Here is a 57,671-nt window from a genome sequence, read left to right as displayed (position 1 = left end):
TGAGCAAGTTAAATAAAGGTACATTGGTAAAAGTAAATATTCCTTTGAATAGCAATAATATGGATGAAAAATCCGGGAATGCAGAACCATTGGTAGCATTGTTTGATCCAAATATAAAAATATTAGTCGTAGAAGATAACGATATTAATCAAGAAGTCACTAAAGCTATTTTCAGCTCAATAAAGCTAAATATTGATATTGCTCATAATGGTGAGAGTGCTGTTATGCTTGCACGTAAGCATACATATGACGTTATTTTTATGGATCTACATTTGCCCGATTTTGACGGTTTTACAGCAAGCAGTGAGATAAAAGAATCAAACCCTCAGCAAAAAATAATTGCTTTGACCGCCGATGTTTTTGCTAAGCAAAACCCAAAGGTAATTGCCTGTGGTATTAACGATGTTGTAACTAAGCCTTTTAATATAGGTGTGTTATTTTACGTTCTTAACGAACACTGTCCAATGAAATAGGTTGATTCACTCTAGCTCATATTTAGTTCGAACATAAAAAAAGACGCTTAAAAGCGTCTTTTTTGAATTGGTGGAGCTGGCGGGAATTGAACCCGCGTCCAGAAAGCGTCAACCTTTGGTACTACATGCTTAGTTTGTCATTTATTTAATCCTATGGACCCCGACAAACAGGGTTCCTTCGGACTGGCCTAATACTATTTCGCGGTTCAACCTTAGACAAGTATCCCTCGCTATTTCACTAGTATGACCTTCCGTACCTCAGTTAGTGAAAAGAACTTGAGTGGAAGGGCCTATGCAGGGTATTAAGCTGCTAGTGCGTAGTTTTCGTCGTTTGCGACTATTTTTTTGCGGCTTTTTTAAGAGGCCAGCCGCACCTCTGCATGCACCTCCAGCATCATTGAATCCTGTCGAATCCAGAGCAGCCCCGAGATAAGTATGGATTATAGCACGCTTACATTAGCGGGACAGTAATATTTCATTGATTTTGATCTGTTAGAACAATAAACCGGCAACTATTCAACGGTTTATAGCAAACTATTCAAGGAGGTGACTTGAAATGTCAGCCTAAGATGTCATTCTATATAACACAATAGATTATACAGACCCCACTTGCCATGACAGCTTTCACGCCACTTGTTCTTCCAAATGGAATAGAAATAAAAAACCGTTTTGTAAAAGCCGCCATGGAAGAAAATATGGCGCAAGACCATCAGTTACCGGGAATTGCGCTGAAAAACTTATACGCGGCTTGGGCTAAAGGTGGTGTAGGTATGATCATTACCGGCAATGTAATGGTCGACAAAATGGCAATGACAGGTCCTGGCGGTGTTGTACTTGAGGCTGATACACCCATTGAGCCGTTTCGAGATTGGGCTGAAATAGCTAAGCAGAACAACACAATCGTAATAATGCAAATTAATCATCCGGGCCGTCAGGTATTCAAAAAGATGGGTGGAAAAGTGCTTTCACCCTCTGATATTGCGTTAAATTTGGGTAAACACAGTGGTTTGTTTTCGCAACCTAAGGCAATGTCCGAAGGGGAAATTGATGATGTTATTGCGCGCTTTGTTATTACCGCAAAGCGAGCTGAGGAAGCTGGTTTTGATGGTGTTGAAATTCACGCTGCCCATGGTTATCTGGTAAGCCAATTTTTATCGCCGTTAACCAACGTCAGAAAAGACCAGTGGGGCGGTGAGCTGCAAGACCGAGCCAAACTACTATATGAGATTATTAGTCAGGTAAAAAAGACCTGCGGTAAACAGTTTATTGTTTCGGTTAAGCTCAACTCTGCTGATTTTCAACGCGGCGGTTTTGATGTTGCCGATGCCATTGAAGTCGTTAAAACCCTGAACGCAATGGGAATGGATTTTATAGAATTGTCGGGTGGCTCATACGAAGCCCCAGCCATGCAGGGGAAAAGTGGAGATGAGAGAACCCTTGCCCGAGAAGCTTATTTTCTAACCTTTGCTAAACAGATTGCGCAGCACAGCAGTATTCCAGTAATGACGACCGGGGGCATTAAACGGCTCACTGTTGCCAATGAAGTATTGGCAGCTAATATCGATCTCGTAGGCATTGCCTCGGCATTGGCCTTCAATCCGGCATTGATTAACCAATGGGTGGTCGACCAAGATACCTCGGGTTATATTCCCGCAACTGCGTGGAAAGATAAAACACTCAGTGGATTAGCGAATATGGCACTCGTCAAACGTCAACTAAGACGGTTAGGAAAGGGCGATAAGCCAACCGTAAACGCATCACCGTTGGTCACCTTGATTATGGACCAAATAAGAGCGGCTAAACTGACAAAAAGGTACAGAAAACAGTACATAGATTAATATTGAATATTGGCATACGGCTGACGATCTCTTAATTTAATCGGATTAACCCTGTTTTATTTGCAGGGTTAATACCTTATTTATTAAGCACTGTGTTTCATCATACGTTCTTTTTGACGTGCCCAATCTCTGTCCTTAACAGTGTCGCGTTTATCGTGTTCCTGCTTACCTTTGGCTAGCTGAATTTCCAGCTTGACCCAGCAAGCTTTCCAGTACATCGCCGTTGCAACAATGGTTAGACCTTGTCTGTCAAGTCCTCCCATAAGCTCTTCTATTTCGCGTTTTTTTAACAATAGTTTGCGTATACGGGTAGGTTCACTAATCACATGTGTCGAGGCCTGATTTAAAGGCATAATATTAATATTACTTACATAAGCTTCACCGTCTTTAATAAAAACGTAGCTATCGGTAATATTCGCCTTACCGGCTCGTATTGCTTTAATTTCCCAGCCCTGTAATTGCATACCGGCCTCGAATTTATCAATAAAATAATATTCGTGGCGAGCTTTTCTGTTCAGTGCAATGGTGTCGTTGTTGTTTTTGGATTTTTTCATAGTAGGTATTATACGTAGACTTGATTGCTTTGTCTTTATGTCCTTTATTTTTCGTCACGAAAATTACAACTATCGTGATAGAATAGTATGTATTGTAACCTGAGGTTGTTTTTTATTAATGCCGAGTATTAAAAGAAATGCATTAGTGGCTTATAGTGCAAGCCAAATGTATGACTTAGTCAACGATGTTGAAAAGTACCAACGTTTTTTACCAGGGTGTGTAAAAAGTGAAGTAATAGAAAGTAGTGAAAATTACATGCTTGCCTCACTTGTGCTCTCCAAAGCGGGTGTAAAGCAAACGCTGACCACATCAAACACACTAATTAAAGATACCGCCATTGAGATGGACCTGTCCGATGGCCCATTCAAATCACTTTCGGGTGGTTGGCGATTTACGCCTTTGTCTGATGAAGCGTGCAAAATTGAACTTAATCTTCACTTTGTTTTTTCCAGCAAGCTAATGGAAATTGCTTTTGGTAAAATATTCAATGCATTGGCAAACAATATGGTCAGTGCATTTGGTAAGAGAGCAAAGCAGGTGTACAAGTAATGTCCAGCGCTATTAATATTGAAGTTGTTTATGGCCTGCCACACAAACAGACCTTGCTAACGCTAAAAGTCGCGGCAAATAGCACGGTTTTACAAGCAATTGAAGCGTCAGGGATCAAACGAATTTATACCGAAATTGATTTAAACGAAAACAAAGTCGGCATATGGAATCGCACGTGCAAGCCCACCGATACCTTGCTTGAAGGTGACCGTGTTGAAATTTACCGTCCCATGGTAGCTGATCCCAAAGAAGTTCGAAAACGCCGTGCTGAGAAGGCAAAAGAAGAAGGGCGTGCTGATAAAGTCACGGGTGGTCGACTTAATCCAATGAAAACCAACAAAGTAAAAAATAGTGAATAGCACCCAGCTTGCTAATCACGTTTAAATATAATTCTCCAAGTGGTGCAACAACACCATAAAAGAACCAGGTACCCTCAGTATTTTCTTCTTTGCAGGCCCGTCTTAGCGAGTATTTTAGCTGATATTTCTTCGATTGAAAATTTAGTACTGTTTAAGTAAGGGATCTTTTCTTTTCGATATAAATTTTCAACTTCACGCAACTCCATTCTGCACTGTTGCATGGATGCATAGCGGCTGTTGGCTCTTCGCTCGGAGCGAATTTGATGCAATCTATCGGCATCAATAGTGAGCCCGAATAACTTCTTTTGAAACCCCTTTAGTGACGGTGGTAATATCAAAATATCGCCCATATCGTCTTCCGTAAATGGATAATTGGCTGCTTTAATACCATATTGAAGGGCTAAATATAAACTGGTTGGCGTTTTACCTGAGCGTGAAACCCCAACTAAGATAATGTCAGCTTCATGATAGTCTTTTAGGTTTGAACCATCGTCGTTTGCAAGGGCGTAGTTAACTGCTGCAATTCGTATATCGTAGGTTTTTTCATGAATGCTATGGGTGCGGTGTTTTTCAGGTTTGGACGGAACGCCAATGACTTTTTCGAGAGGGGCTACGAATTGGTCAAGAAAGTTATAATTAATGCCAACTGATTCACTCATTAATTTGCGAATTTCAAAATTCACCATGGTATAAAATACCAATGGTCGCTGTCCGCTTTTTTCAAAATGCGCTTTGATTTGTTCGAGCACTATTTTAGCATGTTGTTCTGTTTCAACAAAAGGGATTGTAATATGCTGAAACTCAACAGGGAATAATGATAACAAAGCATGTCCGAAAACCTCTGCAGTAATGGCCGTGCCGTCGGATATATAAAAAGCAGCTCGCACAACATCTCCTTAACATTGTTGTAAATTAATTACGAAATAAAATTAAATTTTACTTAGCATACAGGTCAATTTAGAATCCTGTGTGTGCGTCGTAAATATGTGTTTACTAATGTGCACTAATGATTGTAATCAATCATACCTTGTTACAACAAACCGTGACAAAACTTATCGGCAAATAAATGAGCTGGAGGCTTTAGCAGTGCAAGAATTCATACTTTGGTATCAAGAGTTAGGCATGGACGATGTTAGTCGTGTTGGTGGTAAAAACGCGTCATTGGGTGAAATGATATCAAATTTATCAAATGCAGGTGTTCAAGTCCCTGGTGGATTTGCGACAACATCACATGCGTTTAATCAGTTTTTAGAGCAAAGCGGCGTTGAAACAAAAATACATGAAATACTCGATGCACTTGATGTAGATGATGTGAATGCATTGGCTGAAGCGGGTAAAACCATTCGTCAGTGGATATTAGATACCCCATTTCAAACTGAGTTAGAAGACGAAATTAAATCTGCATTTATTAAATTACAAGGTGAAATGGGTGACAAATCGTCATTCGCAGTGCGTTCTTCGGCAACAGCTGAAGACATGCCAGATGCATCGTTTGCAGGACAACAAGAGACGTTTCTGAACGTTAAAGGTTATGAATCCGTACTCGTAGCAATTAAACATGTTTTTGCCTCATTGTTTAACGACAGAGCTATTTCCTATCGTGTGCATCAAGGATACGACCATAAAGGCGTTGCGCTGTCCGCTGGTATTCAGCGCATGGTACGCAGTGACTTATCTTCTTCTGGCGTCATGTTTACGATAGATACCGAGTCTGGTTTTGAAGATGTAGTGTTCATTACGAGCTCATTTGGCTTAGGTGAAATGGTTGTTCAAGGTGCTGTTAATCCTGATGAATTTTATGTGCACAAGCCTACTTTAGACAAAGGTAACCCTGCTATTGTTCGAAGAAACTTGGGTAGTAAATTAATTAAAATGATTTACTCAGAAGACTTAGAACACGGTAAACAGGTAGAAATTGTTAATATTGAAAAAGCAGATAGTATGCGCTTTTCGTTAACTGACGACGAAGTGATGGAGCTAGCCAAACAAGCTGTTGTGATTGAAAAACACTATAAGCGTCCCATGGATATCGAATGGGCTAAAGACGGCTCGGATGGCAAATTGTATATCGTTCAAGCGCGTCCAGAAACTGTGCGCAGTCGAGAGGACATGCAAGTTATAGAGCGTTATCAGCTGAAAGGAAATACGACCAAAGTAGTTTGCGAAGGTCGCGCTATTGGTCATAAAATTGGTGCTGGAAAAGCTAAAGTATTAACCTCAATCTCTCAAATGGACATGATTGAAATAGGTGATGTGTTGGTTACCGACATGACCGATCCAGATTGGGAGCCCATTATGAAAAAGGCATCTGCGATTGTAACAAATCGTGGCGGTCGTACTTGTCATGCAGCGATTATTGCTCGTGAAATGGGTATACCAGCGGTCGTTGGTTGTGGTAATGCCACCGATAGCATTAAAGCCGGTGATGCAATTACCGTGAGTTGTGCTGAAGGTGATACTGGCTTTATTTATAACCAAGAACTTGACTTTGAAGTAATAACATCACGCGTTGATTCTATGCCTGATTTACCCTTTAGTATCATGATGAATGTGGGTAATCCTGACCGAGCGTTCGATTTCGCTCGCTTGCCGCACGAGGGCGTTGGTTTAGCTCGCTTAGAATTCATCATTAATCGCATGATAGGTGTGCATCCAAAAGCATTACTTAACTTTGATGAGCAACCTGCGGAACTCAAAGAAGAAATCACTGAAATGATGGCAGGCTATGCATCGCCTGTCGAATTTTATATAGAAAAACTAGTTGAAGGTATTTCTACTATAGGCGCCGCTTTCTCTCCAAAGAAAGTGATTGTTCGTATGTCAGACTTTAAGTCGAATGAATACTTTAACTTAGTCGGCGGCTATCAGTATGAGCCCCATGAAGAAAACCCAATGTTAGGTTTCCGCGGCGCGAGTCGTTATATTTCTGACGATTTTAGAGATTGTTTTGCGCTTGAATGTGAAGCAATAAAACGAGTTCGCAATACGATGGGTTTAACCAATGTTGAAATTATGATCCCTTTCGTAAGAACGTTGGAGGAGGGTGAAAAAGTTATTGAACTGCTTGCGGAGCAAGGTTTAGTGAAAGGTGAGAATGGTCTACGTGTCATTATGATGTGTGAATTACCCTCAAACGCACTGTTAGCTGATCAATTTCTCGACATATTTGACGGTTTTTCAATTGGTTCAAATGATTTAACACAATTAACCCTAGGTCTCGATCGCGATTCTGGTCTTATCGCGCATTTATTTGATGAAAGAAACCCAGCAGTTAAAGCATTGCTAGCAATGGCAATAAAAGCGGCTAAAGCGAGAGGTAAATATGTGGGTATATGTGGTCAGGGTCCCTCTGATCATGAAGACTTTGCCGCTTGGTTGGTAGAACAAGGTATTGATTCAGTGTCGTTAAATCCAGATACGGTAGTCGAAACTTGGTTATATCTTGCTGAGAAGCATGGGTAAAAACGCAAAATACAAAAATGGCTACAACTGTGGCCATTTTTATTATTTATCGCGGTTTAACAGTTTATCTACTGGTATCGTTTTCCAAAGGCCCTATAACAAAGATTTGGCAGCCCATTCAGTAATATGAAGACGCTTTTTTATTTGTACTTTCGGTTCAGCACAAATAAATCCAACTTTTTGGCGTTGCGTGACATTGCGCGCTGCACTTTGGATAGGAAACGTTTAGCCGGAGGAAAATCTATGCTTAGTAACATGAGTCCGCCTAGCACAAATAATATAGAACCCGGTAGAATAGAAAATATCACGCCAAATAATATCAAGACGATACTAATGAACGTTCTAAATAGTCGCATACCTATCCCCTTCAAATTTGATTAAGATGCTATGAAACTTAGCATAGCGCAATCTGAGGCGACACGGTATGTCAACATGTTACAAGTTGTGATTAACCATATTAACTAATTTAGCGGGGATTGACTGTTAAGTCTGCTATTAGCTGTTTTCTCGTTCGGCTTGTATGATTTTATATAACTTTTTGGTTTTAACAACTTTGCAGCCCATTGAGCCTTCAACCGCTTTTCTACCAAGGTATGCAACAGGTGCATAAGGGTGGCGTTTCTTAAATAACTTTTTGAAAAATTTCTTCATTTGTAACTCCTAATTATTTGTTGCTCACGCGTATAGTTTTACGTCGTATTGTGGCAACTAGGTATATTATCCTCTTGATTAACGTTATCGACCAATAGAGTATAACCTATATAGGTATTAATTGATATATGTTAATGCCATTATTTTTTAACTGCGCGTTATATCTAGTGGCTTGCAAGCAAGTTAATCTGTTTTTAAGTATCAGCAACAACTGTAACTATTCGTTATTCAATAGTTATGTCGATTATCTCTTTCAGTAACGGTCCACTGACTTTGATATAAAAGAAATATAAATTATACTTAAACCCTCTAGGGCATTTGCTTCGTAGTCTCTATACTGGGATTGCGAATTAAGGAGAGGTCTGGTGACCGAATTGACAGCTATTTTAGATAAAAAATTGACAAAAAAATTACCTCTGTTGGTGCCGCAAAGTGCGCTCAACCAAGATGTCCAAGAATATATTGTTGAACTAGAAAGTTCAGCATATGAAGGTGATATTGAAGTCAGTTATTCAAGCCGTTTGGCTGTGGCAACAGACAATAGTATTTATCAACAACTGCCGCAGGCGGTGTTGCACCCAAAGTCAACCGAAGACCTCAGTCTGATTGCAAAAGTGGCTAACGCATGGCCTAAGGTCACTTTTAGTGCAAGAGGTGGAGGTACTGGCACAAATGGTCAATCGCTCACGCCAGGTATTGTCGTGGATACATCTCGGTACATGAATAAAATCGTGGCACATAATATCCAAGAGGGGTGGGTTAAGGTGCAGGCAGGTGTCATAAAAGATGCCCTTAACGATTTTTTAAGACCCCATGGGTACTTTTTCTCCCCCGATCTATCAACCAGTAACCGCGCTACAGTGGGTGGTATGATTAGTACGGATGCCTCTGGTCAAGGTTCGTTAGTATATGGCAAAACCAGTGACCATGTTCTTGCGTTGACCTCAGTGCTAGCAAATGGCGATGTTATTAATACTGAGCCTATGCCAATGGAAGATGCAAAGACTAGAGCACAAAAAAATGATACCTTGGGTATTATTCTTCAACAGATCTTACAGACGTGCGTGCAAAAGCGCGAGCAGATTATTGCCAAATTCCCGCGTCTAAATCGTTTTCTTACCGGCTATGATCTTGAACATGCTTACAATGAACAGGAGCAATCGATTGACGTTAGTCGATTGATTACCGGTGCAGAAGGTTCATTGGCATTTGTTTCAGAAGCCAAACTCAATATTACGAAAATTCCAAGATACACTGCCTTAGTCAACGTCAAATACGACTTGTTTGAGTCCGCCTTGCGTCATGCACCAAGTATGATTGCGGCTAACGCGACGTCTGTTGAAACGGTCGACAGTACCGTATTGAATATGGCTCGCGCTGACATTATCTGGCACAGTGTTTCTGAGCTAATAACCGATGTAGAAAATAAAACAATGCTCGGCCTCAATATGGTTGAGTATAACAGCGATGACAAACAAGAGATTGAAGCAAAAATTGCGATGCTTTCGGAGCGTCTGCAAACGGATGCCGAAAAAGGCATTGGCGGTGTTATTGGATTTCAAGTGACTTATGAGCGAGCAGAGATTAATAAAATTTACGCGATGCGAAAAAAATCAGTTGGCTTGTTAGGTAAAATAAATGGCATTAGAAAGCCCATCGCATTTGCTGAAGACACCGCGGTTCCGCCGGAAAACTTAGCTGATTTTGCTATGGAGTTTAGGGATCTACTCGATGGTCATGGATTAAAATATGGCATGTTCGGTCACGTCGATGCAGGTGTATTGCATGTCCGTCCGGCGCTTGACTTGTGCGACATAGAACAAGAAAAGCTAGTTAATCAAATTTCTGACCAAGTGGTTGCATTAGTCGCTAAATATGGCGGCTTAATGTGGGGTGAGCATGGCAAAGGATATCGCAGTGAATATGCGCCTGAGTTTTTCGGTGAAGATCTTTACTCCGAGTTACGGAAGATCAAATCAGCTTTTGACCCGCTTAATAAAATGAATCCGGGTAAAATTTGTACGCCATTCGACTCTTCAGCAATTATGGTGAAGGTTTCTGATACCAAACGAGCCTCATTTGACCGCACTATTCCAATTGCATTTAAAAACGAATTCGCACCCGCAATGAGCTGCAACGGCAATGGTTTGTGCTTTAACTATGACACTACCTCGCCGATGTGTCCGTCAAGTAAGATAACCCATGATAGAAGGCATAGCCCAAAGGGGAGAGCGGGACTTATCCGCGAATGGTTGCGTCTATTGAGTAAAGAAGATGTTGATACATCAGCCCTCAGTTATCACCAGTTTCAGAGTAGTTGGTTTACTAAATTAAGCAACTCAAAGACTAAAAAAGACGACTTTTCGCATGAGGTTTTCGAATCAATGAATGGTTGTTTGGCGTGTAAGTCTTGCTCAACTCAATGCCCGGTTGGGGTCGATGTTCCTGATTTTAGATCGAGATTTTTATCAATTTATTATCAACGCTACACGAGGCCGTTAAAAGACCATTTTGTTGCCAACGTTGAAATTTTAGCGCCGGCTATGGCCAAGCTACCGCGCTTTTTTAATTTCTTCCTAGCCTCATCGATTGTGAAAGCAGGGATTAAGAAAGTCATTGGGTATGTTGATGCGCCATTGCTATCATACCCAACACTTGCAGATCGAATTAAAAGCATCGAATCTAAGCATGATATGGCTGCCTTGAGACAACTTAACGATGCCCAAAGAGCAAATCATGTCGTTATAGTTCAAGATCCATTTACCAGCTTTTATGATGCGCAGTGCGTTGAGAAAATGATGAAAGTGGTGAAAAAACTAGGCTACCAGCCGGTCTTATTACGGTTTTCACCGAATGGTAAGGCTCAGCATGTGAAGGGCTTTCTTGAACGCTTTGAGAAAACAGCCAAAACGACCTCAACATTACTAAACAGTATTGCTTCACTGAACATAACGATGATTGGTGCGGATGCCTCTCTGGTATTATGTTATCGTGATGAATATGCCAAAATATTAGGTAGTCAAAGAGGTGATTTTACAGTAAACACGCTCACAGAATGGTTGTCGACAGTGCCAAGTGAACGTATTTCATCGCTAGCTCAGCAAGCTAGTGGTGCAGACAGCAAAATGACTTACAAACTGCTTGCGCATTGTACTGAAAAAACAGCATTGCCAAAAACTGAATCACAATGGCAAAATCTATTTTCCGTGCTGGGCATGACATTGGAAATAGTGCCAGTAGGTTGTTGCGGCATGGCAGGAACCTATGGACATGAATTTGAACAGTTTGAAAACTCTAAGGGCATTTACGATTTGAGCTGGTCCAAGCCGGTGAAAAATGCAGCGCGGAACAACAGCAAGATACTAGCAACTGGGTATTCATGTCGAAGCCAGGTTAAACGTTTTGATAATGAAAGACCACAGCATCCAATTGAAGCCATTTGTGATGTGCTAATGGAATAATGAATTGAAGCGACACGGCAGTGAGCAACGAAAGTAACTAATCGACGTTGTAAAAAGACGTTGTAAAGAGACGTTGTAAAGAGACGTTGTAAAGAGACGTTGTAAAGAGACGTTGTAAAGAGAAATGATTAACAACACGGGAAGTTAATTAATTAACTTCCCGCATTATAAATTATTATTCTTCTGATTCGGCCTTAACTACAGGCAGAGTGTCAGTGATGCGAGCGAAGAAGCGTTGCTTTGGCATGTACGGTTTTTCAGCCAAAAGTGCTTTTACATCGTTCTCGAAGTCAGCTTTGTCTATAACCAAGCTGTCTTGTTCAAATGACTCTTTGATAAATTGCATCGTGATTGCTTTGTCAGTGACTAAATCTGTGTTTGCACTTACTGTCCCTGTAAATACGCTAAGTGTCAATATTAGAAATATTGATTTGTTTTTGAGTTTCATTCTGTTTGCCTTAAGTTAGTTTGTTGCTTTTAAGTTGCTAATGTTAATAATGTATTAATGTGTTGTAAAATTCTTATTCCTTTAAGATACAACAGCTTATTACTACTAACAGGCAAGTATTTTAGGCTAAAATCGGCAAATAATATAATGATAAAAACTTCTCTTAACAATTAGAAAAACTAATGTATAATTCCCAAAAACAAATAAGCGAAAATTGTTGATGGCAAAAAGATTACCTCCATTAAATGCCCTGAAGGCTTTTGAAACTGCAGCAAGGCATTTAAGTTTCACAAAAGCGGCTGAAGAACTTTTTGTAACTCAAGCGGCTGTGAGCCATCAAATTAAATTATTGGAAAGCCATCTAACTACAAAACTATTTTTGCGACGCAATAGAAAGTTGTTGTTAACCGAAGAAGGGCAGTCTTATTTTATAGAACTCAAAGATATATTTTCAAACTTGCAGGACGCGACGGACAGATTACTTGCTTTGGGATCTAAAGGCGCAATTACGGTCGCTGCACCACCTAGTTTCGCGAGTCAATGGTTGGTGTCCAAAATTAGCCAATTCTCAATTAGTCACCCTGACATTGATGTTCGCATTAAAGCGGTGGATTTGGACGATGGCTTTTTAGATGAGACAGTTGATGTTGCGATATATTACGGCAAAGGCAACTGGGCAAGAGTCGATGCTGTTAAGCTCCATACGGAATATTTAACGCCTATGTGCTCTCCGTTGCTGTTGCAGCAAGCTAAGCCATTGGATAAGCTTGCGGACTTAAACAAACACGTGTTATTACACGACAGTTCGAGAAATGCATGGAAAAACTGGTTAAAACATTTTGGCGTTAATCAAGTTAATGTTAATCAAGGCCCCATGTTTAGCCATACCATGTTGGTTTTGCAAGCTGCTGCAATTGGGCAAGGCATTGCGTTATCTAATATATTACTTGCTAAACCTGAGATTGATTCCGGTCGACTGATTTGCCCCTTTGAAGAAAGTATAGAAAGTAAAGATGCTTTTTATTTGGTATGTCATCCTGGGCAAGCGGAGGTGAGTAAAATACAAGTATTTACTGACTGGATGCTACAACAAGTGGAAGTTCAAAATGGATAATAATAGCGGAAATGACCCTTTGCCAATCATCGCTTTTAGCATGAGCAAAGAAACCAAAATTGGCATTTTTGTGGGGGCCTTCTATCTATGTTTAGGTATTTTATTAGGTGCGTTTGCTGCCCATAGCCTCAAAGACACAGTAGATGAATATCAAATGGGCGTGCTACAAACTGGGGTCAAGTATCAATTGATCCATGGAGTGGCTCTAATCATGTTGAGCGTTCTTTATTCTCTGTACCAAAAACGTTTATTTTATATTGCTATTATTTGCGTCGCTGTTGGCGTTTTCCTTTTTTCTTTTTCGTTATATGCAATTGCCCTTTTAGGGACGTCTTTTCTAGGTATAATTACCCCTATTGGCGGTGTTTTTATGATTTTGGGTTGGCTGCTTACAATGTACGCCGTGCTTGGGAAATAAAAAATGAAACACACTTTATTTAACAAAAACAACAAGATAAAAAGTAAATCCATGTTGTTTTATTGCCGCGAAGGTTATGAAGCAGATCTTGGAGCTGAACTTGAACATGTTTCCGCAGAACAAAATCTGTATGGATACAGTCAATTTGTGCGACACAGCGCAATGGTACAATTTCATTTCTATGCTGCACTCAGCATTGAGCAACAGTTTGTTAGTCTTGCGTTAAGCGACTGTATTTTTGCAAGGCAACGCCTTTGCATTATTGGCCATGTTGAATTAGCCGATGCCAGCGACCGGATCACGAGCATTCTTGATTATTTGAAAGAAAAAACCGAACTCAGTCACCATTGTTTGGGTGATATATTCGTCGAACATGCTGATAATGAAACAGGCAAAGAGGTCGCTAAGTTTTGCAAAAAATTTACCGTACCCATGCGCCAAGCACTTCGAAGGGAAGGGGTGTTAACAAGTAAACCGGATCTTGGTTTGCCTTTTATTCATTTGGTTTTTTCAGATAGTAGCCAGTGTACGGTTGCTTTTTCTTATCCTAAAAATCGCCATTCACAACCGCTGGGGATCACCCGCCTTAAATTTCCAGCCGATGCACCGAGTCGCTCAACGCTTAAGTTGGAAGAAGCGATTCAATTATTTATGAGCCCCGAACAACAAAGTGTGTGTTTGCAAAAAGGAATGACAGCGGTCGATTTAGGCGCTTGTCCGGGCGGTTGGACATACCAGCTAGTTGCAAGAGGCATACATGTAGAAGCGATCGATAATGGCGCTATGGCAGAGTCACTGATGGCGACAGGGTTAGTTAACTATCAGGCGGCTGATGGTTTTAAATATAAACCCGTAGATGGTCATGTCGATTGGTTAGTATGTGACATGATTGAAAAGCCCGAGCGTGTTGCGCAACTAATGACAGATTGGTTATGCAGCAGAAAAGCCACAAGCACTATTTTTAACCTAAAATTACCAATGAAGCAACGTTTTCAAACTGTAAGAGCGCTGATATCAACTATTATTAATACCTTGGACGAGCGTCAAATCAAACATCAATTAAGTGCTAAACATCTTTATCACGACAGAGACGAAATTACCGTAATGATACTTTCAGGTACTCATTTAAGTTAACTAATTCATACGCTTAGATTATATATTACACTGTTATTGCGCACTTAATGGCCTGAGGTTTACTGTGTTTTAGAATTCTTTTAAAAGAATATACTGAAAACAGTGTAATTTGTTCGCAATAATCTATATAATTCGCACCGATTTTTTAGAACCTATAAAGTGGAAACATGACAGATTTAGCACGCTACAGAAACATAGGTATTTTTGCTCACGTTGACGCGGGTAAAACGACCACAACAGAACGAATTTTGAAACTTACCGGTAAAATCCATAAAACCGGCGAAGTTCATGATGGTGAATCAACCACGGACTTCATGGAACAAGAAGCAGAGCGCGGTATTACTATTCAGTCTGCTGCGACTACATGTTTCTGGAAAGACCACCGCATGAACATTATCGATACTCCTGGACACGTTGACTTCACTGTTGAAGTTTACCGTTCATTGAAAGTACTTGATGGTGGTGTCGGAGTTTTTTGCGGATCTGGTGGTGTTGAGCCACAATCAGAAACAAACTGGCGCTACGCCAACGACTCAGAAGTCGCGCGTATCATTTTTGTAAATAAGATGGATCGCATGGGTGCTGACTTCTACCGTGTTGTTAAGCAAGTTAAAGATGTGTTGGGTGCGAACCCGCTCATTATGGCATTGCCAATTGGTATTGAAGACGACTTTGTAGGTATTGTTGATGTGCTTGAGAAAAAAGCATACGTTTGGGATGACACCGGTCTTCCTGAAAACTTCTCCATTCAAGACGTACCAGCAGATATGGTTGATAGAGTAAACGAATACCATGTGCTCCTAATTGAAACTGCATTAGAGCAAGACGATGACTTGTTGATGGCGTATATGGAAGGTGAAACACCCTCCTTAGCCGACGTCAAACGTTGTATCCGTGACGGTACTCGCAAGCTTGACTTCTTCCCAACATACTGTGGTTCTGCATTTAAGAACAAAGGTGTTCAAAACATTCTTGACGCTGTTGTTGATTACTTACCCGCGCCTGCTGAGGTTGATCCACAAGATTTAACTGATGAATTTGGTGAGCCGAATGGTAAAAAAGCAATTGTTTCTCCCACAGAACCTTTCCGTGCATTAGCATTTAAAATCATGGATGACCGTTTTGGCGCGTTAACGTTTATTCGTATCTACTCAGGTACATTGAATAAAGGCGATAGTATTCTTAACTCGTTTACGGGTAAGACAGAACGTGTTGGTCGTATGGTTGAAATGCACGCGAATGACCGTACTGAAATAAGTACAGCTCAAGCGGGTGATATTATTGCTATCGTGGGTATGAAGAACGTGCAAACAGGTCATACATTATGTGATCCTAAGCATTCTTGTACACTGGAGCCAATGGTTTTCCCTGAGCCAGTAATCTCTATCGCCGTTGCGCCTGCAGATAAAGGCTCAACAGAGAAGATGGGCATTGCAATTGGTAAAATGGTCGCTGAAGACCCAACCTTCAAAGTTGAGACTGATGAAGATTCGGGTGAGACCATCCTACGTGGAATGGGTGAACTTCACTTAGACATTAAAGTCGACATTCTTAAGCGTACTTATGGCGTTGCGTTGACCGTTGGTAAGCCTCAAGTTGCCTATCGTGAAACAATCACCAAAGAAATTGATGATTCATACACGCACAAGAAACAGTCTGGTGGTTCTGGGCAGTTTGGTAAAATTGACTATAAAATTCGTCCAGGCGCCGCAAACACTGGCTTCACATTTGTGTCAAAAGTTGTTGGTGGTAACGTTCCCAAGGAATTTTTCCCAGCAATTGAGAAAGGCTTTAGAGGCATGATGGGTGAAGGCGTTATGGCTGGCTTCCCTGTACTTGATGTTGAAGTTGAGTTGTATGATGGTGGTTTCCATGCCGTCGATTCATCTGCTATTGCATTTGAGATTGCAGCTAAAGGTGCTTTCCGTCAATCAATTCCAAAAGCGGGACCACAGTTAATCGAGCCAATCATGAAAGTTGACGTGTATACGCCAGACGACCATGTTGGTGATGTTATTGGTGACTTAAACCGTCGTCGTGGCATGATTAAAGACCAAGAAGCGGGCGTGACAGGTGTGCGTGTTAAAGCTGATGTGCCACTTTCAGAAATGTTTGGTTACATTGGTTCACTTCGCACAATGACTTCAGGTCGTGGTCAGTTCTCTATGGAGTTCTCACACTACAACCCATGTCCAGCAAACGTTGCTGAGTCAGTTATTGAAGAAGTTAAAGCTAGAAAAGCGGCTAAAAAATAGTAGTTTTATAGCTAATAATACTAAAAAACCCAGCTCTAGCTGGGTTTTTTTATGTCTGTGGGATCGCGGCGGCTGCAACTTATTTATTGGTAAATTGTGATTGCAGCGTGACTATATGTTTGTAAAGGCGGTTTTTCAGCATTTTAAATGGCGTTTGTTGTTGCAAGCTTGTGTATTTCCACTCATAGTATTCTTTCACTATAAACCCCAAGGCACTAGTGGCTTGGGGTGTTAATCGAACTTGAATGCGCTGACTAAACTGTTGTAGCGTTTCATTCTCAATACGGGGTATTTTTTGCCTTTCGAATAACTGAAACAGCTTATTTATCCATTTTATTTCATCTGACGCTTTTGCTTTACGTTTTGGTATAAACAATAGACTAATAAACAAACCAATAATAACAAAGCTCCCAATGAGTGCGTAACTAAAACTTTCTGCTTTCATATTTCCAAAGATTTTTTTGAGTATCGATTTTTGCCTTTCTTGGTTATAACTCAATATTGATTGATCCCAAGTATGATCAATATTCGCTATCAATAGTCTTAATTGATTAAATACGGCATATTCTTTTAAGTTGGTGAGTGAAAAGGGAGATTGCTGTCTAAATTCTTGTCTATTTTGTACCATGCTTAGCAGGCCTGATAAAACCCTATTCGGTGCAACAATAGCTGTTGGGTCGATACGCGTCCAACCTTTGTCATTATCCCAAGCTTCTACCCAAGCGTGTGCGTCAAATTGATGCACGCTAATTACATTGCCAGACTGAACCTCACCTCCTTGATATCCCGTAACAATTCGAGCAGGAACGTCTGCAAGGCGCAACATGTAGGTAAGAGCGGATGCATAATGCGAACAAAAGCCGACTTTCTTTTCAAATAAAAACTCATCAATCGGTGCCGATTGCATCAGCGGTGGCGACAGTGTGTAGCGAAAATCACCATGTGAAAATATGGATGTTAGCTTGTCTATCTTTTCTTGCGTCGTCATTGAGGTATTGATGTTCTCACCAATAAATTCGACAGTTTCGGGGTTTCCTGATGACGGTACTTGTAAATATTGAGTTAGATCTTCATAGCCTTTATAAATGTTTAGAGGCTGTTCTACAAATGATTTAACGGCGTACAAGCCTTGCGTGTATAAAGGGGTTCTGCCGGTCAATTGAAATTGTTGGTTGGTTGAAATAGTTTGCGTAGACAAGTCTTGAATTAAAACCGGGATATCTAATGAATACAGCCATTTTGTTGATGTCGGTTGAGCTATTACAACATAGTCCAATGCTTGGCCTTGAAACTCTATCGTTGGTGGACCACCAAAGCTAGTATTGATATTTGAAATTGACCAGCTTTTGCCATCAAATTGGTCCAATACGATAGCACGCCAATAGCGTTGCTGCGGAGACGGCAAGAGTCCCGTAAATTCAGCTCTGAAGACTAACTCATCGGACTTTGCCAGATGTGCAATGTCACCCGGTGTCATTTTTTCTGATAGGCCCGTTTTGGTCGATTGGTTAACGGGCATTTTCCATAAAGGGGACAATTTTGGGGTCACAAAAAACAACAGACACGCCACTGGTATGGCTTGTAGAAGAAGAATAACCGTGTGCGTTAAATAGGTCTTAAGGCCTGTTTCTTTAATTTTAATAGCGTGTAGTACGCAAAAAATTAAGATGATAAGCAGTGCGTAAAACAGGCTGTTGAGCAAACTTTGATGAAAAATAAGACCACAAGCGACTAAAAAAAGCTGAATGGACGCAACCATTTGATAGTCGCCAGTATGGTGTAAATTGAGAATTTTTAAGCAACAAGCGACCACCAATAGATTAATCATAGTGTTTAACAAGCCATAATCGGTTGCTAACCAAATTAAGATCGAGATACACAATAGAGCCAGTAAATTCAATACTGAATTTTTAAGCGGACTATTATAGGTAAGCGATTTGTATAAGGTAATGCAAAACGAGCAGGCACATAATACTAAAACCCAACCCATGAGTGGTTCTAGTAGCGACAATATTAAAGCCGCGAAAGTACCTAATGTAGTTAAGGACGCAATTTTGCGATTGTAAACTTTAATCTTTTGCATTTTATGGTCGCCCTGTTTGGCTAGCATAAATACTATTATTAATACTTTCATTTATTGCGTGAGCATGTTGTTTATGGCGATACAATGCAACAGCTTCGAGGCATTGCTGTTGATGCTGCATACCTGTATTTGGCATTATTTGTTGTTTTCCAATCGAAAAACCGAAGTTTGCATCTTGCTTGCTTAAGGCGAGTATTTGGAAGGTAACTTCGCTTAACGCCTGTTCAACGTTCTCACTAAAATAATCACTGAAATGCAACCAACCCGATATAGCGGAGCGTTCACTAAAATCTTTGCTAAGTAAACCTTGGCCTTTGGCAAAATGTTTCCATGACACGTGATGAATAGGGTCCGAATCGCGATAGTCTCGGATCCCCTGTAAGTCTTCTGAGGTGACTGGCACACCTAATTTATTACCTGTGTTGCCCTTAGCGTTTTGCCTGCGTAATTGCAAACTACACGGACTAGGTGCTGGAAAAACGAAAAACTGACCCGGTACGGTGAGGTGTGTCCAACATCTAAATAATCCAAATGGAAAAATACTTTCAATCGATACTCTGCCTACGTGATGCAATCCTCTTGAAAATGGACTGATGGCTATCATGTTTGAACCGTCTTCTAAGTATTCATACACTGGATAAAGTTTACTAAAAACAGCGATGTTAGAGAGCGAGTGGAGCGCTGACCTATTTTCCTTATGCGACAAATCAAGGTGTAATTGGGCATGTTGATTAGAAAAACAATCAGCTACTGGTCGAAAGACAACATGGAATTGCACAAAGCTAACATAACTATGAAACAAGGCGAGTAATAGAAGTGAGAACACAAAGTAACAGAACATCAAAATCACATTATTCTGGTAATTTGTACCTAAAATGAACAAACAACTCATTAAGCCTGCAATCGCCCAGCCAAAACGAGTTGGCAATATGAAGGTGTTATTTACATCCAACTGATAAGCGTGGCTCGAAGGAATACGTTTATCTAACCATCTGTCGACACGTGCTTGAGTCCAGGACTTCATAAAAACTTCCTAAGCAGCAATAGGATCAACTTTTTTCAGTAACTGAACGCTTAGTAAAGTCGCATTGTGTGCGTATTGTTCTTGGCCTCTGAGTCGGTGTTCAGTGACCGACGGAAAGATCATTTGAACATCCTCTGGAATAACATAAGTTCTATCATGTATAAAAGCAAAGGCTTGTGCACAATGATAAATGGCTTTTGACGCTCTGGGAGACAATGCATTTGGATATTCTGGATTATCTCTAGTGGCATTAACAAGAGCTAAAATATAATCAACGATGGCTTCACTAACAACCACATTAGTTACTTGTTTTTGCAGACCCAAAAGCTGCTCCGTGTCGATAACGGCTTGGCTAAACAAACGATCATCGTTACTTAATAACATTGATTTTTCGGCTTCAAAGTTAGGAAATCCTAACGACAGCTTCATCGTAAAGCGGTCAATTTGTGATTCGGGCAACGGATAGGTACCTGATTGAAATAGTGGGTTTTGAGTCGCTATTACAAAGAAGGGCAGTGGCAATTCGTAACTGTTACCGTCAATAGTAACTTGGCTTTCAGCCATGGCTTCAAGTAATGCACTCTGTGTTTTCGGACTCGCTCTGTTTATTTCGTCGGCTAATAACACTTGGTGAAATATAGGCCCTGGATGAAAGCTAAACTGATGCGTGTCGGGTTCATATATATTGACGCCTAGCATGTCGGCAGGAAGTAAGTCTGACGTAAATTGGACTCGTGCATAGTCCATACTTAGCACGGAGGCTAAGCATTGGCTCAATGTTGTTTTACCCATACCTGGCAAGTCTTCTAAGAGCAGATGACCTTTCGCCAATAAGCATACAAGAGCCAACTGTATTTGCTCATCCTTACCTTTGATTTTCTGCTTTATGGCTGAAACACAGCTTTCTATATCTTTTCGCATCTGATTGTTATATTCGCCATATATTTTTTACACTATCAATTTTGTCTAGAGTGTAGTTGAATTAGCGAAAAACTACCCTCACCAGATTAATACCTACGTATGTATGTTTTTTATGTGTTTAAAGGTAACATATTGATGTAATAAAAGTCGTCAAAAAAGGAAAGTTATGAGTCTTCATCCTATGGCAGGAAAACCTGCCACACAAGATATGCTAATTAATGTTGCGCGTCTAATATCTGACTATTATTCTTTTGTGCCTTCTGTCGAAATAGCCCAACAAAGAGTTAGTTTCGGCACATCAGGGCATCGCGGATGTGCTTCACTTATTACCTTTAATGACATACATATTGCCGCCATTTCGCAAGCGTTGGTTGAGTACAGAGTGGCAAATAGTATCACTGGGCCAATATTTATTGGTATGGATACTCATGCACTGTCGGAAGCGGCAATGACGACTTGTATCGAGGTATTGGTGGCTAATAACGTCGATATTGTTATTCAGGAAAATAATGGATTTACGCCCACGCCCGTCATTTCGCATTGTATCTTGGGATATAACAAGGACCGAACAAGTGGTTTTGCCGACGGTATTGTGATTACGCCATCACATAATCCGCCGTCTGACGGCGGTTTTAAGTATAATCCTCCGCATGGTGGGCCAGCGGATTCAACTGCCACCAATCAAATTCAAAAACGAGCAAATGAAATTATTGCTAACCGTGGTCAACAAGTTAGAAGAATCACCATTGCAAAGGCAATGCAATCAAGTCAAGTTAAGCAGATTGACTTTGCCACCGCCTATATAAAGGAATTAGACCAAGTCATTAATATGTCGGCCATAGCTGATGCAAAATTGAAGCTAGGTACCGATCCATTAGGTGGTTCAGGCATCTATTACTGGGATCGAATTGCCGATCAATATAACCTTAATATTGAGGTTGTGAACAATAAAGTCGACCAACAGTTTAGCTTTATGCACTGCGATAAAGATGGAAAAATCAGAATGGATTGCTCATCGTCAAGCGCAATGACGGGTCTTATAAAGCTAAAAGATAATTTTGACCTAGCGTTTGGCAATGATCCTGATTTTGATCGTCATGGCATAGTAACGCCATCGGCTGGTTTGATGAATCCAAACAATTATCTTGCAGTAGCAATTAACTACCTTTATCAACATCGTCCACAATGGTCTGGTGACATGCAGGTAGGAAAAACCTTAGTTTCGAGTAGCATGATAGACCGTGTTTGCTGTAGTTTAGGCCGCGAAGTCAAAGAAATGCCAGTCGGCTTTAAATGGTTTGTTGAGGGCTTAAATGCGCAAACTATCGGCTTTGCTGGCGAAGAGTCTGCGGGCGGTATTTTTTTAAGACATAATGGAACGCCATGGGCAACAGATAAAGATGGCTTTATTATGTGTTTGTTAGCGGCTGAAATGACCGCCATTGTCGGAGAAGATCCATCCCAACAATATAAAAAACTAACTCAAGTGCATGGAACCCCATGTTATACACGCATTGATGTTGCTGCCACATTGGAACAAAAAATGGCATTGTCTAGTGTGACAACCGACGTGGTAATGACAACACAATTAGCGGGTGAAAAAATTATTAATATACAAACACATGCGCCAGGCAATAACGCCGCCATTGGTGGCGTAAAAGTGAGTACAGAAAATGGTTGGTTTGCTGCGAGACCGTCTGGAACTGAAAATGTGTATAAAATTTATGCAGAGAGCTTTTGTGGTGAAACTCATTTACAACAATTAGTAAAAGAAGCAGAAGAATTGGTCTCGGCAGTCTTAGAAAAAAGCTAGTTGTTATTAATTGTCGTTTTTATTGTTAATTAAGTGTAAATTTATTTCATAAATGATAGCATTTCAGTTATAACGCCTAATAAATTTACATTTTATTAACAATTTTCCCGCGTTTCCATCAAAATTAAATGGTTTTATTTCAGTACTTGTAATAAAATTACAAGTAGTTATTTTCAATAAGAGAGATAAAATAATGGCAAATTCCAAAACAGCCAAAGGTTCATCTGTACAAGCATCTGCAAAAAAAACTGCAAACGCTGCTCCTGTGAAAGCATCAACTGCTAAAGAAACAGCAAGAAAATCAACAAAAGCCAAATCTGCTGATACCTCTTCAGTTACCTATTCGAAAGCGCAAATCAAACAGTCGATTGTGAAACATTTGCATTCAACACTCGGAACTGATGAAAATAAAGCAAACAATCATGCATGGTGGAAAGCCACAAGTGCAGCAATGCAAGAGCTTGTATTAGAGCGCCTGCGTACAACCCAAAAAACACATTATATAAATGATACGCGCGCGGTTCATTATTTTTCTGCTGAATTCTTAATGGGCCGTTTACTCTCTAACAACATGCACAATTTTAATCTGTTTGAAACAGCAGATGCGGCTTTAAAGGAGTTAGGGGTTGAACTAACCGACGTACTTGAAGAAGAACCAGATATGGCCTTAGGTAATGGGGGTTTAGGTCGTCTTGCCGCTTGTTTTCTTGATTCGTTGGCGACCATGGATTTACCTGCGATTGGTTATGGAATTCATTACGAGCATGGTTTATTTCGTCAAGAGATAAAAAATGGAGCACAAATTGAGCGACCTGACAGTTGGAGACATTACGGAAATCCGTGGGAAATATGCCGCCCTGAATCAATTCAGGAAGTACCTCTATTTGGTTATGTTGAAACCAAATATGGAGCAAACGGTCGGGTTAAAAAGGAATGGCACCCTGGTAACATAGTCAAAGGCGTTCCTTGGGATATTCCAATCGTAGGTTACGGTGCAAAAACAGTCAACGTACTGCGTTTGTGGCAAAGTGAGTCGTCTGATTATTTCAATTGGGATGTATTTAATTCCGGTGGTTATGTTGATGCTCAGCGAGAAAATATACAAGCCGAGACTATTTCAAAAGTATTGTATCCAAATGATGAAACTAGAGCGGGTAAAGAACTGCGTTTAATTCAGCAGTATTTCTTTTGTGCTTGCTCATTGAAGGATATTATTCGTCGCTATAAACGGGCTCATGGGGATGATTGGAGCAGGTTTTCTGAGCAGGTTGTTATTCAACTCAATGATACCCACCCTGCTATTGCCATTCCAGAACTGATGAGAATACTGGTTGATAGGGTAGAACTAGATTGGGACACCGCGTGGGGTATTTGTACCAAAACATTCGCCTACACAAATCATACCTTGCTGCCTGAAGCGTTAGAAAGATGGCCAGTAAGAATGATTGAAAAAATCTTACCAAGGCACATAGAAATTATTTATGAGATCAATCATCGTTTTCTTTCACTCGTTGAAAAAAAATGGCCTGGTAATAATGTGATAAAAGCCAAACTTTCTATTATCGAAGAAAGCACAGAAAAAATGGTACGAATGGGGAATCTTTCTGTTATTGGCTCATTTGCCGTGAATGGTGTAGCCGAAATTCATTCGAAATTAGTTAAACAGAATCTGTTTCCTGAGTTTGAAGCACTTTGGCCTGGCAAGTTAACAAACGTAACCAATGGCATTACGCCTCGTCGCTGGTTAAAGGCATGCAACCCTTTATTATCCGAACTTATTGGAAAGAAAATTGGAAACGATTGGCCGTCTGACTTAACCCGCTTAAACAAGCTTTCAGACTTCGCTGACAATACGACCTTCCAGAATCAGTTTATGAAAGTAAAACAAAAAAATAAAGAAGCATTGGCTGCCGAGATAAAACATCTGACCGGTATCAGTGTTGATACGAAAGCTATTTTTGATATTCAAATTAAACGTTTACACGAGTATAAGCGTCAACATTTAAACTTAATACATATTCTGGCCTTGTATAAAAGGTTGTTGCAGGATCCCAGTTACGATATGCATCCTCGGGTTTTCATTTTTGGTGCAAAAGCAGCTCCTGGCTATACCTTAGCTAAGGATATTATCTTTGCGATTAATAAAGTCGCTGACAAAATAAATAACGATCCACGAGTAAATCATAAAATTAAGGTCGTATTTTTACCAAACTATCGTGTGTCGCTTGCAGAAAAAATGATACCAGCAGCCGATGTATCGCAGCAGATATCAACGGCAGGTAAAGAAGCCTCAGGTACGGGAAATATGAAGTTGGCGCTGAATGGCGCCGTTACTATAGGCACATTGGATGGTGCGAATATAGAAATTGCTGAAGAAGTTGGAGATGACAATATCTTTATTTTTGGTATGACTGTGGACGAAGTAAGTGAACTGTCGAGAAAAGGGTACAACCCATTTGATATTTATTATCAAAATAATGAAGTAAAGGCAGTATTAGATTGGTTAGACACCGACCACTTTACACCAGGCCACCCAGGTGCTCTTTCTTCATTGAAAAACAGTATGTTGTCAGGTGGCGATCCCTATATGTGTTTAGCTGATTACGAGTCGTATAGCGAAGCCAATAAAGCCCTAGATATGGCATATAGAGACAAGCCCAGATGGGCTAAAATGGCTATTCTGAATACAGCGAAAATGGGTAAGTTTACATCAGATCGCTCGATTGCTGATTACGTAGAACGAATTTGGAAATTAAGTCCTTGCACCGTTGAATAAGTAAAAAAGTGTTTACTGGATAACAAAAGCCAAGTTCTTGTTGGCTTTTGTAATGAAAGGTTTATCATAGTGACTGTTTTGTTGTATCGTAAACAAACAATGCAAATTCAACAGCATCTATTTTCACCTTTTTTTGGCGAACAGTTTTTTATGATTAAAAAGCACCAAAGTTTGTCCACGCTTTCGAACAGATATCACTTTATCGATATCATTGAAGGCATTGCAGACTCAAATTCTTATTTTTCACTAATGCTTGTGGATGTCATGCGGTTTTCAGATGTATCCTCTGCCTTCGACCACAAAGCCGGTGATGAGATTTTACTGCAAATTGTAAACCGTATTCATGTGATATTCGGCCAAGATTTGATCCTAGGGCGGGTCAGTGGTGATATTTTTGGTTTAGTGTTTGAAGGGCACCAAAGTGAATCGGTAATGCGAACAAAGTTTCAACGCCTCATCGAACATTTCAAAACACCTCTATATACCAATGGGACTGCGTTCATTGCCGATTTTAATGTTGGTATTGCAAGCCGCACCCATAAGAATGTGACAGCAACAAAACTGATATCCTTGGCTGAAGCGGCGTTAAAACAAGCGAAAAATAATAAGCATCAGAACTGTAGTTTTGTAAACGACAACGAAAATTCAGTGACAGGCAGAGGTCTAGCTTTAAAAGCAGACTTAACCCGTGCAATGAACAATGACGAATTAGAACTTTATTTTCAACCGAAAGTGAATTTATTAACGACCAAAATTATCGGCGCTGAATGTTTGCTCAGATGGAATCATCCATTGGATGGTATTTTGTTTCCGGGATCGCTCATTGAGGCTGCAGAATCGTACAATATGATGAACGAGCTGGGGCATTGGACAATATCAAGTGCGTTAAACAGAGTGGAGCAATTAAACAGCCTCGGGATCAATATTTCTATTTCTATTAATTTGTCACCTAGCCAGTTATATGATGTCGGTTTGCCAAAGTTATTATCAGATCTAATCCAACGTCATAAAATACAGGCAAATATGCTTGAGCTTGAATTAACTGAAGATGTTGCACTCTCTAACTCTCTAATGGTGAAAAGGCAATTAGACGAAATACGTTTAATGGGTGTAAACGTATCCATGGATGATTTTGGAAAAGGTTATTCGAACTTATCGTTTCTTCGTGACTTGCATTTAAGTGCCATTAAAATCGACAAGACATTTGTTATGGAACTTGAAGAAAATCCGGTCAATAAAGCGATCGTTGAGGCAACAAAACTCATCTGTGATGCTAAAAACTGTGAAGTAGTTGCCGAAGGCATAGAAACCGTTCAGCAACTAAATATTCTAAAAGAGTTAGGGATTTATAGTGGACAGGGATTCTTATTTTCACCAGCAGTCAATTTTGACGCATTTATTAGGCTTTGTGAAATCGGAAATTTTGAACAGTTATTGGCAGATAAGGTGCGAATAGCAGCGGGTTAATGTTATCATTATGGGGTGTTTAATCACCGTAATTAAGAAACATGTTAACCAATCCAATTAGCTTCTTAGAGCGCTCAAGATTTTCACCTGAGTCTCTACAAAACAATCAGAAATTTCAGCTCAATAATGGTACAAAAGTTGAAATTTGTTGTGCAGGCATCATCACATTCGAGCCGCCTTTTACAAGCGCAGCCAGTATAAGCGCAGCAAATATAAGCGCAGTAAAGACAGTTTTGCTCTCATCAGGTGTTCACGGCAATGAAACCGCACCAATTGAGATTTGTGATAAATTAGTCGAAGACTTACTATGCGAAAAAATTCAATCAAAACATCGAGTTATGTTCATATTTGGTAATTTACCTGCAATGAATATAGGCGAACGATTTATTCAAGAAAACCTAAACAGATTATTTAATGATTCGTTATCTACCGACAATCAGGAGCAACTGCGCGCGCAAGAGATAAAGCGTGAAGTTAAGCGTTTTTTTAATTCTGATTCTGTCACTCCCTCATCACATGCAGTTTCAACGCGTATTCATTATGATTTACATACAGCGATAAGAGAGTCAAAAAACGAGAAATTCGCAGTTTATCCCTATTTGCATGGACACGAATATAACCAACAACAGTTACGGTTTTTGTCGGCCTGTGCAGTCAATACGATCCTTCTCTCGCAATCACCTACATCTACTTTTAGTTATTACACTTCGCTTAATTACTTTACGCATGGTTTTACTGTGGAGTTGGGTAAGGTCAAGCCTTTTGGTGAAAACAACATGCAGAGCTTCACTCATGTGATTGATATGTTGACGCAACTCATCACTCAACAAGAGCCTGTTTTACCCGTGCTTTCAGAATGTCCAATGCATATATATGATGTTAAACAGGTTATTGATAAGCGCTCCACTGATTTTGCGTTGCACTTTGCTGACGACCTTCCTAATTTTACGGGTTTTAAAAAAGGCACGTTATTAGCTACCGATGGTGACATTGAATATCGAACACTTGAAGATGGTGAAGCGGTAGTTTTTCCAAATTCGAATGTGGCATTAGGTCAGCGAGCCTTATTAACGGTGGTGCCTTGTGACCTTTGAATTAGATAAACGTTTACAGAGTGACAGTTTCTGGGTATGTAAATTATCTCTCTCTCAAGTTCGGTTGATAAATGACCGGCAGTTTATTTGGTGCGTGTTAATTCCAGAAATCAATAATGTAACAGAAATTATAGCGCTGAATGAAGCGCAACAAACTGAGTTATGGAAAGAATCTGGGATGCTCAGCAGAGCTTTAAAAAGCGGCTTTAGTCCTGACAAACTAAATGTAGCCGCTATTGGCAACATCGTTTCGCAACTGCACGTACATCACATTTGCCGCTTTAAAATCGACATTGCTTGGCCTTCGCCAGTTTGGGGGCGTCAGCCTATGATAGGTTATCAGCAGAATAAACAAGTGGCGTTGAGTGAAAAGATTTGTGAATTGTTAAAGCAGCAGCAAGTTATCTAGGTGGGTCGCTTTTGCGACCCTTCATATTCTATGCAGAAAAATGAAACGCTTAAGGTTGAGTAAGGCTGCCGTCACACTAACAATGAGGTAAAGTGCAACAACGGTGACAGCAACATTAAGCCAGCGTAGATGCTCATTTAATTCCTTTATTTAAAGTGTAACGCTCAAACAAAGTATTGAGATGTAACAATACAGTGTCCAAGCCCATGATATCTGATTCAATTAATTGTTGACGCAATAACTCAACTGAAAATGAGCTAATAATGCCCGCCGCAATTGGGCTATAAGACAAATGCCAAGGTTCAGCCGCAACGCCGCCAACATATTCTGGATAAGGGCGCTCAAAGTCAAATTTGGCCGCATGATGTTGTATCCATTTAGCTAAATCAGCACATGGGCCATCGTCCTCATATTCTTGCGGAACAAGCTCAAAAGAAGCGCCACACGCATCAACTTTGCTGCGGTCAAATACATCAAAGTCAGTGCCCCAATGGTGGCGACTGCCGCCGGGAAGCGCTGAGAAGAGTAAGATGGCATGCATTTTTTGTGTGTCGTCCAGTGACGCCGTCTCAAGTACTCTACTATCGATGGTGTTCAATTTCAGTTCGCCTTTCCACTTTCTATTCCAAATACTGGCTTGTTTTGAAAAGCTACGGTAGCTGCTCACGATCTGTAAATCATGACCTTCGAGCTTGGCGGCGTCTTGCATTTTTAAAAAGGCACTGATAACGGCAGGTTGTAACTGATGTTTATCATCAATGTAAACCACATGCTGATCATTTAGGCCAAGTATTTGTTGTACTGTAATCATGCTAAAACACGAACCAATGTTGCGTAATATACGTCTTCCAAGGTCTTAATATTTTCAATGCTAACGCATTCATTCAATTTATGAATGGTTGCATTTTCAGGACCTAATTCAATAACTTGTGCACCCGTTGGTGCAATAAAACGCCCATCTGAAGTGCCTCCAGCCGTAGATAACTCAGTGTCTATTCCAGTTACTTCTTTAATGCTATCAACAACAGCGTCAATTAATGTGCCTCTGGGTGTTAAAAACGGTTGTCCGTTAAACGTCCATTTAATTTCATACTCAATGCTGTGCTTTATCAATAAGGCAACGACTCTCTCAATCAATTGTTGGTCGGTAACTTCTGTTGAAAATCGGAAGTTAAAGCAGATTTCAACTGTCCCGGGCACAACATTGCCAGCGCCTGTGCCTGCATTGATATTTGATACTTGGAAGCTAGTTGGTGGGAAAGAATCGTTACCCTGATCCCATGTTGTGGATGCTAACTCAGTTAACACCGGCGAAATTGCGTGTATCGGGTTTTTTACCAAATGAGGGTAGGCGACATGTCCTTGTATACCTATAACTATGAGGTCTCCAGTTAACGAGCCGCGACGACCATTCTTGATAGTATCACCGGTTTTTAGCGTGCTTGAAGGTTCACCTACAATACAGTAATCAATTTTTTCATTTCTCGCTTCTAAGGTGTCTATAACTCTCGTTGTACCATTGATAAAAGGACCTTCTTCATCACTGGTAATGAGGTATGCAATTGACCCTTTATGGTCTGGATAATCGCTTACAAAGCGCTCAGTAGCGCAAAGCATTGCGGCTAAACTGCCTTTCATATCGGCAGTGCCTCGACCGTAAATAAAACCACTATCGATGGTCGGCTCAAACGGAGGATATTTCCACTTCGTTGCGGGACCTGTTGGTACAACATCTGTATGCCCAGCAAAGCAAAAAACTGGCTTAGTATTGCCTTTGCGTGACCACATATTAGTCGTATCTTCGAAAACCATAGATTCATTTGTAAAGCCAAGAGGAGATAGAATGGCATCCATATAACCTTGGCAGCCTTCGTCATGTGGCGTTACTGATTGGCGCGATACTAAATCGATGGTTGTTTTAATTACATCACGCATCAGGCAAACACCTTGCTGTAATTGTCGGCATTAAATCCAACAAAATAACTGTTTTGGGTATGCAAAATAGGGCGCTTTATCATGGCTGGAAGTTCAAACATAAGTGCGAGTGCTGCCTCCCTATCGATATTGTCTTTTTGTTCCTCGGATAATTTACGAAAAGTGGTCCCACGTTTATTTAACATATTTTCCCAACCGACCTTGGCTTCAGTGTTGATTAACCACTGTTGGTCAAGACCATCCTTTCTATAATCATGAAATTGATAATCTATTTGATTAGATTCAAGCCACTTCTTTGCGTTTTTTATTGTGTCACAGTTAGATATGCCATATAGCGTTGTCACTTTTTTGTATCCTTCATATTCGTGTGTTTATCAATATGACGTAAATTGCTTATTGTATTACGTCATACCGAGCTTTCTTTAATGCGGCTACGGCTTTTGATAGCGTTTCTGATTTTACCAAAAAGTAGTCTGTTTCGAACGTTGAAACAACAAAAATACTAATTTTAGCAGCGGCTAGAACCGCACTAATCTGAGCCATTATGCCGACCATTGATAGATTCAAGGGACCGAGCACTTCAAGTGCCCGCCAATCATAATCAGACTCGATAGCGTCAATAACGATATCCTCTTTTACCACGAGCGACAATTCATCATGTGTTTTGCCGATAAAATAAAAATCACTACTAAGAACGGCTGCCGGAATTGCCTGTTCTTCACTCAAAGAATGAATGGTAAAAGTAGAGTCAAGAACTGAAAGTGTTTGTTTTGCCAATGTTATTCCCTCTTATCCACCGAAGTTGTGGATAACCTTGTGTGCGACTTATGCCTAAGTGTATAACGCCATGTTTTAAATAGTAAATAGTAATTGGCTATATTACGTGCACTTAGTTTATTAATATTTAAAAATAGTCCTGCAGGTCTGTATTTACGGTTAGTTTTAGCGCAAACTATGGCCTTTATTCGCACAAAATGAACAAAAAGAATCAGGGATACATGTCTTTACTTAATATTTATGCGGGTAGCGTTGCGCGCAAACGAATTCAAGAAGAGGGGTTTCATGCTGGACTGTTTGGTGGTTTTTTGGGGGCTTCCGGCGGTCCTAAATGGTTCGTACTAGCAGGCTTAGATAAAATTATCTTCCCAGAATTTCTTGATGCCAACAAAACGCCCATAGATATTATGGGGAGTTCAGCAGGGGCTTTTAGAGCGGCCTGTTTAGCGCAAGATAGGCCCGCCGAAGCGATTGACCGCTTAGCAACGAATTATGCGAATACTGTTTATTCTGCAAAACCGGATGCCAAAGAAATTACGCTCAAGGGCTACGATTTATTGCATGCAATGCTCGGTGAAACCGGTATTTGTGAGGCGCTATATTCAAACAAAAAGAACGTGCATTTTTTTGTTCAGCATTGTCATGGTCTTGTTGGTTCTGAAAAAAAACTGTCGCAAATTTTAGGTTTATCGGTGGCTGCTGCTAAAAACATGATGAAGAGAAAATCTATTGCAAGTCAGTTTTCGCGCGCCGTTTTTTCAGCAAGACCCAAAAAAGACTTGTTTATAGACCCCTATGATTTCCCGACAGACTACTATGCACTTGATAAAGAAAATTATGTACTAGCGCTAATGGCATCAGGCTCAATCCCAATTGTTTTGGAAGGGATAAAAGATATACCTAATGCAAAGCCCGGTATTTATCGAGATGGTGGCATTATTGACTATCACTTTGACCTTGCTTTTAAGCAGTCTGAACTGGTGCTCTACCCTCATTTTTACGCTACGCCGACACCAGGATGGTTTGATAAAAATGTGCCGGGTAGGCAATGCCATCAGAGCAGTTATGAAAATGTGGTTATGTTAGTACCCAGTCAAGAATTTATTGCTAAATTGCCATACTCTAAAATTCCAGATAGAAAAGATTTTGAGGAGATGGAGGCGCAGCAAAGGATTACCTATTGGCTTGAGACAATTAAGCAATCTGATCGCCTTGCAGACGCGTTTTTACACCACTTACAAAACGACGATATCATGGCAAAAATCAAACCAATAGATTTACACCGAAAATCTCGATCGTAAGCTCGGCTAAGGCTCATAATCACTTGAAAGATCACTTGAAAGTAAAGAGAAGCAGATACCGACGTCGTCTAATATGAACTGGCTACCCAGTGGCTGAAGAAGTAACATAAGTTCTTGGATGCTTTATAAATTTAAAATAGCTGAGGTTTCTATGGTCTTAAAGCGAAATATTTAAAAAAAGCGCTTGCGCATTTTTATATGCATCGTTATTATGCGCTCCGCTTAATTGCATTACGACTATAGCTCAGTTGGTTAGAGCGCTACCTTGACATGGTAGAGGTCCCCAGTTCGAGTCTGGGTAGTCGTACCATCCCTTGAACGCTGTTTTGCCGATTTCCAAGTGGGTTGCTGTAGTCCATTCTCTGCAAGTATATTATTCAAATTGTTTCCTTTGTCATCAAGCTAATTCAACAATCAGTCAATTATTTAAGCATCAACGAAATCAAGCCATACTGCATATTTCACAGACGTGGTTTATTGTTCTAACACTCTGATTAGAACAGATTACTATTGGCGTTGAACTTTTATACGTTATTGATGACTATAGAAAGGAAAAAAGGCACCTATAAACGTTGAATGGTATCTTGATTAGGATACCAAATTAGCTAACCCAGTATTAATGTCGCATACCTTCTATCATCGCATGATTCTGCAGCATAGGTGGCTAAAAGAATGTCACACTTTTCTTGTTCACCGTTACTAGAGTATGAAATGAATGAAACTTCTTATTCATCTAAACTCTGCAACAGGTAGAAATACTAATGACAATAATTAATATGGTCCATTTTAAACCCCACACAATTAAACTCATCACGGGTTTCTGCGTTTTACTATTTTGCTTTCAATTACACGCTTCCGATCAAGGATCTTTTGAAGTTGAGATAAAAGGAAAAGACCAAGGCCAAGTACTAATTCTAATTCCTGGGCTAATGTCTGACGCTAGCGTGTTTAATAACTTAGCGGCGGAACTCTCACCTCACTATGAAGTTCACCTAGTTTCGGTAAAAGGTTTCGCGAGTACACCGGGTGGAGATAATTTCAGCTTAACCAGCTTAGTACAAGACCTATTAAGGTATATAGATAATAATAATTTACAAAGACCACATATAGTAGGGCATAGCATGGGCGGTCTAACTGGTTTTATGCTCGCAAGTAATTATCAAGATAAAATAGGTAAGCTGGTCTCAATAGATGGGCTGCCTTTTATTGGTCCTATTTTTACTCGTACAAACTCAACAACTGTCGATATGATGATGCCTCAAGCCCAAAATATCAGAGCCATGTATGCAAATATGAGTAAGAACCAATTAGCAGTGCAAACCCAACAAGGAGTATCTATTCAAGCCACATCAGCCAGCGACCAAGGGAAAATTGTTGATATGGCTAAGCAGTCGAATCCAGTGACGGTAGGCAATGCTATATTTGATGCACTAACCACAGATATGCGTAAACTTTTAACACATTCAAATACGCATATTCTGATGCTTGGCGCGTCTGGAGGGGTTATGCAGGAGGCTCAACATGAACAGATTAGTGCGCTGTACTGGCAGCAATTCGAAAAGGTTAATAACGCAAAAGTTGTTATGAATACGACGGTTCGCCATTTTATGTTTTTTGATGACCTTGATTGGGTTAGTCAGCAAATTACGCAGTTTTTAGGAGAAGAGTAATGGAGCACTCAATAGAGCAGTCGAGTCTTTTAGTGAAAGACGTATTGCTGGCTCAAAACGGCGATATGCACGCCTACGAGCGCCTTATAAAACACTGCCAAAACTTGGTCACCACGATTGCGCTAGCTATTGTAAAAGATATAGATGATAGCGAGGAAGTCGCACAACAAGTGTTCGTGTCGGTATGGCAAAATCTTAATCAGTTAAAAAACCCAAGTAGCTTTCTACCGTGGGTTCGGCAAAGTACAAGATACACCGCCTTCAATTTTTTGCGCGACAATAAAATAAAAGACAAGCTCGATTCTGTTCAATATGACCTTATTCTGGAACAACTTGCTGATCCGAAAATGGAGTGCGAGGAACAGCTCTACATAAACAATAAAAAGCTTTTGCTACGCAAATTTATTGATGAACTAGCTCAAGAAGAGCGTGAAATTATATTGCTTTATTATCGTGAAGAAAAATCGAGTAAGCAGGTTGCTGTATTGTTAAGTTTGACTGAGGATAATGTGCGAAAAAAGCTATCGAGAGTTCGCCAAACGCTCAAAGTTAAGCTCTTAAAAACAGCTAGTGCCTATATCTATAGTACAGCGCCTACATTAGGATTTAGTGCATTAGTAATGAGTTTACTTGTACCTTCGGCACCAATTGCAGCGGCGACCCTCGCGGCCAGTATTGGCGCTACTAGTAAGCCGGTGTCTAGCTTTTTGGTGAAGTTTTTAATGGTGGTTGGCGGCTCTTTATTAGGCGCGTTTATAGCCGTTTTTGCCATAATCTGGTCATCTAATATAGCGATGAAAAAACTCGGGCAAGCATCGCACAAAAAATTGCTTAAGCGCTATCGTAACGAAACCATTGCCTGGGTAATTGCGTGGGGATTTATTATTACAGCGGGATACGAGTTTACCAGCGGATGGATTGGACCCGTCTTCACTTATTCAGGCTTTGCTATAGGCGTCGTTTTGTTAATGGTGCGCACTATGAATTTAATTCACACGCATGCAGCGAATGCTGCAGGCAAAAAAGCAAGTAAAGTAGTCATAGTCGTTAATTATTTATGTCTGTCGGTTGGTATGGCAACTGGTTTTTCAGGACTTTTGATTGGATTGATCGCCAGTGGTCGCTTAGTGTTCTAAAAACCACTCGCAATGAAGGCTTCCGTTTCTACTAATTCGAGATGATTCATTTAATTACTCTGATAGTGTAATTTAACGATGTACCACACATTATAAGTAAGATAAGCGTATAAGAAGATGTTGATAAGTCGTTATTTAGGTACTTTGTGCTCAGTATTTTGATGCTCTATTTATACAATAAAGAGTAAAGTAACCAAGAAATAGTGCACGGGACTATCATCCAATGCACCAAGAGTGACGTTCAATATAGCTAATTCGGTTAATATTTACAGTCGATATATAAAACCAAAGTAAACTGTGCGCTCAGTAGCTGGCCCAATACCACCATTTTTGACTCTGCTGTAATAGTCTTCGTCTAGCAAGTTGTTAATGCCTGCTTGTATAGACCATGACTGACTACTTTATTGTTCACCAACAATTAACTAAATCTATTACTAAGACAAAAACAGATAGCAGGCTAAAGACTAAAACCACAAATTTACAGCAATACCAATGCACTAAAAAAAGCGACTAATTGCAGCGTGTTGATTACTACTGTCCCTCGGTGCAATAAATCAAATTTTGATTTTTGACTACTGTCAGACGCTGCGTTTGCCATTGGCATTAATATTTGGCGGGAAATCAAGAAGCCCACCAATGCAACACCTGCAATAATGGCTTGAATACCATCACTTGCCAGTAAACAAACAATTAAATAAGCGAAGCTGAAAATAGAGAAATACAGATAGTAGAAAGGAAAGAACGCTCTAATAAAAGGTCGAGCGGTATCGATACCTAGTTTAATAAAAACCAAAGGCGCAAAAAGAATTTGGAACGTCACCATTCCACCAAAAATGACGGATAGTAAAACTAACTGAATTGTGTCAAACATGTTTGCGGTTCTCTTTTTTTGTTAATTGCAAATGATAAGCGTAGATAAATGAGCTCGTATATCCAATACCTGATACTCAAGCGTCTTAATCTAAAAAACACTTGATAACTTATATACCGACAAACGCAAATAGAAGTTCGCTTTGCTTTTCTTTCTTCGATTTTTATCCTAACTACTTTGCACCTGAAAATTTAGTGGGCATGGCCTTTGTTATCAGTCATGGCGTTTCCTTGAGTATCATAAAACCCCGAAGCCCCAAATTCTATAAAACCCAAGTTCATCATGTTGGTCAAAAAGGGGTCAGTATGGTCATCACCAATATCAGCAAAGTCAGTTGCTAAATAGCCATGTCTAGTCTTGAAAAAAGGCGTGATCTGGTCACTACTTAGTTGAATCGATTGCAAAGACCATGACTCTAACGTAGCACCAGATTGCTTATCTTTTATACTAAAGGTATTGACAATACGTAGCTCAGAAAACCAAGTAAGATGCATAGTAATCTGACGATTAGTATAGGTTTTACTTTCTAACCGATTACAACCCTCATTACTTACCTTTGTAGTTGTAAATTTATTTAGCAGTGAATCGCTTATCAATTGATTGCGATAAGACCAGTCGGTTTCTGTTTTGCCATGCACTCTTTCATTCGGTTGATATTCAATAGCTCGTGCATGCTTATCGAAAAATCGAACGCTTTTTATCTGTTCCGCGTGATTTAATTGCCAAGACTCAGTAATCTCGGTTTGAGGGTATTGATGCGCGACTTCGTTGCTGTTTCTAACTAATACTAGCTGTATAGCTTGGTTTAGTTTATTACTCGAGGTATCGCTCTTTACAATTGCATACTTTACAATTTCATACTCTGCAATAAGGTGACTCGCTGATGAAGCTGGGTCGCTGCATTGGTGCTGTATTGATAATGATAATGACGTTGGCTTTAACGGCGTCTCAGCGCCAATCGTTGAATTACCATAGGCTTGGGTGCTAAACGCAATGATACCGACGATTAGAAGGCGCTTGTTATTCAGGTTTTGTATCGATCTTAGTGTCAATAAGAATAAAAATTTCATAGTGTGTGGTCGTCCGTTTTCATTTTAATTATAGCTCAATTCAGCGTAGCAACGCAGCTAACGTTAATTGATGCCGTTGATCTGGTTATAATTGAATTGTTTATAATTTATCGATTAATAATGGGTATATAATAATCAGACTGCATTGGCTCAACGACAAAAAGCGGATGGTTAAACATCCGCTTTACTTCAAGGCTGAATTATAAGTTACTATTTGCCTTACCTGTTAAATCGCTAGCAAAGTCCATCACGTGATAAATCATGTGCTGTTCATTGGTACCATTGACTAAAAAAGCGCCCGGTCCTTTGGCGTAGATCCCCACATCTTCACCTGAGTGTGTTTCACTGGTTAATGGCACCAACGCCTCTTGATGAAAACCACTAGATTCAGTATTTACCTCAGTTAAATCGTGGCGACCCGCAGCGATTGGCATAGCATAAGCGGCATCGGCGTTGGTAATCTCATTGCCTAAGTTTTGGAAACCTCTTCCATTGGTATAGCCCAGAGTGGTGTAAGGTTTGTCATCAGCAGCGAGTGTCGCTTCTGTTTGACCAACACCAATAACTTTACCTAGTATAGGATTGCCGCGCTTCGGGTATCCTGCAATGGTAAATACGTGACCATGGTCGGCGGTCACAATAATTAGTGTGTCCTCGTCATTGGTCATTTCATCAGCAATTGCAATAGCCTCCGAGAACGCAATGGTGTCAGTTAATGCACCATAAGCGCTGCCAGCATGATGGCTATGATCGATACGACCAGATTCAACCGATAGGAAAAAGCCCTTTGGATTGTTGTCCAAAATTGCAATAGCCTTGCGAGTCATTTCTGCAATGCTAGGTTCGCCAGCAATATCATTGCTCCGATCGGCCTCGTACTGCATGTGAGATTCGTTAAACAAGCCAAATACATTGGTTGCTATATTGGTATCAATTGCATCAAAGCCAGTTTGATCAAATACATAAGACCCTGCAGGATAGGTGGAAGACCACTCCGCTGTTAGGTCACGTCCATCGGTACGATCTCCTTCTACATTACTGGCCGCATCGGGGCTATTAAAGGCGGCGTCTTTTGGTAGGAAGTGACGTCTACCACCACCAAAAACGACTTCAAGTCCATTCACATCAACACCGTCAAAACGCGCTTCCAAATTCACCTCAAAGTTAATCAGTTGCTCGGCTATGTCTTTACAGCCTGCGGTTACAGCAGCGTCGGGCATATCAGAAATATCTTCCCAATTACGGTCGGCGGACTTAGCATAAGTTGCTGCTGGCGTTGCGTGGGTGATCCTAGCCGTGGATATAATACCGGTCGATTTACCTGCTAACTCTGCAAGTTCAAGAGCGGTAATAAGTTCATTTCCAGCGACGGTTGAGCAATCTCCGCGGACAATATCCTCGTCAACACCAATGACACCTACATCGGTTTTAACACCACTTACCATCGCTGTCATTGTGCCTGCTGAATCAGGTGTTTGTGCGTCGACATTGTAGGTTTTTGCTAAACCGGCAAACGGAAAGCGGTCGAAAGAAAGGCTGTTTTCTTCGCCTAATTGGCCGTTTAGCTGACCTTCCAATATTCGAGATGCAGTCACCGTAGAGACGCCCATGCCGTCACCAACAAACAAAATTACATTCTTAGCTGACCCTTTTAGTTGTTGAATTAAGGCAGCTTGTTGCGCTGAGCTATTCGTTGCATAGGAAGTTACTTGCTGTGTATCAGGTAAGTTGCTCTGTACACCAGTGCCACTGGTCGCGGTGAGCCATGTATTTTTATTCTCAGAAACCAGTGCTGCTCCGTCAATAAACCAGTCGTTATTCAAACTGCTAAGAAGCTGGGTAGAGCTCACTGATGTAACCCCAGAAACACACACGTAGCTTGTGTTGGTAATTTCGCTGATTTCTAAGCTGCCGCTGGCATCTGTGTCAATACCAGAGTCAAATTGCACACCGCTATTTGGACAATTGGTATCGCCAACAGCAAGATTGGTTTGCTTAACTAAGCTATTTGCGCCAGGTGAACCATTTTGACCGTCTGCGCCCGTTTGTCCTATCTCACCCTCAACTCCATTACTGCCGTCATCGCCTTCTAATAAACAACCATTTAATCCAATTACGGCAACAGCGATAAGACTGAATTTTAAATATTTCATGCTAATTTTTCCTAATTATTGGTTGATAAGATCAAGCGCTTGGTTGATGACGTGAAATAAAGCACTTTGCTCAATAACACCCTGAACTAACTGTGCTCCTGGACCATTTGCATGCAGTGCTACATCCTCACCGCTATGAGTTTCAGAGGTCAATGGCACTAACGCTTCTTGGTGAAAACCGGGAGATTCAGTGTTAATTGCCGAGATGTCTTTGCGTCCTGCATTAATCTCCATTGCATAGCCTGCGTCAGCGTTTGTTTCACTTCCCAAGTCCATCATGCCACGACCATTGGTGTAGCCTAATGTTGTGTAAGGTTGTCCCTCGGCGTCCTGTGCTGGTGTATCAGAATTTACCCCAACTACTTTTCCAAGGATCGGGTTGCCGCGCTTCGGATACCCTGCAATGGTGAAAACGTGACCGTGGTCAGCAGTAACCAAGATGAGAGTGTCTTCTTTGTTGGTCATGTCATATGCTTTTTTTACTGCATTTGATAATTCAATCGCATCTGTTAGCGCGTTATAGGCACTGCCAGCATGATGACCATGATCAATGCGACCGGATTCAACCATTAAGAAAAAACCTTTTTCTTGATTATCGAGAATATCAATGGCTTTTTCCGTCATCTGCGTCAAGCTAGGTTCGCCGGCGATATCATTTTGGCGGTCTGCTTCATATTGCATATGCGACTCATTGAATAAACCAAATGCTTGTTTTGTGGTTGCTGCATCAATTGCGTCAAACCCCGTTTGATCAAAAACGTAGCTACCCTGAGGGTATTTTGCTTTCCATTCCGCAGTCAGATCGCGTCCATCGGTACGATCACCCTCAACAGCACTAGATGCATCGGGGCTATTGAATGCCTCATCTTTCGGCAGGAAGTGGCGGCGACCACCACCAAAAGCGACATCGATACCGTCTACATCTACACCGGCATAGCGAGCTTCTAAATAGTGTTCAAAATTGACTAGCTGGTCTGCAATATCTGTGCAGCCAGATAATACGGCTGCTTCAGGCATATCAGATATGTCTTCCCAGTTTCTGTCTGCAGACTTAGCATAAGTTGCTGCGGGTGTCGCGTGAGTAATACGCGCGGTAGAAATAATGCCAGTGGCTAAACCTTTAATTTCGGCTAGTTCGAGTGCGGTAATAACTTCGTTGCCAGCAACGGTAGAACAGTCACCGCGAACAATATCTTCATCAACACCAATAACCCCGACGTCAGTCTTCAATCCTGACATCATTGCGGTCATAGTGCCGGCAGAGTCCGGCGTTTGTGCATCAACGTTATAGGTTTTGACAAGCGCTGTATGAGGGAATTTCTCGAAGCTGAGGTAGCCTTCTTCGCCAAGCTGATCATTTAGCTGACCTTGCAAAATACGCGCAGATGTCAGTGTAGAAATACCCATTCCATCACCAATAAATACAATGACATTTTTGGCTTTAAAGCGGCTGTTAGTTTGTAGTTTTTCCAGCAATTTGCTTTGCGCATCTGTATACCAGACATTTGATGTTTGATGTTCAGGTAATGGTGTTGCTGCAGCAATTGCACTTAGGCTCGCTGTTAGTGAACAAATCGCTATCTTTCTTATAAAATTCATAATTTTTCCTAGACAATCCAAGTTGATCGATTTAGCGCTAATCAATGAAAATAAGTTTTCATTTGACCGCTTTAGACTAGAAAGTAAATATGACAATTAAACGACAGAAAAATGAACAATTAAGGAACAAAAAATGACAGTGATTTTACGCTTTTATGAATCATTTATTACGCTTTTGTGACTGCAAGCCTGCACTTTTATGTTTTATCAGCTCAGATGCAAATAACGGCAGATTTGAGATGATAGAGGTAGGATGACCGTTGCTTGATAAATGGCGAGTAAGCGGCACTTTTGCTGATACTACATTTCTTAAATAGGGGCTCTAAAGGCTAATCACACTTGTTAAAAATACCTTGCCACATCTCTATATGAGTCAGCATTGCCTGTTGGTATTCATCAAATTGTGTCTGATTATGTTGTTCTATTATCAATGTGAAGTTGTTTGGTAAATGATCATCATTACTGAGTTTTAAAAACTCAGGTTTTAAAAGATAATGATAGTGATTAACTTGCGCGCCAATTGCTTGCACATTTTGAATAAAAAATAGGGTAAATACATTGCGCACAATGGCTAGTTTTTCCTTGTCCTGGTTAGTTTTACAAGTAAATGTGAGTGCCCATTGCGATATATCGGTTGTCATTTCGTTAAGGTAATTGCGCAGCAGTAATTGTGAGCGCCACAGACGGGCATAAATACGGTGTTTTGCAATTGATTGTAAGCTGGCTTCCATTTCCATTATATTGGCGCTAGGGTCATCTTTGATCGCAATTAAGTTTTTTAAATCAAATAAGCCGTCTGTAAAATTATCATTCTCGTTACCCTCAATAAAACCTGCAGACGAACTAATCCCTAGATAAAACTCATTACTCTGAGTCATCATATTTGCCCAGTTTAAAGGCAATATAGCTTGTTTTTGTAATACCCAGTCTTGCATTTTTTCAATAACGGCGTCGGTTTGTTTATTTGCATTACTGTTAATACACTGTTGTAAGCGTTCGATGAGGACCCACTCATAGCTAAGGCGCACGGAGGGAAGTTGAATTTTACCTAAGGCTGTATTTCGTTCAGCGACCAATTGTTTTATTGCACAACCTTCAATCGCATAAAATTCACGCATTTTTATATTTAACTCAGGTATGTCGACGGCAAAAGCGTTTTTATTTGGAAATTCAAGGGTAGCAAACGTGGGTATGTCCTTTTGTTCAAGGTCTAATACTTTATACATTCGCTCACTATAATTTTCTAAGGCGTTTGGTAAAGCTTGATGGCGCTGACACGATTGCAGTAATGACATCAAGAAAATTAACAAAAAACATTGGCTCAGCGCCGTTTTATTCCGTGTTGTGCTACTCATTTTACTACGACCCCTCATCTAGCTTCAGGGATAAAGCATAGATGTTTTCGAATGTCTTCGTGGTTGAATTTAGTAAGGTGTGTTTTAACATAAAAGCAGGAATAAAAACATCAGCATCCGCTGAGCCAACATAGCTTAATTCATATTGTGTACCCACAAGCGACACACGCCATGTGCCGCTTGGGTGTTTTACTAGTACGCTATTTTCTAGGTCCTTCGCTGAGGGTAATAAATCAGATTCACTCACGTATACTGTTACTTCCGTTCGACTTTGATTAAATTCTATGACCGATTTAGTTAATATTAATCGGTCACTAAATGGCCATGGGCTGTCAAATCGAGTTTGAATTTCTCTTGTGTTATCATTGGGTTTCTTAAGTAATATCACCGACTTGCAATTATGCATCCATGCGCAACTCTGTGGAGTACTTTCAAGTAGCTCTATAAACTCGATGGCGGAAAGCTGGGTCTGCATCTTTGCTTCAACTTGCCATTTTCCTTCGATATCGTTAATGGACACATCAATGTTCGGTTTTTCCTCTGTCGCGCTGACAAACAAAGAGCAAATTAACATAGGCAAAACATACATGAGTGTCAGCTTTCTATTGCTACAAATGACGGTAAATGGCTTCTTCAAAGTATCGTGTTCTCTTAAAATAGGGTTTTATGCCTTGTTATGTCGAATTAACATGAGTTAATAATTGCATGTTTGACAACCATATCGGTATAATTTACTTTTTTAGGTGCTTATTGGCTTCTTTATCGTCGACCTGCAAGTATTTCTCCGAGTTCGGTGACCACTTTTATGCAGTAAACCACCGATTTTTATTATACGTCATTTTAGACTATTTATATCAAGTGGCACATCGTAGGTGTCACCACTGTTAAGGATTTTTATGCCAGTCATTACTCTTCCGGATGGAAGCCAGCGTAGTTTCGATAACCCAGTTTCAATTGTAGACGTCGCTATGGACATTGGTCCAGGGCTAGCTAAAGCCACGATTGCCGGTAAAATAAATGGCGAATTAGCTGACGCGAGTGACATGATAAATGTAGATGCAACGTTGCAAATTATTACTGCTAAGGACGATGAAGGCTTAGAAATTATTCGCCATTCATGCGCTCACTTGATTGGACATGCAATCAAACAACTTTACCCTGATGTTAAAATGGCGATTGGCCCAACTATCGATAATGGTTTTTATTACGATGTTGATTTAGACCAACCGTTAAATCAAGACGATCTTGAAAAAATTGAAAAGCGGATGATGGAGCTGGCAAAAACAGGCTACACAGTTGTTAAGGACGTTGTTAGTTGGCAAGAAGCGAGAGATGCTTTTGAGTCTCGTGACGAAATGTATAAAATACAAATCCTTGACGAAAATATAGCCAAAGATGATAAGCCTGGTTTATATCATCACCAAGAATATGTCGATATGTGTCGTGGACCGCACGTGCCAAATATGAAATTTTGCCAACACTTCAAACTAATGAAAGTGGCTGGTGCATATTGGCATGGTAGCAGTGACAATAAAATGTTGCAACGAATATATGGCACGGCTTGGGCTGATAAAAAACAATTAAAAGGGTACTTACAGCGACTAGAAGAAGCTGAAAAACGAGATCATCGTAAAATTGGCAAAACGCTTGACCTATGGCATTGGCAAGACGAAGCGCCCGGAATGGTGTTTTGGCACAATGATGGTTGGACTATTTATACTGAGATAGAAAAATTTGTGCGTCAAAAATTGCGTGAATATGATTACGATGAAGTGAAAGCACCCTTAATGATGGATCGCTCACTCTGGGAAAAATCTGGTCATTGGGATAAATATGCTGACAACATGTTCACAACAGAATCTGAAAAACGTGAATATGCAATTAAACCCATGAATTGTCCAGGGCATGTTCAGATATTTAATCAAGGTTTAAAATCGTATAGAGATTTACCCCTAAAAATGGCTGAATTTGGCTGTTGCCACCGTAACGAGCCAAGTGGTTCTCTGCATGGCTTGATGCGGGTACGTGGATTTACCCAAGACGATGCGCATATTTTTTGTACAGAAGACCAAATTCTTGAAGAAGTAAGCAAATGTATTAAAATGGTTTACGACACATATGCTGCGTTTGGATTTACTAACATTGCGGTTAAATTGTCTACCCGCCCTGAACAACGAGTTGGATCGGATGAAGTCTGGGACAAGTCTGAAAAAGAACTAGCAGATGCGCTGAAAGCAAACGATATTGAATTCGAATATTTACCGGGTGAGGGCGCTTTTTATGGTCCTAAAATTGAATTTACTCTATATGACTGCCTAGAAAGACCATGGCAGTGCGGCACGGTGCAGCTGGATTTCTCAATGCCAGGTCGTTTAGGGTCCACCTATGTAGCCGAAGATGGTGAGCGTAAAACTCCCGTCATGATCCATCGTGCTATTTTGGGTTCACTTGAGCGCTTTATTGGAATTTTAACTGAAGAATTTGCTGGTGCATATCCCTTATGGTTGGCGCCAACTCAAGTCGTCGTTGCCAACATAACTGACAGTCAGTCAGACTATGTCAAATCAGTAGTAGCGCAACTAAAAGCAGCTGACATCAGAGTAAAATCTGATCTGCGCAATGAAAAAATAGGCTTTAAAATACGCGAACACACTCTACGTAAAGTACCGTACTTTATCGTTGTTGGAGAAAAGGAAAAAGAGTCCGGTATGGTTGCTGTTAGAACCAGAAAAGGTATTGATTTAGGTACCATGTCAGTAGTGGATTTAGTAACACTTTTGCAAGGTGAGATTAAAAGTAAAAAAATTCCATAGCAGGAATTTTAAATATAGGTATAATATGCACGATTCGAGCAGCTTACGTATAAAAAAGCTGCTCAGTTTTTTTTAATGTTTAGGAGCAAATGCAAATTAAAGGCGCTAATAATAAAGCACAGAGCGATAAAGCTCGTATTAATGATGAAATAACAGCCACTGAAATTCGATTGATAGGCAAAGACGGTGAACAAGCAGGAATCGTCTCATTAGCTGAGGCTCAAGGTATTGCTGATGAAGCAAGCTTGGATCTTGTAGAAATTAGTCCCAATGCAGCCCCACCCGTATGCAAAGTAATGGATTACGGGAAGTTCATATTCGAAAAGAGTAAAGAACAGAAAGAACAGAAGAAGAAGCAAAAGCAAATTCAGGTCAAGGAGATTAAATTTCGCCCTGGCACTGATGAAGGCGATTACCAGGTAAAACTGCGCAACCTGCGTCGCTTTTTAGACGGCGGTGATAAAGCCAAGGTAACGATACGCTTTCGCGGTCGTGAAATGGCTCACCAAGAGATCGGCATTGACTTACTAAAACGCGTTAAAACCGATTTAGAAGACATTGCTAATTGCGAATCTTTCCCCCATAGGGTAGAGGGACGTCAAATGATCATGGTGCTTGCCCCACTCAAGAAGTAGTAATGGTCTAAAGTAGGTTAAGCTGCACACTTAGTCTCACCTTGCTGCTAAATATGAACCACTAACAGGGTCTGCAACCTAGTTAGACATTTAACAATGCGGAGTTTTAGCAATGCCTAAAATGAAATCCCACAGCGGAGCTGCGAAACGGTTTAAAAAAACCGGTTCCGGTCGCTTTAAAAGTAAACAGTCTCACTTGCGTCACATTTTGACCAAGAAGAGTTCTAAGCGTAAACGTCATCTACGTGCTAAGAAACTTGTTCACGGCAGTGATCATGCTCTTATACAACGTATGTTGCCATACGTATAAACTTAGAATTAGGAGATTGAACAATGGCTAGAGTAAAACGCGGTGTAGTAGCACGCGCACGTCACAAAAAAGTACTAAAACAGGCTAAAGGTTATTACGGAGCTCGTAGCCGAGTGTATCGCGTTGCGGTACAAGCGGTAACGAAAGCGGGTCAGTATGCATACCGTGACCGTCGTCAAAAGAAACGTCAATTCCGTCAATTATGGATTGCTCGTATCAATGCAGCCTCACGTCAAAACGGACTGTCTTATAGCCGTTTCATCAACGGTTTGAAAAAAGCGTCTGTTGAAATCGACCGTAAGATACTGGCTGACATCGCTGTACACGACAAGGTGGCATTCACTGCACTAGTTGCAGCAGCAAAAGGCGCATTAGCGTAATTCATTAACCAAGCTAACAATGTTAGCGAGTTTAAGTTCTTTTTGAAAAAGCGAGCAGGAAGCTCGCTTTTTTGATCCTGAGTATAAAGTGATTGCGTACACTGACCAAAAAAACGTTTGTCTTAACGCCACAAGCAATATCAATTAATCCGCAATAATCCTTGTTTATCTTCAAAAATCTTGCGTAAATTCGATTAAAAACGTGTAAAATGCGCGGCTGATAATATGAGTTTGTAGTTTGAAAAAGCCATAACAAACCCCAACGTTCAAGAAGAGGAAGTAATGGAGCTTGAAGCCATCATAGAAGAAGCGCGCTCAGCGGTTGAAAATGCTAACACCCCAGCTGAATTAGACGCGGTTCGTGTCGCCTATATGGGGAAAAAAGGCAAAATAACCGACCTAATGAAAGGATTGGGTAAGTTGTCTAACGAGGAGCGTCCAGCAGTAGGCCAAAAAATTAATCTAGCAAAGCAAGCAGTGCAAGGATTAATAAGTGCGAAGTTGAAAGCGCAACAAGAAGCAGAGCTGAATGAAAAATTGGTCTCGGAGTCGGTCGACGTTTCACTTCCCGGTCGTTCACAGCAAGTTGGTAATCTTCATCCAGTTAGCCGCACCATTGCTCGTATTGAAGCTTTTTTTGGTGATTTGGGCTTTGAGGTAAAAACCGGTCCAGAAGTCGAGGACGGTTTTCATAACTTTGATGCTTTGAATATTCCAGCAAATCACCCAGCAAGAGCAGATCACGATACTTTCTACTTCAATCCTGACGTGATGCTAAGAACACAAACATCGGGTGTGCAAATTCGCACGATGGAAGCGCAAAAGCCACCAATAAGAATTATTTCTCCTGGTCGGGTTTATCGTAACGATTATGATCAAACACATACGCCAATGTTTCACCAAGTGGAAGGCTTGATGGTTGATAAAAAAGTCAGCTTTGCGGAGTTGAAAGGTATATTGCACGACTTTTTAAACCACTTTTTTGAACAAGAAATGACGGTTCGTTTTCGACCTTCTTACTTTCCTTTTACCGAACCATCAGCAGAAGTTGATGTAATGAGTAAAGACGGTAAATGGTTAGAAGTGTTGGGCTGTGGAATGGTTCATCCAAACGTGCTCAAAGCGGTCAATATTGACCCTGAGCAATATACAGGCTTTGCCTTTGGTATGGGTGTTGAGCGTCTAACCATGTTACGTTATGGCGTTAACGATTTGCGTGCATTCTTCGAGAACGATCTTCGTTTCCTCAAGCAATTTAAGTAAGACAGAGTTTAATAATGAAATTCAGTGAACAGTGGTTAAGAGAATGGGTTAATCCTGCAATATCAACAGGTGAACTGTCAGAGCAATTGAGCATGGCAGGCCTTGAGGTTGATGACGTTGCAGCCGTTGCCGAGGAATTTACCGGCGTTGTTGTTGGCGAAGTGGTTGAATGCGGCCAACATCCAGATGCCGATAAACTGCAAGTGACTAAAATTAATATTGGTGACGAAGTGCTGCTTGATATCGTTTGTGGCGCTCCTAATTGTCGTGTAGGCATAAAAGTAGCGGTAGCTATAGTTGGTGCGGTACTGCCTGGTAATTTCAAAATTAAGAAAGCGAAATTACGTGGGCAACCATCTTTGGGTATGCTGTGTAGCTTTTCGGAACTCGGCATGGGTGATGATCATAGCGGTATTCTGGAATTACCAAGCGACGCGCCAATTGGTGCCGATTTAAGAGATTACCTGCAACTTGATGACAACAGTATTGACGTTGATTTAACTCCTAATCGTGCTGACTGCCTCGGTATGAAGGGCATTGCACGTGAAGTCGGTGTATTAAATCAATTAGACGTTACCGAACCCGACATCCAAGCTGTTGCAGTCACTATTGACGACGCTCGCAGTATTACACTAGCAGCTCCTGAGGCTTGTCCTCGCTATTTAGGTCGAATCATCAAAGGTATTGACCTGTCTCGCCCGAGCCCCTTGTGGATGCAAGAAAGATTGCGTCGAAGTGGAACAAGAAGCATCGATGCAGTTGTTGACGTAACTAATTATGTTTTGCTTGAGTTAGGCCATCCAATGCACGCATTCGATAACCACAAGTTATCTGGTGATGTTGTTGTTCGAATGGCACTAGAAGGTGAAAAGTTAACCCTGCTTGACGAAAGTGAAGTGAGTCTGAGAGCAAATACATTAGTGATTGCTGATACTCAAAAAGCATTGGCAATGGCGGGTATATTTGGCGGTTTAGATTCAGGTGTTACAGCGGCAACAACGGATATTTTCCTAGAAAGTGCATTTTTTGCCCCTGATGCAATTATGGGTAAAGCACGTCAGTACGGTTTGCATACCGACGCATCCCATCGTTACGAGCGCGGCGTTGACCCATCACTGCAATTTCAGGCAATGGAAAGAGCAACTCAGCTTTTGATAGATGCTGTTGGCGGCAAGGTAGGGCCAATTATTGAAGCGAAGGATGAAAAGTATTTACCAAATCCCCGTTCTATTACATTGCGGGCAGCAAGACTACGTCACGTGCTTGGCATCGATATCGCTGCCGACAGAGTTACCGATATCCTCAATAGATTGGGATTGGACGTTACGTCAATCCAAGGTGCTTGGGAAGTTATAGCACCGTTGTATCGGTTTGACATGAATATTGAAGAAGACTTGATTGAAGAAGTCGCTCGAGTTTACGGCTATAACAATATACCAAATCAAGCGCCTATTGCGAGTTTGCAAATCAGACAGAGTAGTGAATCAAAAACGAGTACCTCGCGCTTTAAAGACGTGCTAGTTGATCAAGGTTTCCATGAAGCTATTACCTACTCATTTATAGATCCCAAAAAACAATCATTAATGTTCCCAGATGTTGAGGGTTTAGTTTTACCACACCCTATTTCAGCAGAAATGTCGGTTATGCGCGTCAGCCTATTGCCGGGGCTGTTATTAGCATTGTCATATAACCAAAAGCGCCAACAAAGTAATATTAAACTGTTTGAGACAGGTTTGCGTTTCACTCTGGACCCAACTGAAAAGTCAGGGGTACAACAACAAGAAATGATTGCGGGTGTGATGTCGGGCAATGTTGCTAATGAGCATTGGACAATTCCATCAGTTGCACTGGACTTCTTTGATATAAAAGCCGTTGCTGAAGAACTAATTGGACTCGGCATCGCTAACCAAGATATTGAATTTAAAGCTGAAAAGCACACAGCTTTTCATCCAGGACAATGTGCGGGTATTTACAAAGGACACAAATGCATTGGTTTTGTTGGTGCAATTCACCCAAAATTAGAAAAAGGACTAGGTTTAAGCGGTAAGACCTTTGCTTTTGAGTTGGAATTGGTTAGTATTTCATCTAGAACAATGCCTTGGATTAAAGCAATTTCTAAATTTCCAGTGAATAGAAGAGATATTGCTGTTACAGTACAAGATAATGTCGACACAGGTAACATATTAAAATGTATCGAAAAACTCGGCGTGAACGATTTAATTGACCTGAACTTATTTGATGTATATAAAGGTAAAGGTATTGAAAGTGGCTTTAAGAGTTTAGCGCTTTCAATTTGGTTGCAAAACTCAGAACGAACATTAGAAGATGCAGATATACAAAAATCTGTCGATATAGTAGTGAAAGCGCTGGAAGTTAACTTTAGTGCATCTTTGAGAGATTAATCGAATGGCATTAACCAAAGCCGAAATGGCTGAACATTTATTTGAAAAGTTGGGTTTAAATAAGAGAGACGCGAAAGACTTGGTCGAAGCGTTTTTTGAAGAAATTAAATCCTGTCTAGAAGTCGGAGAGCAAGTTAAACTCTCCGGTTTTGGTAATTTTGATCTGCGCACTAAAAATGAGCGCCCCGGTCGAAACCCAAAAACAGGCGAAGATATTCCTATAAAGGCCCGCCGAGTTGTTACCTTCAGGCCGGGTCAAAAATTAAAAAGTCGTGTTGAAAACGTTAAAATTGGTTCGTAAAAGAGCTTTCAATTCTATTGCTTTTAAGGGAATATATTGGCTAGTTGTGCCTAATATATTGAGATGCTCGTTTTATGCGAGTTTTTTTGTTTTTGTGATAGCATGTCAACCGCAACAAAACAGTGGTGGTCCCAATGCAAAAATTCCCCTGCACACATCTTATAAACAAATTGAGAGCTTGCCACCGCTACTTACCTTAGATGAATTACTTAATACTGATGATTTTCAGATGGGAATTAAGCAATCTGTTGTTAACGATGACCGAGCGTCACTCAGAGACTGGCAGCAACAATTACTGGCAGTAGCAAAGGAAGTGCGTTTATCTGAGCGCGATCTAGCTCGAATAAGTGGAGAGCAGGGTTTAGTCTTTATAGAATTTGAAGCTAAAAAACAGCTGTTTCATGATGAATTCATAGAACGATTTATGAATTTTGATAGCATAGACGACCTCATACAGAAATATCCCTACTTGAGCGGTGTGCATCAAAGAGCATTGTCACTTATTAATGCGCGTGATATTGCCATACAACGAGCTGCAAAATCATTGTCCGAGGCTGGTCTCCAAGGTGATGATTATACCCAAGAGGCGAGGGCGCAGTGGAAGGCTTACATGATTAACAGTGGTAAACTTGAAGAGCTAAAAAACTAATAAGACAATTAGTTTTTGCTATCCACTTTTGGTGAGATAATAATTGTATGTTTGCTCTCCCGTGGCAGTAATGGCGTATCCAGAGCTTGCGCATATTCTATAAAACCAGCTGTGTAAAACGCTGATAGTGGATGTCCAGACTGCCCACCAGCCACTGTCAATATTCCTTTATCCTCGTTTCCTGGTCGCACAATTAATCGTTGCGAGGCACCATACTTTGGCAACTGCACCGCCGGCATATAACTATCACCAAAGCCATCAACTTCGGGCATGTTGAGTAAACCTGCTAGTGGGCCCAACTGACTAGCGAATGGATGTTGTACTTTTAGCTTATTCACGTTACCCCATTCCAGGCCTTCGAGGGTGACAGGATCGGCGTCATACTCATCGACTAATTCTGCTTTTGTACTTTCATAGCCAGCCAATAGAAAATCGTTGTATGAGGTAAACTCATTTGGCAACCATCCCATTGCTTCGTTATCTAATAACTGCCAAATAGCCGGTTCAATACTTCGTAATGCGCTCTCTAGCGCTAGGTCAGTGCCTTTGACCCCATTGTAGATAGGAGCTAGCAAAGAATTAATAATGGTTGAACGGTAGCGACGGGCCAAAGTGTAACCAATCGACTCGGTGCATGCGCAGTCTTTCCATTGTGCTAGTATCTCAATATCTTTTGCGTATAAGTCGGGTTTTTTATTCAGTATATTAATTAATTTGGTATGCCATGGCATAATAAAACGTGCTTCATTGTCCATTTGTATTGCGTAGAAATCCTTTTCGTTAAAGCTTTTTTTCTCAAATAAACGATCTCTAATTTGTAATCCTCTAGCGCCAACAGCATAACCCCCATCACCATATCTAAGGAAGTCATCCGCAGAGATAGATCGTGCATTTGCCGTCCACAAACGTCCATGGCTTGGATTAATGTGTGTCGGTAGGTCTGGTTCTTGCAGTAACCAAAGGTCAGAATAGTCTTCTTCATCTATAGCAAATAGGGTAGGTGTCTTGCGCGCGGTAACAGCACCAACTGGACGCCAACCCGCATTTCCTTGTGCATCTGCAAGCATCAAGTTTTGTACCGGAATGCGAACCTTTTCTGCAACCGCAAATGCTTCCTCTAAGTTTTGTGCTTCAGCCATTTCCATTATTGACATATTCACCGCATAGTCTTGATGGGCAACCCATACTAACGCATAGCGTTTGTCATTGATGGTTCTCACGGGTCCATATTTGCTCATTTCTATGTCGAGTACTTGTTCTCCATCTTTTAATTTTATGACTTCGGTAACAATCTTCGTTTTACTGTCATCGTTAAGCTTTATCCAATCAACATTATCTAGGTTCGCGTTGGTAAATCCCCAAGCTACATGGCCATTAGAGCCAACAATAATGATAGGAGTACCTGGCAAAGAAACGCCGGTAATTGTTGTTTTATGTCCATTTGCATTGTAATTTAACTGCGCCCGATACCAGATGGGCGGCACTCGTAAGCCCAAATGCATATCGTCACTAACCATTGCACTGGCAGAGTCAGTTAGGGCTCCGGTGACAGCCCAATTATTACTACCAATATCCAACGGTTCGGCAATACTGTTAAATGATAGCAACCCGGTTTTTATATCGGTGTTTATTGGGTGTTCAGCGGACTCAATATTTAGACTAGGAATGTCGGCTCTGGGACCACCAATAATGCTGCCATCTAACGCGGCTTGATAAGGGCTTTGCATATTGAAAAAATCCAGCAATGGATAACCAAATTTATCGACGAGGACGGTGTTTACCAAATCTCTTTCTACTTGACCACCTTGCAAGTCGAGATACATACTATAGCTGACTAGCAAGCTATCTTCAGGAAGCCATTGTGTAAACTCTGTGCTGGTTAGTATATATTCAAAGGGTTTTGCAGTGTATTCGCTGGCTGCTAAATTGACGCCTTTTGCATAACTTTGAAGTAAGCGTTTTTGTTCTTCTGGTAGATTGTTTACTGCTTTGTTGGCACGTTGACGGAACTGGTGAAAGCGTGCTTTTTTATCCACATTAATTGCTATGTTGCCTACGATTTCAGATAGTTCACCAGCAGCGCTGCGGCGCAGTAAATCCATTTGGAATAGGCGATCTTGTCCGTGTGCGTACCCTAAAGCGAAAACGGCATCAGAATGTGACTGAGCACTAATTTTTGCGACGCCAATGCTGTCTCTCTCGATTGTCGTGTCAGCCATAACCCATTGCGTCGAAAATTTATTATCCAGTGCGGGTAAACTTGCACGCAAAACAAAATAGATGACGATGAAAATAAGTATGAACACAGACAATATTGTAAAGAGTAGAGGTTTGATTAACTTCATTTGTTTTTCTTTTTATGTTTAACCTTTATTATAGCTAAGGCTAAGTTAAACCTACTTAGCTTACAAGTCTTATCCATAGCGTGTTTTTAAAACGTAAAGAAAATAGTTAAAAAGGAACACTATGTCACCTGTTATTCTTGATGTGCAAAGCTTTGAACTTAGCCCAGTTGAAAGAGAAATGTTACAACACCCTTTGTGCGGTGGTTTGATATTATTTAGCCGTAACTATGCTGAAAAAGGGCAATTGTCGGCGTTGATAAAAGACATTAGACGTACTGTAAAAAAGCCATTTCTAATTTCTGTTGATCATGAAGGGGGCAGAGTGCAGCGCTTTAGAGAGGGCTTTACACGAATCCCTGCAATGGCAACTATTGAAAACATTGATGTGTCGCAAAACGTGCAGTTAGAGTTGGCTCAAGCCATGGGATTTTGTATGGCTTATGAATTACTTCAATTGGATATTGATATTAGTTTTGCGCCGGTTCTTGACCTGAATGGGGTTAGTGAGGTGATTGGTAGTCGGGCATTTTCATCCGAACCGGATCAAGTTATTCGCTTAAGTGGTGCATATATCGAAGGTATGCATAAAGCCGGAATGAAAAGCACCGGTAAACACTTCCCCGGTCATGGCTCAGTCACTGAAGACAGTCACATAGCTATGCCTGTTGATCAACGTAATTTTGAAGAAATTAAAGAGCAAGATATGCGGGTGTTTCAACAGCTCATTGCAGCCAAAAAGATAGATGCAGTAATGCCGGCACATGTGGTATACCCGAGTGTAGACAGCAAACCAGCAGGATTTTCGGCAATTTGGATAAAGCAAATTTTGCGTAAGCAACTTGGTTTTGAAGGTGTCGTATTTTCAGATGATTTGACCATGCAAGCTGCAAGCATTGCCGGCAGTGTGACCGATCGTGCAGAGCATGCTATAGAGGCTGGTTGCGATATGGTATTGGTATGTAACTCACCCTCACAGGCTGAAAAAGTGTTGGATGGGCTGAGTCAAAAAAAGGTTTATAGTCAACGGTGGCTTGATTTACTTCACAAGGAGCAGTATAAAGAAGTCCCTGTTAAACCAGAAACACAAGCGATTTACCTTGAAAGTGTCAGGCTAATCAATTTGGCCAATGAGCAATTTTCTTAAGCGCAAAATGCACTTAAATTAAAAGCTTGAGTGGTTTTTTTGGTCTTACAATTGGACTCTATAAAACCGTATCCTAGAGGTGGAACAAGCCCTGCTGATGAGACTGCAGCAGGGATAAATATTATCTACACCTCAATATCTGCAATTTGACTTTTGAAGTTAAGCGCGCGAGCAGCAACAAAAAAGTAATCCGATAGGCGGTTCAAATATTGGATGCAAATAGCGGGTACATTTCGCTGCTGCGATACAGTAACAACGGCTCTTTCTGCTCTTCTGGCAACGGTTCTGCATATATGAGCCTGAGCAGCTAATTGACTGCCGCCGGGCAAAATGAACTTAGTCTGTGGCGGTAATTCGAGCTGTAGTTTATCAATCGCATCCTCTAGTACCTGCGTTGCATTCTCATCAATTTGTGGCTTATCAGAAATAGCAAAACCAATGCTGAATAGGGTTTTTTGAATGTCGAACATGAAAGACGCACTAAGACTAGTGTCGTCATTGCTACTATTGCTTGGGTCTGCACTGCCTAGCAATGCACTGAGTAAACCAATGTGACTGTTTAATTCATCTATTGAGCCATAACATTCTAAAATGGCATCGTTTTTATCCAAACGTAGCACTTCCGATGTATAAACCTGCGTTGTACCCTTGTCACCTGTTTTAGTATATATTTTCATTGTCTTCTTCTTTAGGCTTTTCATAGCGTTGTAGTCTGATAATGAGTCCCATTTTAGGATGATCAAAATAGTGAATTTGTTTGCTTATCACACGTCTACGTTGCTTAAACGGGTATTGTTCAATGCTAGCTTCGCCAAAGCTATTAAGTTGAAATTCATGAAATTCAAATTCGGATTCAATATGTAAGTAGGGAACTCTATTTATGTACTTCAAATACACTTTTACTTTGCCGTCGAGTTCCCATACATCATCAATTGAGTTTGTTTTAACCGAGTCATCGGCCTGAACGCTGGATCTGTTTTCCCAATTGACAGCTTTGGCTTGGCTTAATTGTTGCTTTAATTCTGCAAAAAATGTTTCTGAATCTTGGTCGATAATACTCTTTAATTCTGGATCATATTTTTGTTTTAATGTTTCATATGATGGCGTTGAAGCCTCTGGTAACGTTAATTTATCACCAGAGAAGACGCGGTAAAATGAGGCATTCTCTTCTCCAAAGAAAACGGGTTGGCGCCAAGCTATGTGGCTCAACGCACTAATATCCCGCTGAGCAAATAATTTTTTTGCATAATCGACAAGTGAGAGTTGATTATCATCTAACAAAAGTGCGTTATTAGTAACGCTAATAGGGGGTTGTTGCAAGTAAACCGAGACGTTGTTGACACTGTTAAAACGCAGCAGTGAACTCGCTATTTCTTGTTTTTGAACACCACAATTCGCTGAGTCCAACAACATACTAAAGCGTGCTTCACTGGTCAATATGGGAGAAAGTTGCTTGTACTTATTAAGCGCATCATCTTGAATCGCTTTGTTACTGTTGAAGGCTCCACTGCTGACGGCTCTGGCGCTAGCATCTTTATCAAAGCCATTTACGTTCATGCTGCTGCTCAAAAGAGGCAGACTGGACTGATACAAGCTTGAATTAAGTGAGCACTCATAAAGCATGCGTTGTAAATCAATTAGGGGGTTTGCTTTGCGGTAAACAGGGAGACTAATCAGGTCCACTGCCTTTGCTGTTGATATTTCATGATTTATATAACTAAAATCTTCTTCGAGTGCGGCAGTTGAAGTATTTCGTTTAAATGCAATGATTTCAACGTCAAACCACCAGTCTTCATCATCTTGGGACATCACCTGCATTGGTGCTGCGAGCAATACCAATGCAGCGCCAGTGAACACCATGCGCCTTGCATCTGCAACGCAATTAATGAACAGCTTGAGAAGTGAAGCACTAGCTTGCATGGCATTCCTTTAAAAATTTATCGAGTAACTCCCGTACATGATCCAATTTTTGCGGTGCACTGTCGAGCTTTTTCATGAATCTTAGTTTTTGAGGACCTTCAAACTTATATTGGCTCGGATACTTTTGAATAAGCTGAATTAAGAAACTAGCATCTATGGTTGTGGTTTGGTCAAAATCTATAAGACCACCGGTTTGTGTGGCTTCAATTTTTCGAATACCTATTTTTTGTGCTGTTAGCTTTAGACCTGATTGCTTAACTAAGTTCTTAGCGCTATCGGGTAATAAACCAAAACGGTCGATTAATTCAATCTGATATTCGTTAATTTCATTTTGATTTTTACAACCAGCTAATTTTTTGTAAAGTGATAACCGTGTATTTACGTCACCAATATAGTTTTCGGGAAGTAGTGCAGGTATGCGCAAATCAACCTCAGTCTGACCGGCAAGTACATCGTCAAGTGAGGGCTCTCTGCCTTCTTTGAGTGCCTCAACAGCCTGTTCTAACATCTCCATATAAAGGCTAAAACCGATCGTATTAATTTGTCCAGATTGATCGTCTCCCAGCAACTCACCGGCACCGCGGATCTCTAAATCGTGTGTTGCTAATGCGAATCCTGCACCCAAGTCCTCAAGCGAAGCGATTGCTTCGAGGCGCTTTGCCGCGTCTTTGGTCATTCGTTTGGGATGAGGTGTTAATAAATAGGCATAAGCTTGGTGATGAGAACGACCTACACGCCCCCGTAATTGATGCAGTTGTGCTAAGCCTAAATGGTCAGCTCTATCCATAATGATAGTGTTTGCTGTGGGTACATCAATTCCTGTTTCAACAATAGTGGTGCACACCAATACATTATAGCGTTGGTGATAGAAATCGTTCATCACATTTTCTAGTTCGCGCTCACGCATTTGACCATGCCCAATTGCGATTCTCGCTTCAGGAATGATTTCTTCAATTTCTCGCGCGGTTTGTTCAATCGTCTTGACTTCATTGTGTAAAAAGTAGACTTGGCCACCACGCAATATCTCACGCATAATTGCTTCACGAATAATGTCTGTATGGCGTACTTGAACAAACGTTTTTATCGCCAGTCTTTTTGCGGGTGGCGTAGCAATAATGGATAAATCACGCATACCACTCAACGCCATATTCAAGGTTCGAGGGATAGGCGTAGCGGTGAGAGTTAGAATATCAACATCGGCGCGCAATGCTTTGAATTTTTCTTTCTGGCGGACGCCAAAGCGATGCTCTTCGTCAATAATAACCAGCCCTAAATCCTTAAATTTCACATCATTCTGCAGTAGTTTGTGTGTGCCAATAACAATGTCGCCTTGACCAC

General features: G+C 40.8%; 49 protein-coding genes, 1 tRNA gene and 1 other RNA gene (2 of these 51 cut by a window edge). 28 read left to right on the top strand and 23 right to left on the bottom strand.

Annotated elements, in window-relative coordinates:
- On the top strand, nt 1-473 hold the 3' end of the coding sequence (locus CXF81_RS07715; protein WP_101180789.1) for an ATP-binding protein. The gene continues 1,141 nt to the left of window position 1, outside the view; 473 of the gene's 1,614 nt are visible here — the last part of the coding sequence; its start codon lies off the left edge, out of view; it ends in the stop codon at nt 471-473.
- A gap of 68 nt (nt 474-541) precedes the next feature.
- Here the strand turns inward: CXF81_RS07715 and ssrA are convergent.
- Nucleotides 542-899, bottom strand: a transfer-messenger RNA (tmRNA) gene (ssrA, locus tag CXF81_RS07710).
- A gap of 188 nt (nt 900-1,087) precedes the next feature.
- On the opposite strand from ssrA, the gene CXF81_RS07705 reads away from it, so the two are divergent.
- Nucleotides 1,088-2,311, top strand: coding sequence for an NADH:flavin oxidoreductase/NADH oxidase family protein (locus CXF81_RS07705; RefSeq protein WP_101180788.1), 1,224 nt, complete (start codon nt 1,088-1,090; stop codon nt 2,309-2,311).
- A gap of 83 nt (nt 2,312-2,394) precedes the next feature.
- Here CXF81_RS07705 and smpB read toward each other — a convergent pair whose 3' ends face one another.
- Nucleotides 2,395-2,865: an SsrA-binding protein SmpB gene (gene smpB / locus CXF81_RS07700; RefSeq protein WP_101180787.1), complete on the bottom strand. Its 471-nt coding sequence runs from the start codon at nt 2,863-2,865 to the stop codon at nt 2,395-2,397.
- Nucleotides 2,866-2,983: 118 nt separating this feature from the next.
- Between smpB and CXF81_RS07695 the strand changes: the two genes are divergently transcribed.
- Both CXF81_RS07695 and CXF81_RS07690 read left to right on the top strand, forming a co-directional pair.
- Nucleotides 2,984-3,415 carry a type II toxin-antitoxin system RatA family toxin gene (locus tag CXF81_RS07695; RefSeq protein ID WP_101180786.1) on the top strand — a complete coding sequence of 144 codons (432 nt, stop codon included), beginning with the start codon at nt 2,984-2,986 and terminating at the stop codon, nt 3,413-3,415.
- Nucleotides 3,415-3,774 carry an RnfH family protein gene (locus tag CXF81_RS07690; protein WP_101180785.1) on the top strand — a complete coding sequence of 120 codons (360 nt, stop codon included), beginning with the start codon at nt 3,415-3,417 and terminating at the stop codon, nt 3,772-3,774. Before CXF81_RS07695 ends, CXF81_RS07690 begins: the two co-directional genes overlap by 1 nt.
- 74 nt (nt 3,775-3,848) lie before the next feature.
- On the opposite strand, the gene CXF81_RS07685 is transcribed toward CXF81_RS07690, so the two are convergent.
- The gene (locus CXF81_RS07685; protein ID WP_101180784.1) at nt 3,849-4,661 is read right to left on the bottom strand and encodes a pyruvate, water dikinase regulatory protein; all 813 of its coding nucleotides are present in this window, start codon (nt 4,659-4,661) and stop codon (nt 3,849-3,851) included.
- 199 nt (nt 4,662-4,860) lie between these two features.
- Between CXF81_RS07685 and ppsA the strand changes: the two genes are divergently transcribed.
- The gene (gene ppsA, locus CXF81_RS07680; RefSeq protein WP_101180858.1) at nt 4,861-7,236 is read left to right on the top strand and encodes a phosphoenolpyruvate synthase; all 2,376 of its coding nucleotides are present in this window, start codon (nt 4,861-4,863) and stop codon (nt 7,234-7,236) included.
- A 140-nt stretch (nt 7,237-7,376) separates the two neighbouring features.
- On the opposite strand, the gene CXF81_RS07675 is transcribed toward ppsA, so the two are convergent.
- Both CXF81_RS07675 and CXF81_RS20030 read right to left on the bottom strand, forming a co-directional pair.
- Nucleotides 7,377-7,592 carry a PGPGW domain-containing protein gene (locus CXF81_RS07675; protein WP_101180783.1) on the bottom strand — a complete coding sequence of 72 codons (216 nt, stop codon included), beginning with the start codon at nt 7,590-7,592 and terminating at the stop codon, nt 7,377-7,379.
- Nucleotides 7,593-7,731: 139 nt separating this feature from the next.
- Nucleotides 7,732-7,887, bottom strand: a complete 156-nt coding sequence (locus CXF81_RS20030) for a hypothetical protein (RefSeq protein ID WP_006012380.1) — start codon at nt 7,885-7,887, stop codon at nt 7,732-7,734.
- Between the two features lie 365 nt (nt 7,888-8,252).
- Here CXF81_RS20030 and CXF81_RS07670 point away from each other — a divergent pair, with 365 nt between their 5' ends.
- Nucleotides 8,253-11,348 carry an FAD-binding and (Fe-S)-binding domain-containing protein gene (locus CXF81_RS07670; RefSeq protein ID WP_101180782.1) on the top strand — a complete coding sequence of 1,032 codons (3,096 nt, stop codon included), beginning with the start codon at nt 8,253-8,255 and terminating at the stop codon, nt 11,346-11,348.
- A 175-nt stretch (nt 11,349-11,523) separates the two neighbouring features.
- Here CXF81_RS07670 and CXF81_RS07665 read toward each other — a convergent pair whose 3' ends face one another.
- Nucleotides 11,524-11,796, bottom strand: a complete 273-nt coding sequence (locus tag CXF81_RS07665; RefSeq protein WP_101180781.1) for a hypothetical protein — start codon at nt 11,794-11,796, stop codon at nt 11,524-11,526.
- A 220-nt stretch (nt 11,797-12,016) separates the two neighbouring features.
- Between CXF81_RS07665 and CXF81_RS07660 the strand changes: the two genes are divergently transcribed.
- The 4 genes from CXF81_RS07660 (at nt 12,017) to fusA (ending at nt 16,717) form a co-directional block, all read left to right on the top strand.
- Nucleotides 12,017-12,910, top strand: a complete 894-nt coding sequence (locus CXF81_RS07660) for a transcriptional regulator GcvA (protein WP_101180780.1) — start codon at nt 12,017-12,019, stop codon at nt 12,908-12,910.
- Nucleotides 12,903-13,328: a DUF423 domain-containing protein gene (locus tag CXF81_RS07655; protein ID WP_101180779.1), complete on the top strand. Its 426-nt coding sequence runs from the start codon at nt 12,903-12,905 to the stop codon at nt 13,326-13,328. Before CXF81_RS07660 ends, CXF81_RS07655 begins: the two co-directional genes overlap by 8 nt.
- A 3-nt stretch (nt 13,329-13,331) precedes the next feature.
- The gene (rlmM, locus tag CXF81_RS07650; protein ID WP_101180778.1) at nt 13,332-14,462 is read left to right on the top strand and encodes a 23S rRNA (cytidine(2498)-2'-O)-methyltransferase RlmM; all 1,131 of its coding nucleotides are present in this window, start codon (nt 13,332-13,334) and stop codon (nt 14,460-14,462) included.
- A 167-nt stretch (nt 14,463-14,629) separates the two neighbouring features.
- Nucleotides 14,630-16,717, top strand: coding sequence for an elongation factor G (gene fusA, locus CXF81_RS07645; protein WP_101180777.1), 2,088 nt, complete (start codon nt 14,630-14,632; stop codon nt 16,715-16,717).
- 79 nt (nt 16,718-16,796) lie between these two features.
- Here the strand turns inward: fusA and CXF81_RS07640 are convergent, their stop codons facing one another.
- From CXF81_RS07640 to CXF81_RS07630, 3 genes are read right to left on the bottom strand one after another with little or no spacing between them, the layout of a single operon-like run.
- Nucleotides 16,797-18,800, bottom strand: coding sequence for a DUF3488 and transglutaminase-like domain-containing protein (locus CXF81_RS07640; RefSeq protein ID WP_198556346.1), 2,004 nt, complete (start codon nt 18,798-18,800; stop codon nt 16,797-16,799).
- Between the two features lies 1 nt (nt 18,801).
- Nucleotides 18,802-19,824 carry a DUF58 domain-containing protein gene (locus CXF81_RS07635; RefSeq protein ID WP_101180775.1) on the bottom strand — a complete coding sequence of 341 codons (1,023 nt, stop codon included), beginning with the start codon at nt 19,822-19,824 and terminating at the stop codon, nt 18,802-18,804.
- 9 nt (nt 19,825-19,833) lie between these two features.
- Nucleotides 19,834-20,745 carry a MoxR family ATPase gene (locus CXF81_RS07630; RefSeq protein WP_101180774.1) on the bottom strand — a complete coding sequence of 304 codons (912 nt, stop codon included), beginning with the start codon at nt 20,743-20,745 and terminating at the stop codon, nt 19,834-19,836.
- Between the two features lie 166 nt (nt 20,746-20,911).
- On the opposite strand from CXF81_RS07630, the gene pgm reads away from it, so the two are divergent.
- The 5 genes from pgm (at nt 20,912) to CXF81_RS07605 (ending at nt 28,304) form a co-directional block, all read left to right on the top strand.
- Nucleotides 20,912-22,558 (top strand): phosphoglucomutase (alpha-D-glucose-1,6-bisphosphate-dependent), encoded by a 1,647-nt coding sequence (gene pgm, locus CXF81_RS07625; RefSeq protein ID WP_101180773.1) that lies wholly within the window; start codon nt 20,912-20,914, stop codon nt 22,556-22,558.
- 193 nt (nt 22,559-22,751) lie between these two features.
- Nucleotides 22,752-25,334 (top strand): glycogen/starch/alpha-glucan phosphorylase, encoded by a 2,583-nt coding sequence (locus CXF81_RS07620; protein ID WP_232771837.1) that lies wholly within the window; start codon nt 22,752-22,754, stop codon nt 25,332-25,334.
- Nucleotides 25,335-25,484: 150 nt separating this feature from the next.
- Nucleotides 25,485-26,801, top strand: a complete 1,317-nt coding sequence (locus CXF81_RS07615) for a bifunctional diguanylate cyclase/phosphodiesterase (protein WP_101180856.1) — start codon at nt 25,485-25,487, stop codon at nt 26,799-26,801.
- A 41-nt stretch (nt 26,802-26,842) separates the two neighbouring features.
- Nucleotides 26,843-27,895 (top strand): succinylglutamate desuccinylase, encoded by a 1,053-nt coding sequence (gene astE, locus CXF81_RS07610; protein ID WP_101180772.1) that lies wholly within the window; start codon nt 26,843-26,845, stop codon nt 27,893-27,895.
- A complete protein-coding gene (locus tag CXF81_RS07605) occupies nt 27,885-28,304 on the top strand; it encodes an HIT family protein (RefSeq protein ID WP_101180771.1) in 420 nt (139 codons plus the stop codon). The genes astE and CXF81_RS07605 overlap by 11 nt, the downstream gene beginning before the upstream one ends.
- A 133-nt stretch (nt 28,305-28,437) precedes the next feature.
- Here CXF81_RS07605 and CXF81_RS07600 read toward each other — a convergent pair whose 3' ends face one another.
- Genes CXF81_RS07600 through CXF81_RS07585 form a run of 4 tightly spaced genes read right to left on the bottom strand, consistent with a single transcriptional unit; the run spans nt 28,438 to nt 31,016 of the window.
- Nucleotides 28,438-29,115, bottom strand: coding sequence for a M15 family metallopeptidase (locus CXF81_RS07600; protein WP_101180770.1), 678 nt, complete (start codon nt 29,113-29,115; stop codon nt 28,438-28,440).
- Entirely contained in the window at nt 29,112-30,239 is a 1,128-nt protein-coding gene (gene dapE / locus CXF81_RS07595) for a succinyl-diaminopimelate desuccinylase (protein WP_198556345.1), read from the bottom strand. Before dapE ends, CXF81_RS07600 begins: the two co-directional genes overlap by 4 nt.
- Complete coding sequence (locus CXF81_RS07590) at nt 30,239-30,583, bottom strand: ArsC family reductase (RefSeq protein ID WP_101180768.1); 345 nt, start codon at nt 30,581-30,583, stop codon at nt 30,239-30,241. The genes dapE and CXF81_RS07590 overlap by 1 nt, the downstream gene beginning before the upstream one ends.
- 49 nt (nt 30,584-30,632) lie before the next feature.
- A complete protein-coding gene (locus CXF81_RS07585; protein ID WP_101180767.1) occupies nt 30,633-31,016 on the bottom strand; it encodes an ACT domain-containing protein in 384 nt (127 codons plus the stop codon).
- Nucleotides 31,017-31,237: 221 nt separating this feature from the next.
- On the opposite strand from CXF81_RS07585, the gene CXF81_RS07580 reads away from it, so the two are divergent.
- The 4 genes from CXF81_RS07580 to CXF81_RS07565 all read left to right on the top strand — a co-directional run bounded on the left by CXF81_RS07580 (nt 31,238) and on the right by CXF81_RS07565 (nt 35,123).
- Nucleotides 31,238-32,317 (top strand): patatin-like phospholipase family protein, encoded by a 1,080-nt coding sequence (locus CXF81_RS07580; RefSeq protein ID WP_101180766.1) that lies wholly within the window; start codon nt 31,238-31,240, stop codon nt 32,315-32,317.
- Nucleotides 32,318-32,550: 233 nt separating this feature from the next.
- A tRNA-Val gene (locus CXF81_RS07575) sits at nt 32,551-32,627 on the top strand.
- A gap of 451 nt (nt 32,628-33,078) precedes the next feature.
- On the top strand, nt 33,079-33,987 hold the full coding sequence (locus CXF81_RS07570) for an alpha/beta fold hydrolase (protein ID WP_101180765.1): 909 nt from the start codon (nt 33,079-33,081) through the stop codon (nt 33,985-33,987).
- The gene (locus tag CXF81_RS07565; RefSeq protein ID WP_101180764.1) at nt 33,987-35,123 is read left to right on the top strand and encodes an RNA polymerase sigma factor; all 1,137 of its coding nucleotides are present in this window, start codon (nt 33,987-33,989) and stop codon (nt 35,121-35,123) included. The genes CXF81_RS07570 and CXF81_RS07565 overlap by 1 nt, the downstream gene beginning before the upstream one ends.
- 478 nt (nt 35,124-35,601) lie before the next feature.
- Here the strand turns inward: CXF81_RS07565 and CXF81_RS07560 are convergent, their stop codons facing one another.
- The 6 genes from CXF81_RS07560 to CXF81_RS07535 all read right to left on the bottom strand — a co-directional run bounded on the left by CXF81_RS07560 (nt 35,602) and on the right by CXF81_RS07535 (nt 42,808).
- Entirely contained in the window at nt 35,602-35,994 is a 393-nt protein-coding gene (locus CXF81_RS07560; RefSeq protein WP_101180763.1) for a DUF4149 domain-containing protein, read from the bottom strand.
- A gap of 191 nt (nt 35,995-36,185) precedes the next feature.
- Entirely contained in the window at nt 36,186-37,064 is an 879-nt protein-coding gene (locus CXF81_RS07555) for a hypothetical protein (protein ID WP_101180762.1), read from the bottom strand.
- 200 nt (nt 37,065-37,264) lie between these two features.
- Nucleotides 37,265-39,217, bottom strand: a complete 1,953-nt coding sequence (locus CXF81_RS07550; protein ID WP_101180761.1) for an alkaline phosphatase — start codon at nt 39,215-39,217, stop codon at nt 37,265-37,267.
- 15 nt (nt 39,218-39,232) lie between these two features.
- A complete protein-coding gene (locus CXF81_RS07545) occupies nt 39,233-40,816 on the bottom strand; it encodes an alkaline phosphatase (protein ID WP_101180759.1) in 1,584 nt (527 codons plus the stop codon).
- Nucleotides 40,817-41,145: 329 nt separating this feature from the next.
- Entirely contained in the window at nt 41,146-42,171 is a 1,026-nt protein-coding gene (locus CXF81_RS07540; RefSeq protein WP_232771836.1) for a DUF3080 domain-containing protein, read from the bottom strand.
- Nucleotides 42,172-42,175: 4 nt separating this feature from the next.
- Nucleotides 42,176-42,808, bottom strand: a complete 633-nt coding sequence (locus CXF81_RS07535) for a hypothetical protein (protein ID WP_198556344.1) — start codon at nt 42,806-42,808, stop codon at nt 42,176-42,178.
- Nucleotides 42,809-43,067: 259 nt separating this feature from the next.
- Here CXF81_RS07535 and thrS point away from each other — a divergent pair, with 259 nt between their 5' ends.
- The 8 genes from thrS to CXF81_RS07495 all read left to right on the top strand — a co-directional run bounded on the left by thrS (nt 43,068) and on the right by CXF81_RS07495 (nt 50,924).
- The gene (thrS, locus tag CXF81_RS07530) at nt 43,068-44,984 is read left to right on the top strand and encodes a threonine--tRNA ligase (RefSeq protein ID WP_101180757.1); all 1,917 of its coding nucleotides are present in this window, start codon (nt 43,068-43,070) and stop codon (nt 44,982-44,984) included.
- Between the two features lie 89 nt (nt 44,985-45,073).
- The gene (gene infC, locus CXF81_RS07525; protein WP_101180756.1) at nt 45,074-45,619 is read left to right on the top strand and encodes a translation initiation factor IF-3; all 546 of its coding nucleotides are present in this window, start codon (nt 45,074-45,076) and stop codon (nt 45,617-45,619) included.
- 112 nt (nt 45,620-45,731) lie between these two features.
- Complete coding sequence (gene rpmI, locus CXF81_RS07520; RefSeq protein ID WP_081585818.1) at nt 45,732-45,929, top strand: 50S ribosomal protein L35; 198 nt, start codon at nt 45,732-45,734, stop codon at nt 45,927-45,929.
- Between the two features lie 23 nt (nt 45,930-45,952).
- Entirely contained in the window at nt 45,953-46,309 is a 357-nt protein-coding gene (gene rplT, locus CXF81_RS07515) for a 50S ribosomal protein L20 (protein ID WP_006012480.1), read from the top strand.
- A gap of 282 nt (nt 46,310-46,591) precedes the next feature.
- Nucleotides 46,592-47,572: a phenylalanine--tRNA ligase subunit alpha gene (pheS, locus tag CXF81_RS07510; RefSeq protein WP_101180754.1), complete on the top strand. Its 981-nt coding sequence runs from the start codon at nt 46,592-46,594 to the stop codon at nt 47,570-47,572.
- Nucleotides 47,573-47,586: 14 nt separating this feature from the next.
- Nucleotides 47,587-49,974, top strand: coding sequence for a phenylalanine--tRNA ligase subunit beta (gene pheT, locus CXF81_RS07505; RefSeq protein ID WP_101180752.1), 2,388 nt, complete (start codon nt 47,587-47,589; stop codon nt 49,972-49,974).
- 4 nt (nt 49,975-49,978) lie between these two features.
- Nucleotides 49,979-50,275: an integration host factor subunit alpha gene (locus tag CXF81_RS07500; RefSeq protein WP_101180750.1), complete on the top strand. Its 297-nt coding sequence runs from the start codon at nt 49,979-49,981 to the stop codon at nt 50,273-50,275.
- Between the two features lie 94 nt (nt 50,276-50,369).
- Nucleotides 50,370-50,924 carry a hypothetical protein gene (locus CXF81_RS07495; protein ID WP_232771835.1) on the top strand — a complete coding sequence of 185 codons (555 nt, stop codon included), beginning with the start codon at nt 50,370-50,372 and terminating at the stop codon, nt 50,922-50,924.
- A gap of 8 nt (nt 50,925-50,932) precedes the next feature.
- Here CXF81_RS07495 and CXF81_RS07490 read toward each other — a convergent pair whose 3' ends face one another.
- A complete protein-coding gene (locus tag CXF81_RS07490; RefSeq protein ID WP_101180749.1) occupies nt 50,933-53,269 on the bottom strand; it encodes a penicillin acylase family protein in 2,337 nt (778 codons plus the stop codon).
- Between the two features lie 121 nt (nt 53,270-53,390).
- On the opposite strand from CXF81_RS07490, the gene nagZ reads away from it, so the two are divergent.
- Entirely contained in the window at nt 53,391-54,413 is a 1,023-nt protein-coding gene (nagZ, locus tag CXF81_RS07485) for a beta-N-acetylhexosaminidase (protein WP_101180747.1), read from the top strand.
- A 125-nt stretch (nt 54,414-54,538) separates the two neighbouring features.
- Here nagZ and CXF81_RS07480 read toward each other — a convergent pair whose 3' ends face one another.
- The 3 genes in view from CXF81_RS07480 to mfd are tightly spaced (each overlapping or abutting the next) and all read right to left on the bottom strand, a layout consistent with a single transcriptional unit that may run on beyond the window.
- On the bottom strand, nt 54,539-55,090 hold the full coding sequence (locus CXF81_RS07480) for a cob(I)yrinic acid a,c-diamide adenosyltransferase (protein WP_101180746.1): 552 nt from the start codon (nt 55,088-55,090) through the stop codon (nt 54,539-54,541).
- A complete protein-coding gene (locus CXF81_RS07475; protein WP_101180744.1) occupies nt 55,074-56,333 on the bottom strand; it encodes a CsiV family protein in 1,260 nt (419 codons plus the stop codon). Before CXF81_RS07475 ends, CXF81_RS07480 begins: the two co-directional genes overlap by 17 nt.
- Nucleotides 56,323-57,671, bottom strand: partial view of a transcription-repair coupling factor gene (gene mfd, locus CXF81_RS07470; RefSeq protein ID WP_101180742.1) — the final stretch only. It continues 2,161 nt past the right edge of the window; only the last 1,349 of its 3,510 coding nucleotides appear in the window; its start codon lies beyond the right edge, outside the window; the stop codon is at nt 56,323-56,325. The genes CXF81_RS07475 and mfd overlap by 11 nt, the downstream gene beginning before the upstream one ends.

It is taken from the genome of Glaciecola sp. 33A (assembly GCF_002836745.1).
Taxonomy (GTDB): domain Bacteria; phylum Pseudomonadota; class Gammaproteobacteria; order Enterobacterales; family Alteromonadaceae; genus Glaciecola.
Note: the sequence above shows the minus strand (reverse complement) of the source record. Positions and strands in the feature narration are given on the sequence as shown.

Bases quoted from the DNA above. Each gene is read 5' to 3' on its own strand.
- CXF81_RS07600 (WP_101180770.1), bottom strand. From the start codon at position 29,115: ATGATTACAGTACAACAAATACTTGGCCTAAATGATCAGCATGTGGTT.
- CXF81_RS07640 (WP_198556346.1), bottom strand. From the start codon at position 18,800: ATGCAAAAGATTAAAGTTTACAATCGCAAAATTGCGTCCTTAACTACA.
- pheT (WP_101180752.1), top strand. From the start codon at position 47,587: ATGAAATTCAGTGAACAGTGGTTAAGAGAATGGGTTAATCCTGCAATA.
- CXF81_RS07540 (WP_232771836.1), bottom strand. From the start codon at position 42,171: ATGAGTAGCACAACACGGAATAAAACGGCGCTGAGCCAATGTTTTTTG.
- CXF81_RS07665 (WP_101180781.1), bottom strand. From the start codon at position 11,796: ATGAAACTCAAAAACAAATCAATATTTCTAATATTGACACTTAGCGTA.
- CXF81_RS07555 (WP_101180762.1), bottom strand. From the start codon at position 37,064: ATGAAATTTTTATTCTTATTGACACTAAGATCGATACAAAACCTGAAT.
- CXF81_RS07620 (WP_232771837.1), top strand. From the start codon at position 22,752: ATGGCAAATTCCAAAACAGCCAAAGGTTCATCTGTACAAGCATCTGCA.
- CXF81_RS07635 (WP_101180775.1), bottom strand. From the start codon at position 19,824: ATGAAGTCCTGGACTCAAGCACGTGTCGACAGATGGTTAGATAAACGT.
- rpmI (WP_081585818.1), top strand. From the start codon at position 45,732: ATGCCTAAAATGAAATCCCACAGCGGAGCTGCGAAACGGTTTAAAAAA.
- astE (WP_101180772.1), top strand. From the start codon at position 26,843: ATGTTAACCAATCCAATTAGCTTCTTAGAGCGCTCAAGATTTTCACCT.
- CXF81_RS07570 (WP_101180765.1), top strand. From the start codon at position 33,079: ATGACAATAATTAATATGGTCCATTTTAAACCCCACACAATTAAACTC.
- infC (WP_101180756.1), top strand. From the start codon at position 45,074: ATGCAAATTAAAGGCGCTAATAATAAAGCACAGAGCGATAAAGCTCGT.
- CXF81_RS07660 (WP_101180780.1), top strand. From the start codon at position 12,017: ATGGCAAAAAGATTACCTCCATTAAATGCCCTGAAGGCTTTTGAAACT.
- CXF81_RS07580 (WP_101180766.1), top strand. From the start codon at position 31,238: ATGTCTTTACTTAATATTTATGCGGGTAGCGTTGCGCGCAAACGAATT.
- CXF81_RS20030 (WP_006012380.1), bottom strand. From the start codon at position 7,887: ATGAAGAAATTTTTCAAAAAGTTATTTAAGAAACGCCACCCTTATGCA.
- CXF81_RS07630 (WP_101180774.1), bottom strand. From the start codon at position 20,745: ATGCGAAAAGATATAGAAAGCTGTGTTTCAGCCATAAAGCAGAAAATC.
- CXF81_RS07695 (WP_101180786.1), top strand. From the start codon at position 2,984: ATGCCGAGTATTAAAAGAAATGCATTAGTGGCTTATAGTGCAAGCCAA.
- CXF81_RS07545 (WP_101180759.1), bottom strand. From the start codon at position 40,816: ATGAATTTTATAAGAAAGATAGCGATTTGTTCACTAACAGCGAGCCTA.
- CXF81_RS07675 (WP_101180783.1), bottom strand. From the start codon at position 7,592: ATGCGACTATTTAGAACGTTCATTAGTATCGTCTTGATATTATTTGGC.
- CXF81_RS07500 (WP_101180750.1), top strand. From the start codon at position 49,979: ATGGCATTAACCAAAGCCGAAATGGCTGAACATTTATTTGAAAAGTTG.
- smpB (WP_101180787.1), bottom strand. From the start codon at position 2,865: ATGAAAAAATCCAAAAACAACAACGACACCATTGCACTGAACAGAAAA.
- pheS (WP_101180754.1), top strand. From the start codon at position 46,592: ATGGAGCTTGAAGCCATCATAGAAGAAGCGCGCTCAGCGGTTGAAAAT.
- CXF81_RS07490 (WP_101180749.1), bottom strand. From the start codon at position 53,269: ATGAAGTTAATCAAACCTCTACTCTTTACAATATTGTCTGTGTTCATA.
- CXF81_RS07480 (WP_101180746.1), bottom strand. From the start codon at position 55,090: ATGAAAATATATACTAAAACAGGTGACAAGGGTACAACGCAGGTTTAT.
- CXF81_RS07550 (WP_101180761.1), bottom strand. From the start codon at position 39,217: ATGAAATATTTAAAATTCAGTCTTATCGCTGTTGCCGTAATTGGATTA.
- CXF81_RS07655 (WP_101180779.1), top strand. From the start codon at position 12,903: ATGGATAATAATAGCGGAAATGACCCTTTGCCAATCATCGCTTTTAGC.
- CXF81_RS07560 (WP_101180763.1), bottom strand. From the start codon at position 35,994: ATGTTTGACACAATTCAGTTAGTTTTACTATCCGTCATTTTTGGTGGA.
- CXF81_RS07475 (WP_101180744.1), bottom strand. From the start codon at position 56,333: ATGCAAGCTAGTGCTTCACTTCTCAAGCTGTTCATTAATTGCGTTGCA.
- dapE (WP_198556345.1), bottom strand. From the start codon at position 30,239: ATGCGTGATGTAATTAAAACAACCATCGATTTAGTATCGCGCCAATCA.
- fusA (WP_101180777.1), top strand. From the start codon at position 14,630: ATGACAGATTTAGCACGCTACAGAAACATAGGTATTTTTGCTCACGTT.
- CXF81_RS07690 (WP_101180785.1), top strand. From the start codon at position 3,415: ATGTCCAGCGCTATTAATATTGAAGTTGTTTATGGCCTGCCACACAAA.
- rlmM (WP_101180778.1), top strand. From the start codon at position 13,332: ATGAAACACACTTTATTTAACAAAAACAACAAGATAAAAAGTAAATCC.
- CXF81_RS07565 (WP_101180764.1), top strand. From the start codon at position 33,987: ATGGAGCACTCAATAGAGCAGTCGAGTCTTTTAGTGAAAGACGTATTG.
- pgm (WP_101180773.1), top strand. From the start codon at position 20,912: ATGAGTCTTCATCCTATGGCAGGAAAACCTGCCACACAAGATATGCTA.
- rplT (WP_006012480.1), top strand. From the start codon at position 45,953: ATGGCTAGAGTAAAACGCGGTGTAGTAGCACGCGCACGTCACAAAAAA.
- thrS (WP_101180757.1), top strand. From the start codon at position 43,068: ATGCCAGTCATTACTCTTCCGGATGGAAGCCAGCGTAGTTTCGATAAC.
- nagZ (WP_101180747.1), top strand. From the start codon at position 53,391: ATGTCACCTGTTATTCTTGATGTGCAAAGCTTTGAACTTAGCCCAGTT.
- CXF81_RS07615 (WP_101180856.1), top strand. From the start codon at position 25,485: ATGATTAAAAAGCACCAAAGTTTGTCCACGCTTTCGAACAGATATCAC.
- CXF81_RS07705 (WP_101180788.1), top strand. From the start codon at position 1,088: ATGACAGCTTTCACGCCACTTGTTCTTCCAAATGGAATAGAAATAAAA.